This window comes from Gallibacterium faecale (genome assembly GCF_027920745.1).
GTDB classification, from domain to species: Bacteria; Pseudomonadota; Gammaproteobacteria; order Enterobacterales; family Pasteurellaceae; genus Gallibacterium; species Gallibacterium faecale.
On record NZ_JAQIBB010000090.1, the window covers coordinates 1 to 57671 of the forward strand.

The following is a 57671-nucleotide window of genomic DNA, read 5'->3' on the forward strand; positions in this document are numbered from 1 at the left end:
TATCGCTGCCTAGAGGGTAATCTTCTCACAATAACTATACTTACATCCACGCATTATTACGGATAATTCCCACTGCAATCCCTTCAATTTCAACCTCTTCCTGACTTAAATCCACCACGATCGGTGAAAGCTCACTATTTTCAGGATGAAGATAGAGCATATCTCCTTTACGCTCAAAACGCTTCACAGTTACATTATCATTAATACGAGCGACAACAACTTGCCCGTTCCGTACATCTTTTGTACTGTGTACCGCTAACAAATCCCCATCTAAAATACCAATATCTTTCATTGACATTCCTTGCACTTTTAATAGGAAATCTGCTTTTGGTTTAAACATATTCACATCCACTTGATAAGTGGCTTCGATATGTGCCGCGGCAAGAATAGGCTCACCCGCAGCCACTTTACCGATTAATGGCAAACCAACTTCTTCATCATTGGCCGCATCTTCGTTTTCATTATCATTAATTAAGCGGATACCTCTTGAGGTGCCGGAAACAATTTCAATAACCCCTTTTTTGGCCAATGCTTTTAGATGTTCTTCAGCTGCATTCGCAGAACGGAAACCTAATTCTCTTGCAATTTCCGCACGTGTTGGCGGCATACCCGTTTGTTCTAAATGTTGTTTTACAAAATCGAACACTTCTTGTTGTCGTGCCGTCAAAGTTTTTGTTAATTTTGCCATAATCTATCTCTGTTCTTTTATACAGTATTACCTGTCATTATATACAGCAAATACTGTATTGCAACGCTTATTTTCCAATACTCCCCTTTTCTTTATGGCTTAGCTTTGATCTGATAAATCGTTTTATTTGCAGAATTTGTGCTAAACTTACGCCGTTTTTCAGATAAAACTAAACTAAAAAGGAATAAAAAATGGCAGCTTTGCTCAATTTTTATCGCAATTTACTAAGATTACCGCTCTCTTTATTAGTTAAAAGTAATTCAATTCCAAACAATCCAATTCAAGAACTTAATCTTAATATTGCAGAACCTCTCATTTATGTTCTGCCTTATACCTCTCAAACAGATTTATTAATTTTTCAAAAAAACTGCTTGGCTTTAGGATTACCTGATCCATTGCAAGAAAATGATATTAATGGCGTAAAGTTACCACGCTATGTCTTTTTAGATGAAGGTAGGCGTTTCTTTAAATCAAAAACCGTTAAAAAAGAAACTGAACAAATTTTTGCGCGTTATCTGGAATTACACCATGATATTGCTGAATTAAATGTGCAATTAATCCCTGTTTCTGTACTTTGGGGAAGATCGCCGGGTTATGAAGATAAATCAGGCTTACCTAAATTACGCTTACTGAATGGTATCGAAAAATTTGCCACCATCCTTTGGTTTGGGCGCGATAATTTTGTGCGTTTTTCTCAATCAGTATCACTACGTCGTATGATCAACGCCGATGGCAGCGATCCAAAATTAGCTCAAAAGCTTTCTCGTGTTGCTCGAATCCACTTTTCTAAACAACGTATTTCAGCAACTGGACCTCGCTTACTTAATCGTTCCGCAATGTTTGCTAAATTATTGAAAAATGAAAATATTGTGGCGGCTATTGCTGATGAAATGAGTAGTAAGAAAATTTCTCAAGAAAAAGCTGAGCAAGAAGCAAGAAAAATTCTAGAAGAAATTGCTGCTAATTTTAATTATAGCAGTTTGCGGGTGGCTGACCGCTTTTTACGTTGGTTATGGAATAAATTATATCAAGGTATCAGTGTCGAGCACGCGGATCGTGTACGTAAATTAGCACTCGAAGGCCATGAAATTGTTTATGTTCCTTGCCATCGTAGCCATATTGACTATTTATTACTTTCTTATGTGCTTTATCATCAAGGTTTAGTACCGCCCCATATTGCAGCAGGGATCAATCTTAACTTCTGGCCAGTAGGCAGTATGTTCCGTAGTTGGGGCGCTTTCTTTATCCGCCGTACATTTAAAGGTAATCGCCTTTATTCGACAATTTTCAGAGAATATTTGGCGGAGTTATTCCATCGTGGTTACTCTGTTGAATTCTTTATTGAGGGCGGACGTTCTCGTACTGGGCGCTTACTCGCACCAAAAACCGGTATGATGTCAATGACATTACAGGCCTTACAAAGTGGACAGCAAACACGTCCAATTACTGTTGTGCCCGTTTATATTGGCTATGAACACGTTCTAGAGGTAGATACGTATGCCAAAGAATTACGTGGTGCTGCGAAAGAGAAAGAAAATGCAGGCTTAGTGTTACGAGTAATCAAAAAACTGCGTAACCTTGGTAAAGGTTATGTGAACTTTGCTGAGCCAATTACATTAAATACCTATCTTAACCAACATTATCCGCAATGGCGCAATACTGATGAAAAAACACGCCCAGAATGGTTTAATGAAGCCGTTGATCGTGTTTCCAATCAAGTTATGGTGAATATCAACCGTGCTGCTGCGGTTAATGCAATGAACTTAACGGGCTCGATTTTACTCTCTTCTCGTCAACGTGCATTATCTAAAGAATTATTAATTGAACAATTAGATACTTATCTACAATTATTACGTAATACCTGCTATGACGATGATGTGATTTTGCCAAATGAAAACGGCGAATCATTATTGCAACACGTATTAGGATTAGATCGCGTAGGAATTCTTGTGGAAAAGGATAATTTTGGGGAAATTGTACGCTTAGAACGGAGTTCAGCTGTATTGATGACCTACTACCGCAATAATATTCAACATTTGTTTGTATTACCGTCTTTTATTGCCAGCTTAGTCTTACACCATGAAGCCATAGAACTTAATTTAGCGCTTGATGCGGTAGAAAAATTCTATCCATTCTTAGCCAATGAATTATTCTTAAGTATTCCTCAAGAAAAACTCCATCAATATTTATTAACCATTATTGATGAATTATGTCGTCAACAAATCTTTAAACGTCATGAAAATATGTTGAGTATTAACAAAAAACGTGGTCGTTCATTACAATTATTAGCAGCTGGTGTCAGAGAAACATTACAACGTTATTACATCACGTTGAGTTTATTAAAAGCGAATACTACGCTTTCTCGTGCTGAACTGGAAAAAGAAAGCCAATCTATTGCACAGCGTTTATCTGTTTTACATGGTATTAATGCACCAGAATTTTTTGATAAAGCGGTATTTGCTGCCTTTATTAATTGTTTAAAACAAAACAATTATTTTGATGAAAATGGTAATGCTATTAGTGAAAAAATTGATGAATTACATTCAATTTTACACAAGATCGTTTCGTTAGAAATTGATATTACTATTCAAGATGCCATCGAAAAATAATTGATCCCAACTAATACTAAAAAGTGTGCAAATCATTTAATTTGCACGCTTTTTTATTACACTCTTATCTTAATAAGACTAAACAAGTGCTAATTTAAATTCTTCGTTTTGTAATTCAGCAATTACTTGTTTATCTAAATTAATATCGGTCACAATATCAGTAAACTGCGCTAATCTTGCTACACTAAACAACGAATATTTGCCATATTTACTACTGTCTGCCACTAAAATACGTCGCCTTGCATTCTGTAATAAGCTACTTTTCAGATTTGCTTTATCTTCTGTTGGCGCTGTTACCCCTTTGTCTAAACTCCACGAATTACAACTTACAAACGCCAAATCAGGATATACATTCTGTAATAACTGAATACTATGATTACCAATACAAGATTGACTAGAGTTATCAATATACCCTCCCGTCAACATCAAATCGATTTGTTTATACTCAGATAAAAATAAAGCAATATGCAGATCCGTTGTGATCACTCTTAATGGTAAATGTGCTATTTTCTTTGCAATACATAATGTTGTCGTTCCAGCGTCTAGTACTATTGAATCCCCCGCTTTAATAAAAGAGGCAACATGGTCAGCAATTCTGCCTTTTTCTACGACAAATTTAAGTTGTTTTTCATTTGTAGTTGGTTGCGCTGCAATAAATTGATTAAGGCTTACTCCACCATGTGTACGGATAACAGATCCTTGTTCATTTAATTTAATTAAATCTCGACGGATTGTCGCTGGCGAAGCATTAGTGACTTTTACAAGTTGATCAACAGTTGCAATATTATGACTTTTCAAGAAAAGCAGGATTTGTTCTAAACGATCGGGTGACATATTATTCTCTTATCATAAAAGGCACACACTATAAATCTAATGTGTGCCTACAATACAATTATTTAATTATTCACTAAATTTTTGTTTTTCTCAAATTCAGCTAAACTTGTATCAAGATGCTTAATTAAATCAGCTGTACCCACAAATGTTGGAGATACACTATAAGCATCCTCTGTTTTCTTACGGAATTCAGCATTTTCTGTCACAACTTTCATAGCTGCTGCCATTTTTTCAATAATTTTAGTATCTGTACCTTTAGGAAAACTTAAGAAATAATAACGTTCAGCTACCCAATCATATCCTTGTTCTTTTGCGGTCGGAACATCTGGGAATAATTTATTACGTTCTTTTGCAATAACGGCTAAAGGTAGAAAATCCTTAGATTCAAAATAAGATTTCATAACACCATAAGGATTAACATTCACATCAATTTTTCCTGCTAATAATGCAGCATTTCTATCTGTACCGCCGCCAGCATCTACAATATTAAAATCAACTTTTTGTTGTTCTTCCAATACCCTTCCTAAATAATAAGAATATGCACCAATAGATGAAGCATATAAAACACTATTTGGTTGTGCTTTCGCTCTATCTATTAAATCTTTCATATTTTTCATACCACTTTTAGCATTGACAGCAATAACATAAGAGTTATCTACAATTGTTGCCGCGACTGGTGCTAAAGCTTCATGTGCTTGCTGAGCAACACCAACCACCTTATTTGTTAACATTGATTCATGGAAAAATAGTGCAGTGTAACCATCTGGTTTCGCACCAATAACTTGTCTCATACCAGCATTACCATTGGCACCAGATACATTCGTTACAATAATTTTTGTATCAAGTTCTTTCTCTAAATAACTAGCTAAATTTCTAGCATGGAAATCCGTATCTCCACCAGCACCAAATGGTACAACAATAGTAATCGTTTTATGGTTTGGCCAACTATCACTTGCAGTAGTTTTTTCTTCTGCTGCTTTGTCTTTACAAGCCATAACACTTAAGCTCAAAATACCTGCTAATACTAAATTTAAATATTTCATAGGAAACTCCTGTTTAATTTCATTAATGAGATTTCTTCATACGAGATCTAACAGCAAAAATAATTACTACGGCTGTCATGATGAAAAATAGAGAGGCAATAGGGGCTCTAAAAAACTCTAGAAAATCACCTTTTGAGAACATTAATCCTCTTCTTAAATTCAATTCTGCAAGTGGCCCAATAATAAATCCTAAAATGAATGGTGCTGCAGGAATCTTTAATTTAAAGAATACAAATCCAACTAATCCGAATAACACTGTAGCCCATACATCAAAGAAGTTATTACGAACACCAAATGCCCCGATAATGCAGAAGAGGAAAATTGCTGGAAGTAGAAAATGTTTTGGAATATCTAAAATTTTGGTGAATAGTTTTAATCCATAAAATTCCATTATGAACATAACAATTGAACCAACAATCATTGCAGCAAAAATTGAATACACAATTCCAACATTTTCTGTAAACATTAGTGGTCCTGGAGTAATCCCATGAAGAGTTAATCCACCTAATAAAATAGCTGTTACAGTATCTCCAGGAATACCTAATGCTAGTAATGGTACTAAAGCTCCACCAATAGCCGCATTATTTGAAGACTCTGATGCTACAACCCCATCAATAATTCCTGTGCCGTATTTTTCTGGATATTTAGAAGTAGATTTAGAAACAGTATATGCCATTACATTAGCAGCACCACCGCCAATCCCTGGTAAAATACCAATTGCAGTACCAATAGAAGAACATAAAATAAAGTTCTTAATTTGCCCAAAGAACTCTTTTATAGAGAAACCTAAACCTTTTACTATTTCTAATGCTGTAATTACATCCATATTATTTCTTTCTGTTTTCAATGTATCCGCTTTAGAAATAATTTCTGTAATTGCAAATAAACCAATCAATACTAGTAAAACATCAAAGCCATAAGCAATATCAACTGAGCCAAATGTAAAACGTTCCATAGATGAAATTGCATCAATACCAACTGTAGCAAACATACAACCAACTACACCTGAAATTAATCCTTTCCAAATATTATCTCCTGATAACCCAACTAACATACTTAAAGAGAAAAGTGCTACAGCAAAATATTCATATGCTCCAAACTTAATTGCTATTTTTGCTAAGAAAGGAGAAAGAAAAATCAAAACTATTGTTGAAAATAATGTACCTAAAAATGAAAATGTAATTCCCACACCTAATGCTTTTAATGGATGTCCTTTTTTAGTTAATGGATAACCATCAAAACAGGTCGCAATAGAAGATGGGGTCCCCGGTATACCTGCTAAAATAGCTGTAATTAAACCTCCTGATATTCCACCTATATATAATGCAATAAGTAATACAACAGAAAGGCTAGAGTCCATAGAATAGGTAATTGGTAGGAAAAGTGCTAAAGCCATTGTTGCTGATAAACCTGGTACCGAACCAAATATAATTCCAACAAAAACACCACCTAAAAGGCATAACATCCCTGTTACAGTAAATAAGACCGAAAAACCTTGAAGTAATAGCTCAAACATAACTTCCCCCTAAAATAATAGCCCAGATGGCATAGTTAAATTTAAATAATAACTAAATCCAAAATAAGCCACTATTGGTAACAAAATAGAAAAAATAATATAAACCCAATATGTCTTTTCTATATATTCTGGTGTAAGCAATAAAGATAAAAAGAATAAGAAAGGAATAGAAGAAATAATAAAACCCAAAAAATCAATAAGTGAAATATATGCAAGTATTAACACTAAAACTAATAATACTCGTTTAATATCAGAAGATGAACTTTCCTCTTTATCTTCTAATGTTTGTAATTTTCTCCAAGAAGTAATAATTAAAATAGTTGATGCAATTAATAAAATATACCCATAAATTTTTGGCATAAAATCAGATTCAATTGCAACAATTCCTTTAGTTTCTATTGAATATGCTCCGAATAAATAAGCTAAAGAAACGAAAAAAAATATTATTCCTGCAAGAAAATTTTTATCGGAAAGATATTTCTTCATATTCCTTTCTCCTTCACAAACTTATAATTTATAGAAATTTTTGATAAATCTTACGAATATCTTCTTTTGTCATTTCTTTAGGATTGTTATCTAACAATCTTCTGACTGAAAAAGCAGAATCGACTAATTCATCTAAAACAGACTCATTAATTCCTTTTTCTCGTAAGTCACAGTGAATATTTAAATCTTTAATCAGCGCATATAATTCCTCAATCATCCTTTCCGCTGCTTGTCGTTGTGATAATCCTTGGATATCAAGCGCCATTGCATTTGCAATTTCACTAAATTTTTTCTCATAAGCATCTAAATTAAATTTCATTACATCAGGTAATAAAATTGCATTAGATAATCCATGAGGTATATGGTATTTGCCTCCTAACGGATAAGATAATGCGTGTACCGCAACAGTACTTGATGTCGCAATACAAGCTCCGCCTAGGTAAGCACCTAACAGCATTTTTTCTCTAGCTTCTAAATTGCTGCCATTGTTATAAGCTTCTCTAATGCTGCTTACGATTAAATTAATCGCTTTTAATGCCAACATTTCACATAAAGGATTGGATTTTTTAGAGATATAACATTCAATTGCATGACATAACGCATCAATTCCAGTATTTGCTGTGATATGTTTCGGTAATTTCACCGTCATTTCAGGATCTAAAATCACACTGCTAGAAACTAATTTTTCATCAACAATACCAACTTTTAATTCTCGTTCTGTATCTAATACAATCGAATTTTGAGTTGCTTCGGAACCAGTCCCTGCAGTAGTTGGGATCATTAATGTAGGTAGGCCACGTTGTGAGAATTTCTTTTCTCCTCTAGTTACTTGATGCAAAGTAACATCATTGTTCAACATTACAGCAATAAGTTTTGCTGTATCCATAGCACTACCACCACCAATACCAATAACCATTTCAACCTGTAGTGATTTTGCCACTTCAAAAATATCATTAATTTTTTCCATTGGCGGCTCTGGGGGTGTATCAGAAATAATATGTACAGCAACACCGGCTGCTTCTAAAAGCAATTGTGGTTTCTCGATTAATCCTGTTTTATAAACACCTTCATCTGTAATGATGACAACTTGTTTAGCTTGATATGCAGATACCACATCTACAATTTGATTAATTGAACCTTTACCCGCAATAATTTTGCTTGGATTTAATAGTGAATAATTTGTATTAGTCATATAACTGCTTCCTCCGACTAATTCTTTTTCCATCTAGGATGTTCATATGCTTCTGGGTTACATACATACGGCCATCTTTCCCCATTGATTACCGCTAACACACCTTCCGCTGCCATTGTGGCTACACCTGATGCTGCTTCCTTAGTTTGACCCGCCATATGTGGTGAAACAATGACATTATCTAATTGCATAAGTGGTGACTTTGGATCAACCGGTTCTGAGGCAAAAACATCTAACCCCGCACTATGAATAGTTCCTTTGGTTAATGCTTCTACAAGAGCTTCTTCATCAACGACACCACCTCTAGCACAATTAATTAAAATTGTATTTGGTGACATTAGCTGGAACTCTTTTTGGCTAATTAGATTTCTAGTTTTTGCAGTAAGAGGAACATGGATAGAAATAACTTCTGAACCAGTAATAGCTTGTTCTAATGTTGAACAATGAATAAATCCTTTTGCTTCAATAACTTGTTGTTCTACATAAGGATCATAAACTTTAATAGTCATACCCACTGCAGCAGCCATTTGTGCAAGGATAGAACCAATATGACCATAACCAATCAATGCTAATGTTTTGCGATTTAATTCATATGCCTTATAAGCACTACGAATTGCAAAATTACCTTTTCGCATTCCTTTATCTGAACGTACAATATCTTTTGCACAAGCAAACATTAACGCAAAGGCGTGCTCTGCTACAGATCTTGTATTCGCACCGGGTGCAATAACAACAGGAATACCTAATTCTGTTGCCGCAGCCACATCAACATCATCAACCCCAACACCAGGTCTTCCAATCGCTTTTAAATTTTTAGCTTGCAGCATAGTTTCGCGATCGATTGAACCTATACGAATAATTACACCATCTGCATCAAGTAATTCGGGTAACATTGCTTGAGGATGACCATCATTAGTGATACTAATCCTAACGTTACCTTTTTCTAAAACGGCCATACCGTCATCGTGTAAGCGGTGTGAAATGACAACTTTTTTCATCTCAATATCCTTCTTATTTATAAAGTTCAAATACTTCTAATAAAGCTTTATCCATTGCCTCATTCGCACAATAAGAAGGTTCTTTAGCAGGACCGACATTAAATCCTTTAAGTTGCACAGCACGTTTCACAACAGAATTTGGATTACCTTTAGCCATAACATTACGGAACGGACGAATTTTCTTTTGTGCTTCATTCGCTTTAGCAAAATCACCAGCTTTCCAGTAGTTATAGATACTTACCATTAATTCTGGGAAGACATTTGAACACCCACTAATTGCCCCTGTACCACCAGCTAATAACGTCCAAAGAATTAAAGAATCATTCCCCGCTAAAACACTAAGGCGATCGTCTGTATTCTCAATATATTTCAATGTGTTATCGAAACTACCACTACTATCTTTTACACCAATAATATTTTCATATTTCGCTAACTTCTTAACTGTTAAATAATCAATATTGTTGCCTGTTCTTGCGGGAATGTTGTACAACAAAATCGGTAATGCTACGGCTTCGGCCACTCTACTATAATGGCGATAAAGATCATCTTGGGATACCGCTACAAAATAAGGTGAAATCACAGATAATACATCGACCCCCAAATCAGCAGCTTTTTGAGAAAGTTCGATTGTTTCTTTAGTTGTGATACAACCAGTACCCGCATAAACAGGAACTCTTCCATTCACAGCAGAAACCGTTTCTTTAATAATTTCGAGTTTCTCTTGTTGATTAAATCCATAAGCTTCTCCATTAGTACCTAATGTGAAAATACCGTGAACACCAGCGTCAATTAAATAATCAATAAAATCTCGATAAGCTGCAGGATTAAATTTTTCATTTTCATCTAACGCTGTAAGTACCGGAGTAATAATTCCTTCTGGTTTAAACATAATTTTTCTCCTCTAAAATTTATTTAGTAAATTTAATTTGTGCCATTTGTGCTGCAAGATACAATGCCTCACTCATACTTTTACTATCAGCAATGCCTTGTCCAGCAATAGGAAATGCGGTTCCATGATCAACAGATGTACGAATAAATGGTAACCCTACGGTAACATTTACACCTGTATCAAAACCTAATAATTTGATTGGAATATGACCTTGATCGTGATACATCACGACCACAATATCGAATTCATCTAAGTTAGCAGCTCGATGAAAAACTGTATCAGGAGGAATTGGACCTGATACATTAATGCCTAATGCTCTAGCTTCTTCAATCGCAGGGACAATCTCTTTACTATCCTCATCCCCAAACATACCATTTTCACCAGAATGTGGATTTAACCCAGCAACAGCCACTCTTGGTACTTTGAATCCCAACATTTTGGCATTTTCATCTGCAAGTTTAATCACCGTAAGTACCCGCTCTTTCTTCACTAAATCACAGGCTTTACGTAATTGAACATGCGTTGTTACATGAATCACACGTAATTTTGGACTCACCAACATCATTGAATAATCTTTAGTTCTACTTAATGTCGCAAGAATTTCAGTATGTCCTGGAAACATCTTGCCACCAGCATGTAACGCTTCTTTATTTAGTGGTGCAGTAACTACTGCATGAATTTTGTTTGCCATCGCATATTGAACTGCACGTTCAATATATTCATAAGCTGCACATCCTGCGCGAGGATCAACTTGAGCAAATGGTAAATCTGCTGGTAAATTATCCAAGTCCACTAAATCAATATAACCATACTCTGAAGAAAACCCTTCCAACTCACTGATCACCCTAAGTTTTAATGGTGACTTTAATAGCTCAATTGCTCTAGTCATCATTTTTTTATCGCCAATAACAAGAGGGTGAGCAAGCTCATACAAATGTTGATCAGCAAGTGCTTTTACTATCACTTCTGCACCAATACCTGCAGCATCTCCCATCGTTATTCCTAAAATTGGTTTCATTTAATACTCCTTTGTTACTGATATACGACTACCTTTTATTTCAATATTTCATCGATTATATAAATGATTATTTTGAATCAAAAAATCATAAATAATGATGAATTATTTTTTATTAAGTATATTTAATGACGAAAATCCTTTCTGTGAATAGGATCGCATTTTGATTAAAAATAATCAAATAGATTTTATTTAATCAAAAAATAATTTTTTAGGGATAAAAAAAGCCAACTACAAGAGTTGGCTTTAAGGTTAGTTAGGGACGAATTTTACTAGTGAAGCTACTTAGCAAATTTCTTTGCGTATTCTTCCGTGTTAATCCATTGATGATCTTTTTCCCAAGTGAAGCGCCATTTTCTAACTGGACCCGCCATCACATTTAAGTAATAGTTGTTATAACCAGCAATCGTTGCGACTGGATGATAGCCTTTTGGTACTTGAACTACATCACCATCATAAACTGCCATACATTCATCTAAACTACGATCATCAGTATAAACACGTTGCAAGCAGAATCCTTGGCTAGGCTCAAAGCGGTGATAATACGTTTCTTCTAGATATGTTTCTGTTTCACAATCTTTTTGATCGTGCTTATGGCTTGGGAATGAACTTGTACAACCTTCATCAGTAAAGACTTCAACCACTAATAAGGCATCTGCTGGTTCTGTTTCAGGTAAAATATTATGCACTAAACGTTTATTATTCCCATAACCTCGTTTCTCAACTCCTACATCTGCTGGAGTAATTAGACGTACTGGCAAATTACCTTGGCTTGGGGCACGACAAATTGCAATTTCTGTTTCACTCTCTGCTTTAATTTGAACATTTTTATGATGTGGTACATATAAAGAGTAAGGTGGAATACGTTCAAATGGTGTTGTTCTATTTCCAATACGTTCATACGTTTTCCCATCTACTTCAAACGTTGCATAACCACTCATCATCACAAAACAAACTTCTGTTTCAGCTGTTTCAAAAAGTTGAGTTTTACCTGCTGATAAGTGTAATAACTCAAATCCAACGTACTCCCAGCCAGCACTTTGTGGGGTAATTTGTTGGCGAAAACCATCAGTTACTTTTTTAGATTTTGCTAATAATTGACTCATAAAAACCTCTTTTCACCTTGTTTTAAAGTATGCCAAGTATAGGCGATAAACGTTCATCATTGAACTTTGTTTTTCTTAAGATACAACATAGATCACAAAATAAAACAAAAAATATATTTAAAAAGATTTTTATTTGAAATTTTTATTTCATTGGAGTATGGTTATCGCCACTGCCAAATGAATGTTAAACAAACTAACGCGAGGATAATTATGAATCAAGTTATTCCAAATTTTATTAATGGACAAATCGTTGAAAGCCAAAGTCAAAGAAGTTCTTTTGTTTATAATCCAGCTACTGGTGAACAAACTAAACAAGTAAAATTAAGTACGGTAAGTGAAATGGAAGCAGCCATTACTGCTGCACAAGATGCGTTCCCAGCATGGTCACAACAATCGCCATTACGCCGTGCCAGAATTTTATTTAAATTCAAAGAGTTATTAGAGAAGAATTTTGATAGCCTTGCCCGTTTAATTACTAATGAACACGGTAAAATCTATTCAGATTCTATTGGTGAATTAACTCGTGGTCTAGAAGTTGTTGAATTTGCAACAGGTATTCCACACCTATTAAAAGGTGAATTTTCCGCTAATGTAGGTCGTGGTATTGATAGTTTTTCAATTATGCAACCTCTAGGAGTTGTGGCAGGGATTACCCCTTTCAACTTCCCAGCTATGGTACCAATGTGGATGTTCCCAGTGGCTTTAGCTTGTGGTAACACCTTTGTATTAAAACCGTCAGAAAAAGATCCTTCACTTTCTATTCGTTTAGCGGAATTATTAAAAGAAGCAGGTTTACCAGATGGCGTGTTTAATGTTGTGCAAGGTGATAAAGAAGTCGTTGATGTATTATTACGTGATCCACGTATTCAAGCGGTTAGCTTCGTTGGTTCAACACCAATTGCTCAATATATTTATGAAGTTGGCTCTGCTCACGGTAAACGTGTACAAGCATTAGGTGGTGCGAAAAACCATGCATTAATTATGCCTGATGCAGATATTGAAACCACAGCAAATGCGTTATTAGGTGCAGCATTTGGTGCAGCAGGTGAACGTTGTATGGCGCTTTCTGTGGCTGTTACTGTTGATGATGCGGTTGCTGATGCATTAGTTGCAAGCTTAACACCAAAAGTTAAAGCTTTACGCATTGGTCCAGGTATTCTACCTGAGGGTGAAAAAGAAAATGATATGGGCCCATTAATTTCTAAAGAACACTTAGCCAAAGTTTCTGGTTATGTTGATTCAGGTGTTGCAGAAGGGGCAAAACTGGTTGTTGATGGTCGTGGTTATAAAGTAGCTGGTCATGAAAACGGTTATTTCATTGGCGGTACTTTATTTGATAACGTCACCACAGAGATGAAAATCTATCAAGAAGAAATCTTTGGCCCAGTGCTTGCTATCGTTCGTGCAAAAAATTATGACGAAGCGATTAAACTTATTAACGACCATCAATATGGTAATGGTAGTGCAATTTTCACGAGTGATGGTGATGCTGCGCGTCAATATAGCCACGATGTGAAAGCAGGTATGGTCGGTATTAATATTCCAATTCCAGTACCAATGGCATTCCACTGCTTTGGTGGTTGGAAATCATCTATCTTTGGTCCATTAAATGCCTATGGTCCAGATGGCGTACGTTTCTACACCCGTATGAAGACTGTAACCAGCCGTTGGCCAAATCATAAAGTGAGAGAACAAGGCGCTGCATTTAGTATGCCAACACTTTAATAACAGGCTCTCTTCTCTTGAGAGGTTTTAGACACTCAAGATTTATGTGTGTGGTCGCTCTCCACACACATTTTTTTAGAAATCGCTCTATATAAAATAAGCCCACTATCTGATTAGTGGGCTTAACTTATTTCACAAATTAATCTCAAATATCTATCAATTAATCCGCATTGTAATCATCAACATTATCGTTCGCTAATACACCTGAAAGCGTATAAACACGTTTAGTACGAGAAATACGAGAACGATATTTATCCCAAGTTTTTTCAAAGAAAGTTTCTGCTGGACGCTCACCACGGCAGAAAGCAACAAATTGCTGTTCTTCTTCGGTTACTGGTTGGCGAGTACCTTTATCTAGCTCAAGAAATGCTAAACCATGATTTTCTAACGCTTGAGATTCACGGATAGTGTAATCTCCATGACGAGCAAAACCACGAGGATAATTTTTATCGTCAAAAAAACGACGTGTTACGCTAAAGCTTTCAGACATAGTAGGAATTCCTTAATTTGAGTATCAAATAAAAAAGTCGCATTTAAGGCGACTTTTTCGTTGTTGTCAATTATTTTTTTAATAAAAATTGGGTTAAATCGACATAGCGTTGGATTAAGTCATCTAAAGTTTTTACTTCAGAAAAACCACTGTCATTACCTGTTGCAATATGGTACTTACCATTGATATAAAAATCTGGCACACCACGCACTTTAAATGCTTCTGCCGCTTTCTCTTGTTTTGCAACTAACGCATTTACAGCAAAGCTGTTAATTGCACCATCAAACTCTTTACCATCAATCCCATTATCTACAAAGATTTTGCGGATATCATCCATAGAATTTAAGCTATTTTTTTGTGCTGCTTCAAATAAAGGTGCGCGCACTTTGTCTTCTGCACCTGTTGCCATAGCTAACGCCCATGCACGGGTTAAATTGGCTGATTGTCCGCCTAAGAAATTAACATGGTATTGTTTAAAGCTCACATCTGCAGGCAAAGATTGTTTAATTTTTTCAGGAATATGGAATTTCATTTCATAGTCATAGCAGTGAGGACAATAAAATGAGAAAAATTGGATCACTTCTTTTTGTTCGCTTTGCGGTAAAGTTAAGACATCATAATCTCTACCTTCACTAAAATTCGCTGCCATACTAAATTGTGACATAAATGCCACTAAAAAACCGGTTAATACAAGCAATATTTTTTTCATCGCAACTCTCCTTATTTAATGATGCCTCTTGCTTTTAATAATGCTGTTTTAAAATCATCTTCATAATCTTTTTTCAGACCTGGGATTGGTTCATTTTTATCTTTACCTGCCATTTTGAGATGATAAATAATAATTTCATCACTCAATTCTGCTAACTCCCCAGTAAACCCAGCTTCTTTTGCAATTTTTTGCAAAATTTGGGTTAAATTGAGATCTGGATCTTTTGCCCAATAAGGTTGCAATAACTCCAAAACCTCGTTTAAACGATGGCATTTCATTTGGATTTTTCCTCACAGTTTCACATAGGTGTGCGATAATACCACTTAAATTTTTAATTGCCAAAAGAGATTACTATGCCTGAGAAAATAACTGCGGTAATTTTGTGCGGTGGTAAAGCGCAACGTATGAATGGTGCGGATAAAGGCTTACAAATTCTAATTGATAAGCCTTTATATCAATGGGTTTATCAAGTTATTTTACCTCAAGTTAATGAGGTTATTATCAATGCCAATCGTTCATTAACACAATATGCCGCCAGCGGACTGACCGTTATTAGTGATGATTTAGCCGGTTATCTTGGTCCTTTGAGCGGGATGTTAACTGGGTTACAACACACAAAATCAGATTGGGTACTATTTGTCCCTTGTGATACGCCTTATTTACCAGTAAATTTAGTAGAGAAATTAGCAGCTGCTCGCCAAGCTAATACGCAAGTTGTTTATGCGACTGATGGTGAACGAGAACATCCAACCTGTTGTTTATTACATCGTTCTCTTCTCCCTGCATTAAACGCCTATTTACAACAAGGAAATCGCCGTGTGTTAGGCTTTTTTAAACAACAAGCCTATCAAACAGCAGATTTTTCAAATGAAAAAACACATTTTATAAATATCAATTCAGTTGATGAATTGCATTTTTATGCTCAACAAGAGGAACAGTGAAATGAATCAATCAGTTTTAACCGTTATTGGCAAGGATCGTATCGGTATTGTGTATGATGTCGCCAAATTATTAGCAGAACAACAAATTAACATTGTGAATATTAGCCAGCAGTTAATGGATGGTTATTTCACAATGATTCTTCTTGTTGATACCACAGAATGTAAAAAAGATTACCAAACTTTAGCCGCATACTGTACAGAAGAAGGGCAAAAACTTGGGTTAGATTTACGCTTACAAAATACTGAAATCTTTAATGCTATGTATCGTATTTAAAGGGGATTTAGTATGAGTAACAGTATTCAATCTTATGAAATCTTAGAAACACTGCGCATGGTGTCAGATCAGAATTTCGACGTAAGAACTATTACGATCGGGATCGATCTTCATGATTGTATTAGTGATGATATTGATATCTTAAATCAAAAAATTTATGACAAGATTGTGCGTATTGGCGGTGATTTAGTACAAACCGCACGAGAACTCTCCGCAAAATATGGGATTCCTATTGTAAATCAACGCATCTCTGTCACGCCGATTGCGCAAATTGCAGCCGCAACTAAAGCAACTTCTTATGTTTCTGTTGCGCAAACACTCGATCGTGCAGCAAAAGCGATCGGCGTTTCTTTTATTGGTGGCTTCTCTGCTCTCGTACATAAAGGAATGAGTCCAGCAGATGAAATTTTAATCCGTTCAATTCCGGAAGCTATGCAATCAACTGATATTGTATGTAGTTCAATTAATATCGGCTCAACTAAAGCAGGTATTAATATGGATGCAGTTAAATTAGCTGGTGAAGTGATTAAACAAACTGCTGAAATTACGCCTGAAGGGTTTGGCTGTGCCAAAATTGTGGTGTTTTGTAACGCAGTAGAAGACAATCCATTTATGGCAGGTGCTTTTCATGGTTCTGGCGAGGGCGATGCTGTCATTAACGTTGGCGTATCTGGTCCTGGTGTGGTCAAAGCAGCCTTAGAAAGCAGCCAAGCAACTACTTTAACCGAAGTCGCTGAGATAGTGAAAAAAACCGCTTTTAAAATTACACGTGTCGGTGAATTAATTGGTCAAGAAGCGAGTAAACGCCTCGGTATTCCTTTCGGTATTCTTGACTTATCTTTAGCACCAACTCCTGCAATCGGTGATAGTGTTGCCCGTATTTTAGAACAAATGGGATTAAGTGTATGTGGTACACATGGCACTACTGCCGCCCTTGCATTACTAAATGATGCCGTGAAAAAAGGCGGTATGATGGCGAGTAGCTCTGTTGGTGGTTTAAGCGGTGCATTTATTCCTGTTTCTGAAGATGAAGGTATGATAGCCGCTGCTTCACAAGGCGTGCTTACTTTAGATAAGTTAGAAGCGATGACTGCGGTTTGTTCTGTTGGCTTAGATATGATTGCCGTACCAGGCTATACATCTGCAAGCACTATTTCTGGCATTATTGCAGATGAAGCTGCTATTGGAATGATTAATAGCAAAACGACGGCTGTGCGGATTATTCCTGTACCGAATAAAGATGTTGGTGAAATGGTTGAATTTGGTGGATTATTGGGTTATGCCCCGATTATGCCAGTGAAAGAAGGTTCCTGCGAAGTTTTCGTCAATCGAGGCGGTCGTATCCCGGCACCAGTGCAGTCATTAAAGAACTAATTTTACTCAATATATCACACTTCTCTTGCCCATTTTTCAATAACCGGAAATGGGCTTTTATATACCTAACTCATGGTATCCCACATTATGTATTTATTTACATTAATAAATTAACTTTCATGTAATCAAACAACATATTTTCAGAAAACTATCTCAAAAAATATAAAGCAAATTTTCACTCTTATATAATTGTTGTTATATAAATTACTTTTATCTTTTCTATAACACTTAAATATTCAAATCCATAACAATTTTATATAGAATTAATCAATATCGTTCAAATAGAGTGATATTTGTAAGGTTATTACTGAAATCTGACAAGGAAACTTTATGTTAAGTGCTTTATTACGTAGTGGTGATATCAAAAATTACACCGCACTTGGGCAATATGGAACGCCTGTTTATGCTGTTGCTTCTCAATTACGAGATGCCATACGATTAAGAGTAAAAGATCAATCAGGCGCCCCCCTTGGTAAGAAATTTGCCAATTATCTCGCGATTCCCCAGCGCAATGATCAAGGTAGTCAGATAGATTGGTATGTTCCCTTTGAATCAGACAGAACTGACGGTAAATATCTCATCATTCCTTGGACCTCAGCAACAGAAGAAGAACGGAATAACGCATATCAAGAATTACACTTATTTGAACAGTCCATGTTAGAGTTTGGACAGAAATTAAAAAATACAAATAATATTCAAGGCGATCTCCTTTTATTTTCCCGCCTACTTTCTGGTAATAATAATTCTGCTGATATTAATGATCCTGAAAATTTAAAAGCTTTACGATTCCCAAACCCTGAACATGTTTATTTAGTTAATGGAAAACCAGTTATTACGTTCTGGGGATTTGTAGAAAAAAATAGTCCTATCCATGGTCATCCATTTTTAAGTCTCAAGCCAATCGAAAAACCGCTTGTCACTACACCTATTGAAGAACCAATACCAGCACAACCCGTAATGGCTGAACCAAGAAGACCTTGGTGGCGTTGGTTATTATGTTTATTACCTTTTTTATTAATCGGCGCACTTTCTTTATTCTTTTTACGTGGTTGTTGGAGCCCTAGTGTTGAACTTCCTTCTTTATCATTCAATACTGAAAACACTAAAACCTCACAAAACAATACAGAACGACAAGTTTGTTTAGATTTAGCCAAAAATTCTTGGTTTTATGTTGATGATGGAACAGCAGTGACAGATTCATCATTAATACAACAATTAAATACCAGCAAAAATAAAAATTCAAACCAATGTCAAACCGTTGCAATAGTCGATTCTGTTCCTCGTGTAATAAGTTCAACAAGCACTTCTGCTGGATTACCAACAAGTCGTGATGGTACCGATACAATATCACCAACTCAAAATGAACCTATTGGGAAAAATACTACTGATACAGTCAAAGAGGAGAGTTTAACCGATAATCCTCAGAAAGATGCGACTCAACCAGTAATGGAGGATCCTCAAGCAAAAACAGAATCACCAAACCAAGAAACTAATAAGGATGTTACTGATAACAAAAAAGATCCTAACATCTCACAAAATCAAGCTAATAATACAGTAAATCCTGAAGATACTTTAAAACAACAAAGTACAAATCAACCATTACAGATTCCGACCGAAAGCTTGCAAAAAGGAAATGTAGATTTCCTTAACGGTAAATGGAATGCGGGCGCCGGCATTCAGGATAAAAGTACAGGTAAACCATTACGTCTGAAATATGAATTTGAAAAAGGAAAAGGGCAAGTTCGAGTAGAAAGGGGTGATGGTGTTCAATGTGTCGGTCAAGTTAATGCTTCTATTCAAGGTACAAGCCTGAATATTGGCAATACCGGGATAGCAAACTGTAGTGATGGTTCTACTTATCAATTACCTAATGTAAGTTGTAAGCCTAGTGCTAATGGTTCGGCTGATTGTGAAGGGGAATATGGCAAAGGTCAAAACTTCCCAATGTCGATGAAATCTGAATAATTTGACTTAGTAAGAGAGAATAACAATGCTTCCAGAATTACATTATTTAGGCAAAGAAGTTTCGCTTGTAATGAATAGCGGGATTCAATTTATTGATTTTGGATTAAAAATTAACTGGAAAGAAAGAGAATGGAAAGATATTTCTACTGGTTATTTTATTTCTTCAGGTGAAAATGGACCATTACGCCGTTTAATAGAAGATCCTATCAGGGATGGCTATTATGATCCTTCACAGCCAGGGCGTATCGTAACACCAGAACAAGATATTAGCGTCGAACAATCATTTACATTATTTAATGGCCTATGGATTCCTATTCCATTTTTAAGAACTGTACCACCAGATCGTTTTGATGAAGGACCTTATAACTGGGCCCGTGTCAGAATCATTCAACTCGATCAACCAGATCAAGAGGGGAATACTTATCGCGTCACATTTGCTTTTGATACAAAAGTTTTCCCTAACAGCCAAGATGTTGCCTATTTAGCGCCAACAGAAGAAGATATTCGTTCTGGTGTAGTTTTTGGTTTAGCACATCAATCAAATCAAATGTCTTGGTTCTTAGATTTTAATTGGATCAATGATTGGCTATTAGAAATCTTTAAAGAACAAGCTCATTTAATTCGTTTAACTAATTTCGAAGAAATTAATGATGCTGTGAAATTAAAAAATCACCAAGCACATTACCTAAATCTTCTCTCTATTTTAGGTACACGCCTATCTCTACCTAATATTAAAGTTGTTTCCAAAAAAGCAGACGATATTGTTGAAGCAATTCCTGTTGATATGATCCTAGATGTAGGAAATTCTCGAACTTGCGGTATTTTGATTGAAGATCATAAACAAGAGAAAGATGGTCTAAAGAAACGCTATGAATTAGAACTAAGAGATTTAAGTCACCCTCAATATGTTTACAATGAACCTTTTGAAAGTAGGGTAGAATTTGCACAAGCATTTTTTGGCAAAGAACATTTTTCTGTTCTTAGTGGGAGAAGAGATGCGTTTCAATGGCCAACAATCGGCCGTATTGGAAAAGAAGCTTCCCGTCTAGCCAGTCGCCGTAATGGTAACGAAGGCGCTACTGGTCTTTCTAGTCCTAAACGTTATTTATGGGATACAGAACAGTATGGTCAAGGTTGGCGATTTAACAGTACTTACGTCAAAACAGATCATGAACCTCACGCTACCGCAGAACCTTTATCAAGCCTCATTAATGAATACGGAGAAGCCTTACACATTCTAGATGATAATATTGATGAAGAGTTTGATCGAAAAATTCCTGTATTCCATCCAAAATACTCTCGTAGTTCATTGATGACATTTATGTTATCAGAAGTCTTGATGCATGCATTGGTACAAATTAATAGTCCTACCCAGCGAGCAAAATTAGAACACTCTCGTACACCTCGTTATTTGCGATCTATTATTCTTACAGTTCCACCAGCTATGCCAAAGCCTGAACGAGAGATTTTCCGTAATTGTGTTTATCAAGCAATCGGTTTAGTTTGGAAAAGTTTAAGGTGGGATAAATCAGATCAAGATTTAGATTTTGACTCTAAAGAAAGTCGAGAACAATATTGGCCAATATTGCCTGAAGTTGTTATTCAATGGGACGAAGCTACTTGTGGACAAATCGTATACCTCTTTAACGAAACACAAAATAATTATGGTGGACGCCCAGAAGAATTTATTGCGGCATTAAGAAGAAATGATAATCACCAGAAAAATACTATTACTATTGCAACCGTTGATATTGGAGGCGGTACGACAGATTTAGTTATCAACGATTATTCTCTTGATTATGGTTCTGGAAATTATAATGGTGGCAGTAATGCTCATATTGTACCAACCCAACGTTTTAGAGATGGTTTTAAAGTCGCTGGCGATGACATTTTATTGGATATGATCCGTGATGTTGTCGTACATTCTTTAGAAAGAGGATTAAAAGAAAAAGGGATTTCAGAGCCTGATTCTATTCTCTCTAAATTAATTGGGTCAGAAGAGAGATCTGTACAGGATAAATTATTACGTCAGCAATTAACCTTACAGGTATTTATGCCAATTGGACTTCGAGTCCTAAAAGAATATGAGAATTTTGATCCTTGTTATAGCGAAGCCACACTGTCCGATCTCACATTCTCTTCTCTATTAAGCGAAGTTGAGCGTCCAACAGAGAGAGTTTTAGATTATATTAATGAACCAATCAGACGTGAATTAAATGATCCTACTTTCAATATTTTAGATTTACCAATCGAGATCAATTTACGCGAAATTCATAATCGCTTTATGTCTGGTAATTATTATGATATTTGCAAAACATTTAATGCATTATGTGAGGTAATTAATTGTTATCAATGCGATGTCTTATTACTAACAGGCCGTCCATCACGCTTACCTGGGGTACAAGCTTTTTTCCGCTCACGTTTACCATTACCAGTAGGGCGTATCTTGCCATTAAATAATTATCGCACTGGTAACTGGTATCCATTCCATAAGCAAGGTCGCATTGATGATCCTAAAACAACCGCTTCTGTTGGTGCTATGTTATGCTTTTTAAGTACACATCAACGCTTACCAAACTTTTATTTAAGAGCGACGGCATTAGTTGCCTACTCTACTGTTAAATATATCGGTTTACTAGATAATAATAACGTGATTAAAGATAGTAATATTTATTATCGAGATATTAATTTAGATGATCCTGATTATGAATTACCTGATACCCACTTTGAAGTGAGAGGATTAGCTCGTTTAGGATTCCGTCAACTAAATGTAGAGCGTTGGAGTGCAACACCACTCTATTTACTCACTATCGAAGATGATCAACTCAATCGCGAACTTGTTGATGGCGGTGTTTTAGACATTACATTACGGATCAAAAAAGCGTTAGGCTTAGCCTCTAAACAAAAAGAACGTATTGAAAATTTCGAAATTGTTACGGCTGAATTACGAATGTTAGATGGCAAAGTCAAAAAAGTGAGATTAAGACGTAATGAACTAGGTGAGCCTCAAATTAAATTAACCTTAAATACAATGACAGATGCAGGCTTAAAAGATAGCTTATATTGGTTAGACACCGGCAGCGTTAAACGGGAGAAATAATGAATAATATGACACAACAACTAGCACAATCGTGGCAAGACGTTTTTAATTCATCCCAATCTGCAATTGACTGGGTTGAAGATGTTCGTCCAAGTGTAACTCGTTTGAATAACGAAGCAGACAGTTTAATTTTAGAGCTACGCCGATTAAAAAATATGGCGAAACGTTTGGGAAATGTCTCCACTAAACCAATTACTGCTGGCTTTTTTGGCTTATCTCAAGCAGGTAAATCATTTTTAATCTCTGCCCTAGCTGCTGATGAGCATGGAAAATTAGAAACGAATTTTGATGGCCAACGTCTCGACTTTATTAAACATATCAATCCACCAGGTGGTGGTAAAGAGGCAACAGGTTTAGTAACCAGATTTACCCGTAAACCCGTTAAATCTATCGCCGGTTATCCATTAGAATTACGTTTATTTAGTGAAATTGAAATAGCTAAAATTCTCGTGAATGCTTATTTTAATGATTTTGACAAAGAACGTGTTGAATATGAAATCACCCAATCCCGCGTAAATAGCTTAATTAAATCTCTCAGCTCTCGTGTTTCTGGCCATCCTATAGCCGGTGTAAATAAAGATGATGTTGTTGATTTACAGGATTATGCATTGGATAGTTTTGGTAAATCCTTATCTGTTTTACAAGGGAATTATTGGGCTAATGCAACTGCGTTAGCTCCTTATTTGACCATTACAGAAAGAGGACAGCTTTTCTCTATTCTATGGGGTGAGATTAGTGAATTGACCGCTATTTATGTGCAATTTGCTAATTTATTAGCGAAATTAGGGCATCCTGACTCAGTTTATGCACCATTAAATGCCATCGTTAAAACAACAGCATACGGAAAGCTATCTCAAGCAGATAGCATTATGAATGTAGATATGTTAGAACGCTTGGGTACAGACAGAGATGAGACAATTCATGTACGCCCCGCTTTCAATGAAAATATTGGCGATAGTGTAGAAATTTCATTAGCTGAATTGACTGCTCTCACTGCAGAATTAGTGTTTCCTCTTATCAATCCAACTCGTGTCCCAGCAGCAGAGAATTTAGATTTACTCGATTTTCCTGGATACCGCGGTAGATTAGGTATTACCTCCCTATCAGACATTAATGAAGGTAATCCTGTTTCTCAATTAATCTTACGTGGTAAAGTTGCCTATCTTTTCGAACGCTATACCGATAGCCAAGAAATGAATATTTTGATTGTATGCACACCATCAACAAAACAATCTGATGTTAATAGTGTAGGACCTGTACTAGAAAGATGGATCAATAAGACCCAAGGAGATTCTCCTGAACAACGTAGTCTGCGTAAACCAGGTTTACTCTGGGCAATTACGATGTTTGATATGCGAATTAGTCAAGATCTTTCTAAAGAAGAAGAGTTACTAAAAATTTCTTGGGGTGCTGGCGGTTTATTAAAACAAACGATCTTAGAACGTTTTGGCAACTACGACTGGTTTAATAATTGGGCTAACGATAAACCTTTTAACAATGTTTTCTTAGTCCGTAAACCTGGCTTTAAAGTAGCTTTCTTAAATGTTGAAAATGATATTGAAGTAAGTATTAATGAAAACGAACGCAACCAATTAAATTTATTAAGACAAACCTTTTGCCAAGATCCTGATATTCAAAAACATATCGCTAATCCAGAAGACGCCTGGGATGCCATGTTGTTATTAAACGATGGTGGTATGAAACGAATCAGTAATTACCTCGAAACCATCGCTTTACCCGAAGTAAAACAACGCCGTTTAATTGAACAACTTAATGAACGAATTCATCACGTTGTCGAAAACCGTTTTGCTAATTGGTATCACAGTGAAGGTGAAGAGGAAGTAGCAAAAAAACGCCAACTTGCTAATGCTGTAGCTAAAATGCTCCTACCACAAAGCCCTCGTGCCGTAATGATGGGAGAATTATTACATCATCTACAACTGCCAGAAGAAACTATTCGCTCGCTCTATTTTTCTGATTTAGATGATTTGGCCGAAAATGACTCTGAGCAAACGACACATAATCCTGTTGTTGATGATTTTGATTTATTTAGTGATCCAATGCCAACAACTGTAACGCAACCAAAAGTAAGCGAAAAAATTGAAAACTCACGCTTTGCTCAAGCTGTTTTTAAAGCTTGGGTCAGTCATTTACGTAATTTAACGTCTGATCACAAACTGATGCAATATTTTGGATTAGCGACAGAAAATATAGAAAATATAGTTAATGAACTGGTTACTGGAGCAAATCGCCTAAATTTACAAGAGAAATTATCAAAAATTGCCTTGCATAATGAAAATAGTGGTAGCAAACGAGATCAATTAGCTGAACGTCAAGTATTTACTATGAGTACAGCAATCTCTGACTTTATTGCATGGTTAGGTTATGCAGATATTCCTTTAGAACAGCGCCCATCAAGTCGTGCTGTACCAGATACAGTGATTTTTGAACAACGTAGCATTGAGCAACATAACGGTTTGCCAAAACTAAATGATCAAACAAGTAACTATAGTGATGGTTATCGTCTTGATTGGTTAGTCGCTTTTGGACATTTTGCTGTAAACAACGCTGGTCATAGTGCCGGTCGAGAAATTAGCCCTGAACAAAATGCACAATTAGGCACAGTACTAAATGGATTCCGTTCAGCATCTATTACAGAATAAAAAGAGGAAATATTGTGTTAAGAATTGAATTAAGAGAAGACAGCCCAGGTTTTGCTCAATTAAATGCACGTAAATGGAAAGGCTCAAATAACGTGGAGTTTGCTATCCAACGTAATCAAGATAGCTATTATTTTCTAGGAAATGGCAATTGGGGCCCTGAACCTGTATGGCATAAAGCACCAAATATGAATGTTGTTGGTGATGCATTACAAGGTAAAGTGGGGCCTTGGCTAATTGATTCCTTAGTCAACCAAAGTGGTAATGTTCGTTTCTTATTACAAATAAGAGATGAAAATATAGAAGATAATGGGCCAATCAACTTTATTGGTAACATCCTAGCGTCTTCAGCTGGGGGAGATTCCTCTCGTGCAGAAAATATCAATGAAATTACTGAGACTCCGATAGAACCACTGATTGAACCAATCGAAATTAAAGAAGAACAACCTACTGTTATAGAAGAGCCTATTATTCCTGAGGCGATCACTGAACCCGCACCAACAATTGAAAAGCAACCTGAGAAAAAAAGCAAAATAGGTCTAATCATTGGCTTAATTATCTTATTATTATTGCTTGGTATCGCTGCTTATTTCTTCTTTGCTAACAAAAGTAACCCGACAACAACTGCTGCTCCGACAGCTAATTTAGGTGAATGTAGCGTTAGTAATAATGCTGATGAACTTACGTTTATACAAGCTTGTTTAAAAACTAAACCAGACAGTAAAAAGATCTTAGAAGTTATTACTCAAGCAAAATCGGCCAAAAAATGCGGTATTGCACAACGTCTTTATGCTAATCAAGCTCAAGGAGGTAATGCTGACATTGCGGTTGCTTATGCTAAAGAATATATAGATGGCAGTGAGTGTTTTGCAGTAAATAAAGATAACGCTATTTATTGGTATGAAACCGCTCTTTCTATTGACCCAAATAATGAAGCAGCGAAAAAAGGATTAGCTGAATTAAAAAAATAGAAGCAAAAAACAATCTATTTCCTAAGGAATAAACATATGGCTAAATTGAAACTAACTCCTTTATATACTCTATGCTTATTACCTTTAATGGTATTTGCTAATGAGAAACCTCTATTGCAAGAAGGAAAAACAACATTATATCAACGGGTATTAAGCACCCCAACTTGTGAATTATTGGCCGATAATAAAGCAAAAGCCGGGAAAAAAATTCCAACATTTTCTCGCTATTATGTTTATAAAAGAGAAAAAGTTGCCAATAAGCAATTTGTCTTAGTAGGTCCAGACACATTTGGAAAAACCGTAGGTTGGCTTGATGAAAGTTGTGCCGTACCTTGGAATATACAAATGACACTTGTCTTTACTAACCCTTCAGACAGAGATCGCTTGCTTTTCTTTAAAGATAAAGCCACTTTAGATGAAATTGTTAATGCGGATGATCCAAATAAATTACTCCAACCAATCCGTAAAGATTTAGCTAATAATAAAAATAATCCGGCTGTACTTGCTCAAGAGCCCGCAGAATTTGTTGATTTCCAAAAAAACTTCTACTTGTTACCAATATTACAAGGCGAAGAAGTGATGAATGCAAAAGGATTTTATGAGCGAGTATTAGAAGTTGCTTCGGTCAGTAAAAATGATCAAACGTTAGCTAAATCTACTTCATCTAATCAAGCATCTAGTACCACAAATCAAAATAGTAAAGATCCACAAGAAATTGTCGGTTTCAGCGCTGCTGTTGTCTTTGTTATAGACTCTACAATTTCGATGGATCCTTATATCAATCGTACACGAGAAGCGATTAAACAGGTCTATCAACAAATTGAAAAAGAAAAATTAGGACAACAAGTAAAATTTGGTTTAGTTGCATTCCGCTCCAATACTGATGCAGTAAAAGGTTTAGAATATACTTCAAAGCTTTTTGTTGATCCAAATACAGTAAAAAATGGGCAAGACTTTATGCAAAAAGTTGCTTCTTTAAAACAAGCAACAGTATCCAGCAAAGAATTTAATGAAGATGCTTACGCTGGTATTAATCAAGCTCTTAATGATATTAAATGGAATAATTTCGGTGCCCGTTATATTGTGTTGATTACTGATGCCGGTGCAATTGATGGTAATAATCCAATTTCCACAACAGGTTTAGACGCTAAACAGTTACGTTTAGAAGCACAACATAGAGGTGTTGCTATCTATGCTCTTCACTTAAAAACACCTGCTGGAGCCAAAAACCATCAACAAGCACAAGAACAATATAATGACCTCGCCTTTAATGACTATTTAAATAAAGCGTTGTATTACCCTGTCAATGCTGGGGATGTAAATGAATTTGGTGAAAAAATTAGTAAATTAGCCAAAGCATTAACTGAACAAGTAAAATTAGCTTATCGTGGAGAAATGGCTGCTGGTAGTGCATTAACTGCCTCTAATAGCAAAAATGAACCGAAAGATGAAATTGAGCAAGATGCGATCTTATTAGGCAAAGCTATGCAACTTGCATACTTAGGTGATGTAAAAGGAACTAAAGCGCCTCCTGTATTTAAAGCTTGGATTAGCGATCGCGATTTTGTTAAACCTTCTATCCCAACAGCTGAAGCTCGAATATTGTTAACTAAAGCCCAATTAAGTGATTTAAGTGACATCGTAAAAAAAATCGCGGATGCTGCAAATGAAGGTTTAATCTCACCAGACGATATGTTTGCTCAACTTCGTTCTATTGCAGCCGCTATGGGACAAGATCCTAATAAAATCAAATCTGATAGCTCAACTAAAATTGCAGATCTCGGTTTATTAGGTGAATACTTGGATAATATTCCTTATAAGAGCCAGGTCACCTCTATTGATGAAGACACCTGGAAAGGAATGAGTGCACAAGAACAAGAAAAATTTATCCGAGATTTGCACAGTAAATTACGTCATTATCGCATCTTCAATGAAGACCAAAGTCGTTGGATTTCATTATCTGAAGGTAGTGATCCAAGAGACTTTGTCTATCCTGTTCCATTAGAAGCATTACCATAATAACTTCAAAGGTAAGATCATGCTAATTATTGAGAATATGTCTATCACTCGAGGAACAGAACAACAAAGTTTTACTGTTTCATTACCACAACTACAAGTAACTGAAGGTGAGGTTATTGCTATTCAGGGTATGAGTGGCTGTGGGAAAAGTACATTATTAGAAATGATTGGCTTGATCTTACGACCAGACAGACTTGATCGTTTTGAAATAGAAACGCCCTATCAATCTATCAATATTCGGCAATTAACTCAGCAACACCAACATCAACAATTAGCTCAAATCAGAGCAAAGCAGTTAGGTTTTATGTTACAAAATGGTGGATTATTACCATTTTTAACGATTGCGCAAAATATTGCCTTACCAAATGAGTTATTACATTCAATAATAGATCAACATTGGATATCTTCTTTGTGTGAACAACTGCATATTCAACATTTATTAAACAAATATCCAAAACAATTATCTATTGGCGAGCGACAACGAGTCGCATTTATCCGAGCCATTGCTCATAAACCATCACTTTTATTAGCAGATGAACCTACATCAGCTCTCGATCCCCATCATGCCAATACGCTATTCGATTTAATGCTAAAACTAGCTATTCAACAAAAAATTGCAATCTTATTAGTCACACATGATTGGGAACTTACGAAGTCTCATAATTTACGTATATTCCAAGCTGATTTAATTTCCTCACAGCAAGCTATTTTTAAAGAAAAACAAAGAGATCAAAAAGATGATACCTATATGCTATCTACAGAAAGCTGTTTTGCTGAGTAAACTTGCTTCAAGAGATCTTTTTTATGATCGGAAAGTCTCTTTTTGTATCATTGCTTCATTAATTGCTGTGATCGCACCGCTATTACTCCTTTTTAGTTTGAAATATGGTGTTGTATCACAATTACGAAACCAATTATTGAATGATCCACATAATTTAGAAATTAAAATTGTCGGTAATTTAAACCTTTCACAACAATGGTTTCAATGGATTGAATCTCAACCAGAAGTACAATTTGTCATCCCTTTAACTCGCTCACTAAATACAATTGTTGATTTACGAGGTAAAAACAATCGCTTTATTGCTAATGTAGAAATATTACCAACAAAACAAGGGGATCCCGTTGTACAACACCTATTACCAAATCAACATTCTATTATTTTGAGTGCATTAGCTGCAGAAAAATTGAAAATCAACATAGGCGAACAAATAGAGCTACTCGCAACAAGAACCTACGAAAATAATATTGAAAAGGGAATTCTTTCTTTTACAGTTGTAGATATTATTCCCGAAACTCGTTTTCCTAGGGCTGCAGCCTTTGTTGATTTAAATATACTTCTTGGGATTGAAGATTTTCGTGATGGGCTACAAACTGCCCTCTTCCCTACAATGCAAGGAGATTCTCCTGCCCAAACTAGAACAACCTTTGCCAGAGCAAGAATTTACGCTAAAACTTTAGATGACGTTTTACCATTAGCTCAAAAACTCCGTGAGAAAAACATTGATATCCGTACAGAAGCCAAAGCCATTGAAAATGTTAAAGCTATTGATTCTGTTTTAGAAACCATCTTTACCGTTATTGCCGGAACCTCTATTATTGGTTGTCTTTTATCACTAATTGGTGCTTTTTTAGCTAATATTGATCGTAAAAGAAAAGAAATTGCTATTTTACGATTACTTGGGTTTCAAGCAACAAGCGTTGTCAGTTATTTAATTTTACAAGCTATTATCTTAAGTAGTATTTCATTCATTCTATCTTATCTATTCTTTTTAGTAGGTAGTCAATTATTTAACCAAAAATTAACTAGCCACTTAATGGAAACCCATTTTGTTAGTAGTTTACAGCCAATACATCTACTCATTGCATTCACAATTTCTTTTATTTTAGCTGGTATTGTTGCCGCTATTGGCGCCATCCGTGCACTCAAAATTCAACCTGCGGAGAGTTTAAGAGATGTTTAGATATACTTTTGTTTTCCTTAGTCTATCTTTTTTTGCTACAACAGCACAAAGTGCCTGGGATGAAAAATTTTACAATCCTCAGCCTCTTGCTGATGATGTTATTCTTCCTTTACCTTGTGAAGGAAGTATGGCATTTCGGATCGTTAAAACAAATACCCATAAACCACTAGAAGATACTTCTATTACTCTGGGTGGCAATCGTCAACAAGATGGTTATGCTGAATATGCAACACCTAACTACATTACTGGCGGATTTACAGATAAGCATAATGAACGCTACTTTTTATTAGCAAAATATGAAATTACCGATGCACAATACCAATCTGTGATGACAGAAAAATGTCCTACTCCAAATATGAAAGGGTTATTACCAATTACCAATATTAGTTGGTTTGATGCTATTACTTTTACTCAAAAATATAATGAATGGCTATTAAAAAATGCAAAAGACAAATTACCTGTTACTGATGATGGTACGGCAGGTTTTATCCGTTTACCTACTAATGTTGAATGGGAATTCGCTTCTCGCGGCGGTGTTGCGGTAACACCTTCTGAATTTCGTGAAATTACCTTTCCAATGAAGGGAAATTTAGCTGAATATGCTTGGTTTAATAATGCAAAATCAGCTAATGGCCGTTTACAAGTAATTGGTCGTTTAAAACCTAATCCAATTGGACTATTCGACACATTAGGTAACGCAAGTGAAATGATGTTCGATAGTTTCAAACTCAATAAATTAAATCGCTATCACGGACAAGATGGAGGAATTACTGTCAGAGGCGGAAGTTACTTAAAATCAGAATCTGATGTAAACAATATCTCTCGTTTAGAGATTCCATATTATGATAAAAATGGTGTAAAAAAGGCAAAAGATATCGGCTTCAGAGTAGCCATTGTTGCACCATTATTAACATCAAGTGAACATATAAAACAACTACAAACGGAATGGGAAGCGTTAGGCCAAGACAATCAAAAAAATAATAATCAAGCTGAAGGCGCTGAAATTGTTAATAAGTTAGCAGCACTGGCTAATACCACTGTTGATGAAAAATTAAAAAAAGAACTTAATAATACTAAAGAACAATTAAGAGCAGCTAACTTAGAACGAGATGAACAAAGAGATGCGGCTATACGTTCAGCATTGCAATTAGGCGCATTTTTATGTGCAAATGTTTCTGATTTAGACGGAGAAGTCGAACAAAATCGAAAAATTGCAGAAGCGATGACTTCATTATATCCAAATACAGAAAAAGAAACGGCTGCCAAAGCCCGTTTGACAGAGTCAGAACAAGCACGTGATTTTGTCTTAAAATACTATGCAGATACCATAGTAGGGAGCTCTGCAACCTATAATAAACAAACAATAGAGTCCCAAGTAGAACGTGCTAACACAATTGTAAATAGTAGTGGTAAAGCCAATTTGGTGAAATATGTCGATCTCTACTGGAAACATCTTGCTCAATACTATCAAGATGGAAAAATTACTCGTCAACAATGGTTAGAAAATTGTACTCACATCAAACAGGAGAAATAATATGGTCAAATCAACACCTTCATTATTAAGCGTATTAGCATTATCTACAACTCTGATTCTCACAGGTTGCCAAAATATGGGTAGCACTTCCAGTTCTAGAAGTAGCTTATCTACTGGTGAAGAAGCACAATTTTTTAGTGAATCAGGCCTAGGTGCTTGTGCTTGGGGTGCTGCAGGTGGTGCCGTTCTTGGTGCTGGTGCTGCATTATTGGCAGGTAAAGATGCTGGAACAGCAACAGTTGCTGGTGTAGCTGGTGCTGCAGTTGGTTGTGGCGCGTTAATGGGAACCAACTATTATTTAGAAAAACAAAGAAAAAGTTATGCTAAAACCGAAGATCGCCTGAACTCTTATATTGCGGAAACTCGTAAAAATTCAGAGATGGTTAGACGCGCAACAGCAAAAGCAAAAGGTCAATTAACCCAAAATAATCGACTACTTGCCAATATGAATAAACAATTAAAATCTGGTGCAATTCAAAAAGCAGAAGCACAAAAACAATTAGCACAAATTGACGCTGATATTAATGCAGCAAAAAATAATCTTGCTTCTATGAAAAAGCGGGCACAAACATTACGTGAAGTAGCAAGCAAAGAAAAAGCCAGTGGTATGAAAGTAGGCAAATTTGAAGCTGAAATTGCAAATTTAAATAAACAAATTGCTGCATACGAACGCTTAGTCGATGCATCAACTAAACAACGTTCTGCTATTCGATTGGGGTAACAAATGAAACAAGTAAAAATTATTTCAATATGTGCAATCCTTACTGCTTTAACTGCTTGTTCAGTTTCACCTGAACAATGTGATCCAAGAGTAGAAACCAGTGTTTGGAATAAAATGGCGTGTACAAGTTCTGGAACATATGATCATCGCGTTCAACAAAAAGAACAAGCATTACAAAGTGAGCAAGCAACAAATGCTACACTGAATCAAACATATGCAAATACACAGCAACAAGTCACCGCGTCTCAACGTAAAGTCGTACAAAAAAAGGCTGAGTTAGCTAAGTTAAATAAATCAGTAACTGCTTATACTGCACAATTAAAACAAAAAGCTAAAGGTAAAGAAGATGTATTAGCTGAAATCAAAAAAGTTGAACAAGAACTCAATAATATTAATAGTTCTTCTGCAACCGATGAAGCAAAACAAGCAGAAATTAAAGCACTAAAATATAAATTAGAAGTATTACAAGCCGCTAGTGGTATTTAATATTTCTTAGATAGGTAGCCGCAAGCTACCTATCTTTCTATTTAGAGGATAAAACTATGCAACGTTTGGCCCGATTTACCATTCAACAAGAACATAACAATGCAATTCAACTTTTATCACATTATGATGAGTTGATAGCCATTATTATGCGCCATCTCCCACCAAGTACAGCGACTCTATTTGCGCGGCCAGAAATAAAAGAAGAGGGAAAAATTGTAGAATGGTATAGTGATCTCCAAGGTCAACCTTATCTGCTAAAAGACAGTATTACGGATCAGCAAAAATTATCCTCCGTCCAACCATTAATTGAATCAAGGCTTAATGCGATTAAACAATTAGCTCAAACATTATCTCATCAAGGACACATTACTCCACAACAATCGAATTTATTAACACAACTTGTTGATGGTGCAAGCCACGACACAAAACAAATCTATATCATTAATAATGATCCTGTGATTGTTGGATGGGGTGTAGGGAAAAAACCTGCTACACCTCCACCAGTTCCTCCTGTAACTTCCCCCGTTTCTCATCGTTGGTGTTGGTGGTTATTACCACTTTTATTGCTTCTTTTAGGCCTATTATTATGGTGGTATTTTTTCCTGCGTTCACCAGAAAAACTCCCTGAGCCAGTAAAAGCAGAGCCTGTTATCGAACAACCAAAAGAAAAAACAGAGCCTAAACCGACTCAGACTGAAACACTCCCCGCAGAAGAGGAAAAAGTCATTCCACCAAAAGAAAACCTCGTTTCTCCTGAGGCAGAACCTATTAAAGAAGATAAAACTGTCACAATACCTACAAAGAAATGTACTATCTCAACTAAACCTGGGGAAACTCCACAGATGGCCATTATCTTTGATAACTCTAGTTCAATGTTATTTACTCTCTTAGAAAGCAAACAAACCATTGATCAATTTCAACAGTTTTGGATGCATTATCTTCCAACGCAAGAACAAGTGAATTATATGCGGCGTTCACCAAACCGTTTAGAGGTTGCTAAAAAATCTTCTGCTAACATTATCAACAATATAGCAAAAAGTGTTGATATTGGTTTAATAGAATTAAGAGGCTGCCCAGCTGCAACTAATCATGGTTTTTATCACCCTAATCAACGAAAACAGCTTCGAGCAAAGATAAATTCAATGTATCCTGAACCAGATAATTCAAATTTTGGCGGTACCCCTCTTTATAATGGATTACAAAAAGCAGCTAATATGCTCGATGGGCGTAATCGAGATGGATTTATTCTTTTATTAAGTGATGGTCAAGATTCCTGTGACTCACCTAATATTTGTATCTTAGCTAAAGAGATCGCAAGAAAACAACCAAAACTCAAAATTAATGTTGTTGATATTGGTGGAGCAGAAGCAGCGAATTGTGTTGCTACCGCAACAGGTGGTAAAATTTTTACTGCAAATAACCAGAAACAATTAGTAAAAATGATTAATCAAGCTGTCAAACCATTAACGGAAGAAGAAGTTTGTCAATAAAATATAATGCCCGATAACATCGGGCATTATATTTTCAACACTAAAGTGCAATTGGTGGCACATAATCTCCGGCAACAATCGCTGATTTGATGCGTTCTGCTTCATTTACCACTTGCTCTAATAATGCTTTAACATTTTCAATAGTCGCAATTGGACTTAATGTGGTCATTTTTAACGCTTGTACCCCATTCACTTTAGTAACGCCAATATTCGCTTCGCCACGAGCAAATAACTCATCTGCCACATTTTGATTCAATGCGTCAATAAATTCTGCTGGATACTCTGCAGGGCAAATACGGAATAATACCGAAGCAAACTGCGGTTCAACTAACATCTCTAACATCGGTTGTGCGTTAATATAATCACTTACTTCTCTTGCCAGATAGATCCCATGATCAATCATTGACGCATAAAGATCTTCTCCTAACGCTTCCATCGTGAACCATAATTTTAGTGCATCAAAACGGCGTGTCGTTTGTAACGATTTTGCTACTAAATTTGGTACACCATATTCTTCATCATACTCAGAGTTAAGATAATCAGCTTTATAATCAATAAAACGGAAATTTCGTTCATCTTTTAATAAAAATGCACCACACGAAATAGTTTGGAAAAAATGCTTATGAAAATCGAGCGTAATGGAGTCTGCTTGTTCTAATCCGTTTAACCAATCACGGAAATTGTGTGACAAGATTAATGCGCCGCCCCAAGCAGCATCAATATGCAGCCAAGAGTCATATCGCTTTACAATTTCACTAATAGCAGCAATATCATCAATAGCACCAGCATCTGTTGTTCCAGCAGTTGCGACAACACATCCAATAAATTTCCCTTGTGCTGTTAATTCCGCTAACGTGGCTTCTAACGCTGCAATATCCATTTGGGCATTTTGATTGGTTGGTACAGTCACCACCGACTGAAATCCCATTCCCATCATTGCCATATTTTTTTGCACTGAGAAATGGGCATTTTCAGAACAGATAATTTTGACCTTTTGTAACGCTTCTGCTGGCAAACCCTGTTGTTGCACAGACCATTCCGAACCATCTTCCTGCCGCCAATGTTTTGCCACACAAGCATCTCGAGCTAACAACACTCCCATTAAATTTGACTGTGTGCCACCCGATGTAAACACGCCAGCCGTCCCTTTGCCATAGCCTACTTTTTGTCTTAACCAGTCAATTAGCTGCTCTTCCATAATCGATCCTGCTGGGCTTTGATCCCAAGAATCCATTGATTGGTTAGTCGCATTAATAAACACTTCCGCAATTTGGCTGGTCACCATAGTTGGGCAATGTAAATGTGCTAATGAATGAGGATGATGAACTTTTAAACTTGGGTGAAGAAAAATCTCGGTGAGATGTTGCAAGGTTTTTTCAATTCCCGCTCCCTCTTTAGTCGGCTTAAATTGAATGGTCGGGCGAATTTGGCGAATACTTCCCCCTGTATACATTTTATCATTCTGCATCCATTCACAAACTGCGGTAACCGCTTGTTGCATTGCAGTTTGGTAATCATTGATCGATTGAGGATCGCGGCAAAATAATGCTCGTTTATGTTGATTTAACATAACTAAATTCCTACATAAATTGATTGATCGCTATTGACAAAAAGTACGAGAACTTGCTCGTACTTTTATCGACCATAAGCAAAGTAATTAATAATTACTCTACCCTTGCTGTAACGCATCCACTAAAGCTTGAGTAAAGCGTTTGATCATCTCTTCACATTCAGCTTGTGTAATGATAATTGGACAAAGAACACGAACAACATTCCCATTTCGTCCGCCACGCTCAAGTAATAATCCATTATTAAAGCACGCTTTTTGAATTGCTGCGGCTAAATCCGGATTACCTGGATACGCACCTGTACGATCTGGTTGTTTGGTCGGATCAACAATTTCAATTCCCATCATCAAACCACGTCCACGAATATGCCCAATGCAAGGATATTCTTTCGCTAAGGTTTGTAATGCAGATTTTAAATATTCGCCACGTTCTTTTGCATTTTGCGCTAGATTTTGTTCACGCATAATTTTTAATGAAGCATAGCCTGTCGCCATCGCTAATTGGTTACCGCGGAATGTTCCTGTGTGTCCAGCTGGTTTCCACACATCAAACTCTTTACGAATAGCCAATACCGCTAATGGTAAACTACCACCTACAGCTTTAGACATAACAACAATATCAGGCTCAATACCTGCGTGTTCAAAAGCAAACATTTCACCAGAACGGCAGAAGCCTGCTTGTACTTCATCTAAAATCAGTAAGATGCCATGTTTTTGGGTAACTTCTCTTACTTTTTGTAAGAATTTCACTGGCGCTGGCACAACACCACCCTCGCCTTGAATTGCTTCTAGAATAACGGCAGCAGGTTTTACTACTCCGCTTTCCACGTCTTCAATGAAATTCTCAAAATAAGCGGTAACTGCTTCGGCACCAGCCTCACCACCGATACCAAACGGACAATGGTATTCATGTGGGTATGGCATAAACTGCACGCCAGCCATTAAATTTTGTACAGCATTTTTTGCACTTAAATTGCCTGTTAGCGAAAGAGAACCATGAGTCATACCATGGAATCCACCTGAAAAAGCAATCACATTACCACGACCAGTATAAGTTTTTGCTAATTTAATCGCCGCTTCATTAGCATCTGCACCAGATGGACCACAAAATTGTAAACAATACTTATCCTTAGGGAAGAAAGATAATAATTCTTCGGTGAAAGCATCTTTTAATGGTGTGGTTAAATCTAAAGTATGTAACGGCAGATCACTTGCCACAGTATCTAAAATAGCCTGTTTAATTGCCGGATGGTTATGCCCTAACGCTAACGTTCCTGCACCTGCTAAGAAATCAAGATATTCTTTGCCCTCAACATCTGTTACCCAACAGCCAGAAGCTTTTGCAATCGCTAAAGGTAATTTACGTGGATAACTTCTTACATTTGATTCCATCTTATCTTGACGATCTAAATAATAAGAGTTGGTAGCATTATGAATTGATTTTATAGGGGTGATAATTGTCATTTTAAAATAAACCTTCTAATAGAGGTGAAAAAAATAAGTCGGGTGCCTTGCGGGAAGCCTAAGCTTTCTGTTTCCTACAAACAGATGCCATGGGGCATTTGACTCGCTACTTATTAAAAAAAGCGTTTCAGCTTTTTTAATTCCCTTTATGGGGAATAAAGAGAATGTTCCTTTATGCAAACAAGTTGAAAAAGGACGGGCTATAGTACCTATTTTTATTAGAAAGGGAAGCTTTTTATCTGAATTTGGGTGAATAAAGATAATTACGCCGATTAATTGATTAATTAGTAAACAAGTTTTGTTTTTTGTGTTTATTCGGTGAGCAAAAATAGCGAGTAATACTACTCGCTATCTAAACTTAACAAATATAAATCATTTATCGCCAATTAATACAGATTCCAATGCAATCTCAATCATATCATTGAAAGTTAATTGACGTTCTTCTGATGTAGTTTGTTCACCAGTACGAATATGATCTGAAACAGTACAGATGGCTAATGCTTTCGCACCATATTCTGCTGCTACTGCATAAATACCTGCCGCTTCCATTTCTACACCTAAAATGCCATATTTTTCCATTACATCAAACATTTCGACATCTGGTGTATAGAAAAGATCTGCTGAGAAAAGATTTCCCACGTGTACTTTAGCATTTTTTTGTTTTGCTGCTTGTACAGCTGCTTGTGCCATATCAAAGTCTGCAATCGCAGCAAAATCATTATCTTTGAAACGGATACGGTTTACTTTAGAATCAGTACACGCACCTAAACCAATGATAACATCACGCACTTTCACATCATTACGCACTGCACCACAAGAACCAACACGAATAATTTTTTTAACACCATATTCAGTGATCAATTCTTTTGCATAAATTGAACAAGATGGAATACCCATCCCGTGCCCCATTACTGAAACTTTTCGACCTTTGTATGTGCCAGTATAACCAAGCATATTGCGTACATTAGTTACTTCAACCGCACCTTCTAAGAAAGTTTCTGCAATATATTTTGCACGTAATGGATCGCCCGGCATTAAAACAACATCTGCAAAAGCACCATCAACGGCATTAATGTGTGGAGTCGCCATAAATTATCCTCTCTTTATTATTTGTTATGAAAATCAATGATTGTTGAACCATAATCCATTGGGCTTAATTCAAAGTAATTTGCGATGGTTTGCCCAATATCCGCAAATGTTTCACGTCTGCCAAAAGATTGTTTTGGTACATTTGCCCCATAGAGTAATACTGGAATGTGTTCACGAGTATGATCTGTACCTGTCCAAGTTGGATCACAGCCATGATCTGCGGTAATCACCAACAAATCGTCACCTGTTACTAACTTCAATAACTCTGGTAAACGTTGATCAAAATACTCTAATGCTGCTGCATAACCTGCAACATTACGGCGATGACCGAAATCTGAGTCAAAGTTCACAAAGTTAGTAAATACAATGGTTTTATCGCCTGCCGCACGAACTTCTTCTAAAGTACGATCAAATAGCTCTTCTAAACCTGTTGCTTTAATCTTACGCGTAATACCTGTATGCGCATAAATATCAGCAATTTTACCGATTGACACAACTTCCCCATGCTTTTCATCAACTAATTTTTGTAACACAGTTGCTGATGGTGGCTCAACCGCATAATCGTGGCGATTTCCCGTACGTTGGAAATTTCCTGCTTTATCACCAATAAATGGACGCGCAATAACCCGACCAATGTTGTAGCCTTCTAATTCTTCACGGACTAAATGGCAAAGCTCATATAATCTTTCCAAGCCGAAAGTTTCTTCATGACAAGCAATCTGGAACACAGAATCTGCCGAAGTATAGAAAATTGGTTTACCTGTTTTCATATGCTCTTCACCAAGTTGATCTAAGATCACTGTACCTGATGAATGGCAATTACCCAAATAACCTGGAATCCCTGATTTTTCTACAATACGATCAAGTAATTCTTGTGGGAAAGAATTTTCGTGTTCAGGGAAATACCCCCAATCGAACAACACAGGTACACCCGCAATTTCCCAGTGACCAGATGGTGTATCTTTACCAGAGGAAATTTCTTTTGCATGAGCATATCCGCCAATGAGTTCTGCATTTTCATCTAAACCAGCTGGGAATATGCCACTAGACTCTTTAGCTGCTAAACCTAAACCAAGTTTTGTTAAGTTAGGGATATTTAATGCACCTTCTCTGCCTTCATTTGCTAAACCTGCTGCACAACGTTCAGCAATATGTCCCAATGTATTTGAACCAGCATCGCCAAATTTATCAGCATCAGCAGATGCACCAATACCGAAAGAATCTAGCATCATAATAAATACACGTTTCATAGAATCCTCTCTTAAACGATTATCTTAATTAATAGTTTGTTTTCGCAGATGCAGTTTCTACACCTAATGTGGATAATAGATTATTTAATAAACCTGAAGCACCGAAACGGAAATGACGTGGTGTTAACCATTGTTCACCAAAAAGATCCGCTGCGAGTTGTAAATATTGTTGAGCCTCTTCAGCAGTACGTACACCACCTGCCGCCTTAAAACCAACACGATCTTGGACACCTAAATCACGAATAGTTTCCAACATAATTTTGGCTGCCGACAATGTTGCATTGACTTTCACTTTGCCCGTAGAGGTTTTAATAAAGTCTGCGCCTGCTTGAATCGCAATTTCTGACGCTTTACGAATTAACTCTGCTGATTGTAACTCACCAGTTTCAATAATCACTTTTAATAATTTATCGCCACAAGCACGTTTACAAGTTGCGACTAATTCTGCACCAATTTTTTCATCCCCCGCCATTAATGCTCGATACGGGAACACAACATCAACTTCATCAGCACCAGCTTGAATTGCCATTTCTGTTTCACGGCGAGCTAATTCAATATCTGCTGCCCCTGCTGGAAAATTGGTTACAGTAGCAACTGCAACTTGTGTACAACCTTGTTGCTGCAACGCTTGTTTTGCTGTTTGAATAAATTGTGGGTAAATACAGACTGCTGCGGTTTGCCCTACTGGATTGCTCTCTTTATGGCAAAGCTCAGTCACAATCTCATCAGTATCATTGTCATTTAAAGTGGTGAGATCCATTAAAGATAAAGCTAACTTTGCTGCTTGTATAAGATTAAGTTCTGACATAATTATTCCTTCCTATAAGAAAAGCAAACGTTTTCTATCCCCTAATAATAGAACACCACGACAGTTGTCGTGGTGTTTTTTGCGTGTAGAGATTATATCACAATGGTTAGCCCATTAATACCGGCCCAACCAATCCGATAAATAATCCAGCAATCGCTGCACTCATTAAATTAGATAATGAACCGGCAATAACCGCTTTAATCCCTAAGCGAGCAATATCTTTACGGCGATTTGGTGCCATTGTGCCTAAACCACCAATTAAGATTGCGATTGAACTAAAGTTTGCAAAACCACAAAGAGCAAAGGTAATAATTGCTTTTGTTTTTTCTGCTAATACCATTGGTGAATCTGGACCAAGATATTTAACGAAATCAACATAAGCCACAAATTCGTTTAATACTAATTTTTGTCCAATCATTGAACCCGCCACTTCAGCTTCATTCCATGGCACACCAATAACATACGCTAATGGACGGAAAATCCAACCTAAGATAGTTTGTAGGTTAAGTTCACCATAACCAAACCAACCACCAACACCACCAATAATACCGTTTAATAATGCAATTAATGCGATAAAGGCTAATAACATTGCCCCCACATTCATTGCTAATTGCATACCTGATGATGCACCCATTGCAGCAGCATCTAATACGTTAGACGGTTTATCTTCTTCACTATCCGATTTTAAATCATCACTAAATTTTTCAGTTTGTGGAATCAAAATCTTCGCAAATAATAGCCCACCTGGCGCTGCCATAAATGATGCAGCGATTAAGTAAGGAAGTGGTACCCCCATTTGTGCGTAACCAATCATAACTGACCCCGCAACAGAGGCTAAACCACCACACATAATCGCAAAGAGTTCTGATTCTGTCATGGTAGAAATATATGGACGAACAATTAATGGTGCTTCAGTTTGACCAACGAAGATGTTCGCTGCGGCTGACATGGATTCTGTTTTTGAAGTGCCAAGTACTTTTTGTAAGAAACCACCAATTAAGCGAATCACCCATTGCATGATCCCTAAGTAATAAAGTACTGAAATTAAAGAAGCAAAGAAGACAATTGCAGGTAATACGCGTAAGGCAAAAATAAAGCCTCCACCACCAAACAATTCAAACATCTTGTCACTGACTAAACCACCGAACAAGAAGTTAATCCCTTCGTTACCATAAGCAATCACTTTATTAACTGCCTCAGCAGCACCAAGTAATGCTTTACGACCTAATTCTGAATAAAGTACTAATGCTCCAATTCCTACTTGAATGACAAAAGCACCACCTACGGTTCTTAAATTAATCGCTTTGCGATTTGTTGATAATAAAAAGGCAATTGCTAATAACACAACAATGCCGATAATACTCATAAGTAAGTCCATAATTACCCCTGATTGGAAAAATGGCTGTTGATGAATGATGAGATAACTCATTTATCCCGTAAATGGGCCAAATAAAGCGTCCTTAGGATAAACGTGCCAACTATACCTGTTTTTCAAAAAAATGTCTGAGAAATTTGTAAAAATGAGAACGTAATCGATTACTTAATGACATTTTTTCACTTTATTAGCTCATTTTGGCAAAAAATGACAAGCTAAATTAGCAGTAAATGACAAATTATTTTCTCTAAAAAAATCCAAAAACAATTTAAGGGTTTTGAATGTTTGATGTTGCTGCAATAAATTGTGTTTTTAATTTAGTTTAGAAAATTTCGCTTCGTCAGTATTTACTTTTAATAATGTACTACTATAATAGTGCAAAATTTTCATTTTGGAGAAATATTATGAGTCAGAAACGCCCTTCTTTACTTGGTGGAGCCATGATTATTGCCGGTACTGCCATTGGTGCTGGTATGTTTGCCAATCCGACCGCAACCGCTGGATTATGGTTTGTTGGTTCCATTTTGGCACTAATCTATACCTGGTTTTGTATGACGACATCTGGCTTAATGATTCTTGAAGCAAACCTACACTATCCAACAGGTGCAAGTTTTAGCACAATCGTGAAAGATTTATTAGGTAATACTGCCAATGTGATCAACAGTCTTTCCTTGGCATTTGTACTCTATATCCTCACTTATGCTTATATTACATCTGGCGGTGGAATTACTGAAAATCTCCTCAATCAGGTCTTAACCACAGATAGTCATGCCGTTGAGTTAGGTAGAAGTTACGGCTCCTTAATCTTCTGTTTAGTATTAGCTGCTTTCGTTTGGTTTTCGACAAAAGCCGTTGATCGCTTTACTACGGTATTAATTGCAGGAATGGTAATCGCTTTTTTCCTTTCGACAACAGGTTTACTCACTTCCGTAAAAACAGAGGTACTCTTTAATACCATTGCTCAAGGCGAACAAAGTTATCTTCCTTATTTACTCGCCGCTCTGCCTGTTTGTTTAGTCTCGTTTGGCTTCCACGGCAATGTACCTAGTTTAGTAAAATATTACAATCGTGATGGTAAACGTGTCGAAAAATCAATTATTTTAGGCACTTTAATTGCGCTAGCCATTTATATCTTATGGCAGTTAGCCATTCAGGGAAATTTGCCACGCAGTGAATTTGCCCCAGTTATTGCTAAAGATGGTGATATTGCGGCTTTATTGGGTGCATTAAGTAAATATATTCAAACCGAATATATGGCAGTGATTTTGAATTTCTTTGCTTATATGGCAATTGCAAGTTCATTCTTAGGGGTAACATTAGGTTTATTTGACTATATTGCTGATCTTTGTAAATTTGATGACAGCATTATGGGAAGAACAAAAACAACCTTAATTACTTTCTTACCACCACTCTTACTTAGCCTACAATTTCCATTCGGTTTTGTAATTGCAATTGGTTATGCTGGTTTAGCGGCGACTATCTGGGCAGCCATTGTACCTGCCTTATTAGCCAAAGCTTGTCGTAAGCGTTTCCCTGAGCAAAGCTATACAGTTTTTGGTGGTAACTTTATGATTTATTTCATCATCTTATTTGGTGTATTAAATATTGTTGCTCAATTAGCTGCACGTTATGGTTTTCTCCCCGTATTTACAGGTTAATTATGCAAAAAAGCGTTTATGATCAAGAGGAATTTTTCCAGCTCTATCAAAAATTAAGAACTAATCCAATCAGTTTGAATGAAATTGTCGAAAAGCCAACAATGTTCCGTCTTGTTGGCAATCTACAACATAAACGTGTTTTGGATTTAGGTTGTGGTACAGGTGTCCATCTTCAATATTATTTACAACAAGGTGCAAGCTATGCAGTAGGTATTGATCTCTCCGAAAAAATGATTGCACAAGCGGAGAAAAACCTACAACAAATAGGATTTAATCGGCAACATTATCAATGCTATACCCTAGCAATGGAACAATTAGCCCAGTGTCCTGACAATCAGTTTGATCTTGTAACCAGTTCTTTTGCTTTTCACTATATTGAAGACTTTCCTGCATTATTGACACAAATCGCAGCAAAATTAACTAATAATGGACAACTTATTTTTTCTCAGGAGCATCCGATTGTAACTTGTTATCAAGGTGGTGAACGTTGGGAGAAAGATCAGAATAAACAACAAATTGCGTATCGTCTAAACTATTATCGAGATGAAGGATTACGCCAACGAAATTGGTTTCAGCAACCATTTAAAACTTATCATCGTAAATTGGCAACCATTATTAATGCTTTGATCCAAGCTGGTTTTGCAATTCAGCAAATTGAAGAACCTATGTTGGCAGATCAACCAGAATGGCATAATGAATTTAAAGATTTACAACATCGACCTGTATTATTATTTATCAAAGCACAAAAAATAGCCAAATAAAGGGGATTAAGAAAAGACATAAAAATCATCAAGAAAAATACTTGCATAAATCTAAAAAATCGCATAGTTTAAACAGCGTTGCTTTTTAGTTAGGAATTAAAAGTTTTATGTTATTTGTTCGTATCTCTCATCATCATCACCATTCAACTGAATAATCTTTCAGGCGTTTGGTGCTGCTTGGAAGATAAAAAACTTCCGAGAGTACGAAAACTCAGTTATACCCTTCGGAAGTCCTCCGAAGGGTTTTTTATTTTTAAGCATTTACAGAAAAGAAGGAAATACACAATGTCAGACAAAACTCGTTTACGTATTGCAATGCAAAAATCTGGTCGTCTTAGTAAAGATTCCCAAGAACTCCTTAAACAATGCGGTGTAAAAATTAATTTAAATGAACAACGTTTAATTGCCTACGCAGAAAATCTTCCCATTGATATCTTACGTGTTCGGGATGACGATATTCCCGGTTTAGTATTTGATGGTGTCGTTGATCTCGGGATCATTGGGGAAAACGTATTAGAAGAAGAAGAGCTTAGACGCAAAGCCAGCGGAGAAGAAGCAAACTATAAAATGCTGACTCGTTTAGATTTTGGTGGTTGCCGTTTATCCATTGCAGTTCCACAAGATGCCGAATATACCGGTCCAGAGTCATTAAATAATATGCGTATTGCTACCTCTTACCCGCAATTATTAAAACGTTTTATGAGCGAGCGTGGCTTAAAATTTAAAAGCTGTCTATTAAATGGATCGGTTGAGGTTGCACCTCGTGCTGGCTTAGCCGATGCGATCTGTGATCTGGTTTCTACTGGAGCAACATTAGAAGCTAATGGATTGCGTGAAGTTGATGTCATTTATCGTTCAAAATCTTGCCTTATCCAACAAAATAATCCTCTAGATCCAGCAAAACAACAATTAATTGATAAATTACTCACACGTATTCAAGGGGTAATGCAAGCAAGAGAATCTAAATACATTATGTTACACGCACCAAAAAGCAAACTAAAAGAAGTCATTGCATTATTACCAGGAGTTGAAGATCCAACCATTCTACCGTTAGCAAATGAAGATGCGCGTGTCGCATTACATATGGTTAGCCAAGAAAATCTGTTCTGGGAAACAATGGAACAATTAAAAGCGATCGGTGCAAGCTCAATTCTTGTCTTACCAATTGAAAAAATGATGAACTAAAGGAATCTCATATGAAAACGCTTATTTGGAATGATCTCGATCAACAACAACGTCAACAAGCAATGCAACGCCCTGCTATTGGCAGCTCAAAAACAATCCAAGCTGCGGTTGATGAAATTCGTGAATTAGTCCTAACAAAAGGTGATCAAGCATTGTTTGAACTTAACCAACGCTTTGATAAAGTCGAATTGACCGCATTAAAAGTTTCGCCTGAACAAATTGCTGCCGCTAGTGCTAGAATTCCAGCTGAATTAAAACAAGCTATTCAAACTGCACAACAAAATATTGCCAGATTCCATCAAGCTCAAAAGCCACAACCAGTAGATATTGAAACGCAACCAGGTGTACGTTGCCAAGTATTAACTCGTCCAATTAATAAAGTAGGGCTATATATTCCTGGTGGTTCTGCACCATTATTTTCAACTGTGTTAATGCTCGCAACGCCAGCAAAAATTGCAGGTTGCCAACAAATTATCCTTTGTTCTCCACCACCTATTGCGGATGAAATTTTATATGCCGCTTCACTTTGTGGTGTAGAAACCATCTATCAAGTAGGTGGGGCACAAGCTGTAATGGCAATGGCATTTGGTACAGAGTCTATTGCTAAAGTGGATAAAATTTTTGGTCCCGGTAATGCTTTTGTTACCGAAGCAAAACGTCAAGTTAGCCAAGATCCAAATGGTGCTGCGATTGATATGCAAGCTGGTCCATCTGAAGTACTGGTAATTGCAGATCAATTTGCTAATCCACAATTTGTTGCCGCAGACTTACTTTCTCAAGCTGAACACGGTGCAGATTCTCAAGTTATTTTGGTTACGCCAAGCAAACAACTCGCTCAAGCAACAGAAGCAGCTATTGCACAACAATTAACTCAATTACCTCGTGCCGAAACTGCTGAAAAAGCACTTTCTCATAGTCGTATTATCATTGCTGAAGATTTACAACAATGTGTAGAAATTAGTAATGATTATGCACCTGAACACTTAATTGTGCAGGTTCAGCAAGCACGCGAATTATTACCTTATTTAGATAATGCTGGTTCTATTTTCTTAGGCGCTTATTCACCAGAAAGTATGGGCGATTATGCTTCTGGGACAAACCACGTCTTACCAACCTATGGATACAGCCGCACCAGTTCTAGCCTTGGTTTAGCTGACTTTAGTAAACGTATGACAGTACAAGAACTTACTCCGCAAGGATTTTCTGATCTTGCTCGTACAGTTGAATTAATGGCTGAAGCTGAACAATTACAAGCCCATAAAAATGCAGTTACTTTGCGTTGTCAGTCGTTAAAGTAATTGGTAACTCTATAAGACAAGAAGCGGGCAAACTGCCCGCTTCTCCATACTAAATCCCATAATTACTCTACAACATCCACACCATAGAACGCATTATACCCAAATGGACTTTGTGCATAATTACGTACACGTGGACTTAACGGTGTATAACTTACTGAGTGAGCCACTGGAATCCAAGGTACGGCTTTATGGAAGATCTCTTGTGCTTGTTCATATAACGGTGTACGCACTTTCTTATCAGATGTCACAATCGCCTTAGCTAATAAAGCATCAAAATCCTTGTTACACCAACGTGAATAGTTACTTCCGTTATGTGCATTTTCACAACTTAATAATGGTGATAAGAAGTTATCTGGATCCCCATTATCCCCAGACCAGCCATAAATTCCTGCAGTAAATTCTCCTGCACGAGTACGCTTAATATAATCACCCCATTCATAGCTGACTAATTTCGCTCTAACGCCAATTTTCGCCCAGTCATTTTGTAAAATTTCTGCTGTACGACGTGGATTTGGGTTAGAAGCACGTACCACAGGTTGTACCCAAAGTTCTGTTTCAAAGCCATTTGGATAACCAGCTTCCGCTAATAATTTTTTCGCTTTTTCTAAATCAAATGGATAATCTTGAATACTATCGTTATAGCTCCAAATTGTTGGCGGTAGTGGATTCTTCGCTGCAATACCTGCACCTTGATAAACAGATTCAATAATTGCGGCTTTATCAGCAGCATAATTTAATGCTTGACGCACTTTTTCATTATCAAATGGTGCTTTTTCTGTATTAAAGGCAATATAAGCAACGTTTAATCCTGGTTGCGAAACTAATTGTACTTTCGGATCTTTCTTCATTTTGCCTAAATCTGCAGCATTAGGAAAATCGATCATATCGCATTGACCTTTTTGTAATTTCGCATAACGTGCAGTTGCATCTGGCGTAATACTAAAAATGAGTGTATCAATCGGTGTTTTACCTTGCCAATAATCTGGGTTAGCTTTATAGCGTAATGCTTGATCTAATTTCGCCCCTGCGAATACAAATGGACCCGTTCCAATTGGATCGGTATCAATTTTTTCTGGTGTACCTTTACTCATCATTTGATCTGCGTATTCAGCAGAATAAATAGAGAGGAAATCCATTCCTAAGGTTGGCAAGAATGTTGCATCTTGACGCGTTAGGGTAATTTCTACTGTGTAATCATCTAATTTCTTCACTGATTTCAATAATTGCGGGAATTTCATCGCATTAAAATATGGATAAGTTCCTTTAGAAACATTGTGATAAGGATGATTAGGATCTAACTGACGCATAAATGAGAACACAACATCATCTGCATTAAAATCACGTGTTGGTTTAAACAGCTTACTTGAATGGAATTTTACTCCTTTACGCAAATGTAAGGTATAAGTTAAACCATCTGCTGAAATATCCCAACTTTCCGCTAAGCCCGGTTCGATTTCAGTTGAACCACGTTTAAAGTTAATTAAACGGTCATACACTTGCTGTGAGCTGGCATTATAAGAAATTCCATCCATTACCAATGCTGGACTAATACCTTGCGGATAACGACTAGTACAGTTAATAAATGTTTTTTCTGCTTGTGCAAAACTTGCTGTACTTAACAACGCTGTAGCAGCTGCACTTAATGCAAAGACTTGTTTAAACTTCATTTTGGTTACTCCCCGTAGTCATTAATGATGCGTCCCCACCGGAACACGCACTTATTATTGCGACATAGCTTAGCCAGTTAATTTTAAAAATGAAATAACTAGAAGTAGTTCATTATAACTAAATAGCATAACTATTCTGTTGTGTTGCCTTTATGATGCATTGCCTCACCAACATCTGCCCTTAAACAGATAAATGTCAGCATAGATAACACACCAAAAACAGACAAAGTAAAGAAAGTATTACTAAAACTTTGCAACAACGCATTTTGTGCTGCATGGTGATGATATAAATTAAGTACCACCGAAGCAACAGCAATTCCTAAACTTATCCCAATTTGTTGCACAATACTTAATAATGTTGTCCCCGCACTTACCTGATCATCCTTTAATTCACTCACCATCAACGTATTCACACTCGAGAATATCATTGAAATACAAGCACCATAGAACATAATAATTAGGATACTAAAAATCAGATTTTGGCTGTAACCAATTAATCCTAACCCAATGACTGCAAAAGTCAGCAATACACTTGCACTAATTAACGTCCGTTTATAGCCAAACTTAGCCAATAATCGTGTAATGATTGGTTTCATAATAATTGAGCTTACTGCTAAAGGAACCATTAACATCCCAGCTTGATCCGCTGGATACCCTAACCCAATTTGCAACATTAATGGTAATAAAAATGGTACACCAGAAGCCGATAAACGAATTAACAAATTCCCGATCATACTGAGGGTAAATGTACGATTAAAAAACACTGAAAGCGGGAATAATACGTTACGTTTTCCTTTTGCATAGAACACATAACAAGCTAAACAACATAATCCGATTAAAATAAACATTGTTGCTGATTCTCGATCTCTATTGGCTTCACCCACGAAATCTAAGCCAAGCGTTGCTAATACGATCCCCCCAGAAAAAAGAATAAAGCCAACACGATCAAAGCTAGTTTGTGCACCAATTAAATTAGGCATATAAAAACGGGCAAAGAAAATCCCTAATAAACCGACCGGAATATTAATTAAAAAGATCCAATGCCAAGAAGCATAAGTGACTAACCATCCCCCTAATAACGGCCCTAAAATAGGTCCTGTCAATCCTGCCATTGCCATTAAATTCCAAGCCGAAAGTAATTCTGTTTTTGGCACCGCTTTAATTAAAGTAAGCCGAGCAACCGGCATCATCATTGCGCCGCCGATCCCTTGGACAACACGTGATAAAATCAGAATATCTAAACTACCTGATATAGCACAAAAAACCGAGCCTAGTACAAAAAGTAGAACTGAATAACGAAACACAGTTAAGGTTCCAAAACGATCCGCCAACCAACCACTTAACGGCATAAATAGCGCCACTGTTAAAGCATAACTAATCACCGTTAATTGCATATTTAATGGTGATTCATGCAGATCATGGGCAATCATTGGCAATGCCGTATTCAAAATGGTTACATCTAAGGTTTGCATAAAAAATGCAAATGATGCAATCCAAGCTAAGCCACGGTGTTCTTTACTTAATTCAGAAGCCATATTTATTATTTTTCCTGTAAATGGCGATAAAATTTCACAATAAAATCAGCAATTTGCTGTGGTTGGTTAATATCAAGTATTGGTAATGAAATTGATGGTAATGTGTAATCTAAAGCTAAGCCAATAATGTGCTGATCAAATTCAGGTAACGCTTTATCTAGCTCTTTACGATGCAACATAATTTTAGCGATAGGTTCCTGTTTAAAACCTTCAACTAAAATTAAATCAACCCGTTCTGGATCAAACTGCTTTGCTAAATAATCCAGTGTTACTGGTTGTTCAGTTTCAGTCATCATTGCCCAGCGTTGATCACAAGTGATAACTACCTGTGCTGCTCCAGCTTCTTTCATTCGCCAACTATCTTTCCCTGGTTTATCGAATTGCACATTATGGTGAGTATGCTTAATTACCGCTGTACGGACTCCCTGTTCAATTAATAGTGGCAACAATTTTTCTAATAAAGTCGTTTTTCCTGTACCACTATATCCAGTAATACCGAGCATTGGGATCATAGATTTCTCCTTTGATAATAGGCGATATCCACTGTGTAAGTTTGCAATAAAAATAACAAGCTACAACAGTCTATTCATCTTGTCTATGGTTATAAATAAAATAAAACTTATTTTGTATTTTACGAATCGGATACTTTTCTATCCAAGAAAAGGCAACATATTGGATAAGTCTTAAACTATTGAGATATTAGAGTTTGTGAATATAGCCCTTTATCATCACTGAAAAAGGGCTACGCTATATATTTATCTAAATCAACACACTATTTCTGTGGCTGCTGGCTCTGTTCCTGGCGTTGTAATTCTTGACGTGCATTATCAATACTACGTTCCAATAAAGCACGTTTTGGATCATCTTTTGGTAATAATTGTAACATCATATTCCAACTGACAATCGCCATTTTAAAATCACCGCGTTGGAAACTATCAAACGCCAATAAACCTAATGCATCTGAATTAGTATGATCTTGACGAATGACTTCCGATAACAATGTACGTCCTTTGCTATTATCGTTTTGATCTTGTGAAAACATCAAAATTCTTGCATAGGCTAATTTATAGGTCGGATCATTAGGCATTAGCTGATAAGCTCTAGCATAAGCGTCCATCGCTAATTGTGCTTTATCAGTTGCCATTCCCATTTGTCCTAATAACCACCAGCGTTCTGCATTATTTGGATTCTTTTGCAAATCCTGACGTAATGCCACAATAAATTGTTCTAACTCACTATCGGAAAGGGGTTTCTTTTGTTCATCTTGCAGACGTTCAAATAATTGAGGCAATTTCTGATATGACTGTTCCAACATATCTTGCATCCGCCATGACCCTACTGCAAAATAACTTGCTCCAGCAATCGCCAATAACAATAAAAAAGCAGTTACAAACCAAACTTTGCCAAAATGTTGTTGCGACTCCTGTTGAGGCACAGCATGACTTGGAATATCGTTTAATAAGGTTTGTTGTAATTCTGTTTTTAATTGTTGTTCATTATCCAATAAGCCTTGTTCTGCAGCTTGTTCGATCTCTTTAATCCGATCGAAATAAAAAGCTTTATTAAATGAATCTCGTTGCACACTTTTTTGCACATTTACTTTACGTAATAACGGAAAAAAGCAAATTAACGCAATAACTAACGTTAATCCTAATGCACTTAACCAAAAACTCATTGATCTTTTTCCTTCTCTAATAATTGTTGCAAACGTGCTTGTTGCTCAGCATTCAAAGTGTCTTCTTCTGTTGGTTCTATTGGTAAAGATTGGCGTCTGCGTAATAAAATCACAATACCAACCAACAATAATGCAACAGGTGCAATCCATAAAATAATGGTTCCTGCGGTTAATGGTGGGTCATAAGTAACAAAATTCCCATAACGAGCAACCATATAATCGACAATTTCTTGTTTTGTTTTCCCTTGTTGCAGAAGCTCTAATACTTTCGCTCGCATATCAGTTGCCACCAATGCATTAGAATCCGCAATATTATTATTCTGACATTGTGGACAGCGTAGCTCTTGGGTTAATTGATGATAAGTTTGCTCCTCTGCTGTGGAACGAAAATGCAGCGCTTCAATCGCCGCAAAACTGGAGATACTCACCATAAAAATAGATACACTCACTAAGAGTTTCTTTATTTGGCTGAACATACTTCCTCCGCTGCATATTTTTGATAGAGAGGTTGTAATTTTTCTTGCCAAACTTGCTGATTTACATCACCTGCGTGGCGATAACGGATAATACCTCGGCAATCAATGACAAACGTTTCCGGTGCCCCATATACACCAAGATCTAATCCGAAACTACCTTTTTGATCATCAATAACTTCTTGATAAGGATTACCTAAGTCACTCAGCCATTTTTTCGCTTTTTCAGGATCATCTTTATAGTTGATCCCAATAATGGTAATACCTTGTTTAGCCAGTTGGTTTAAATATTCATGCTCCGCATAACAGGTTGGACACCATGTCGCCCAAACATTGAGTAATAACGGTTTGCCTTGTTTAAATAAACTAACTTGATACTGTTTTTGAGGATCAAACAGATCGACTGCTGTTGTAGTTAATGGAACTTCTTTTCCCACTAATGCAGATTCTAACGCTTTTGGATCATCGCCTTGAGCATTCCGAATCAACGCAACCATAGCCACAACAACAAACAAACCAAAGATAATTAAAGGAAGATATAATTTTTTATTCATGATTTACCCCTTTAATTAATTTACTGAAACGATAACGGCGATCAAACATACATAATCCACCACCGAGAGCCATCAACAAACCACCAAACCAGATCCAACGGATAAACGGTTTATAATATAAACGTACTGCCCAAGCACCATTATCTAAACGCTCACCTAGTGCTGCGTATAAATCTCTCGTAATACCACCATCAATAGCAGCTTCACTCATACTCATCCGACTCACTTGATAAAAACGTTTTTCTGCCGCTAATGTTGTAATCAATTTTTGCTGATTACTGACTTCAATGACTGCAGTAGCACCGAGATAATTTGGTCCATTACTCTCTTTCACTTGGCTAAACTTAAAGTCATAACCTGCCACATTCACACTATCGCCCACATTCATTCGTACATCTTTCTCAATACTAAAGTTTTGGCTAAATGCAATACCAAATACCGTCACTGCAACGCCAATATGTGCTAAGAACATTCCCCAATGTGATCGTGATAATTTACCTAGTCCTTGCCAGAAGTTAGTACGGTGGGTAGCGCGTTGTTGTAATTCATACAAACTTAATAAGGCAATAATGATGGTCATCATCGTGCCAAGCACTACACTCACTGTAATACGATTCGCAATCACAAATGGTAAAGCAAAGCCTAATAACGCCATCACCACAACACTAATCACTACTGGCTTACGAATAGATGAAAATTGATCACGTCGCCATTTCACTAATGGTCCAATTCCCAACAATAACGAGAATGGCACCATAATAATTAAAAACATTTGATCAAAGAATGGTGCACCAATTGAGATTGATCCTAAACCTAACTGTTTATGAACTAATGGCAATAACGTTCCTAACACAACAACAGCTAATGCTGTCATTAACAGTACGTTATTTAATAACAACATAGACTCTCTGGAATAACGTTGGTAGTTATCACGAGAACGGATCTCTTTGCCTTTATAAGCATATAAACTGAGTGAACCACCAATAACCACCACTAAATAAGCGAGAATAAATAAGCCTCGTGTTGGATCAGATGCAAATGCGTGTACAGAAACCAAAATGCCTGAACGTACTAAGAATGTTCCTAACAGACACAATGAGAAGACTAAAATCGCTAGAAGTACCGTCCACGCTTTAAAACTACCGCGTTTCTCGGTTACCGCTAATGAGTGTAATAACGCTGTTCCTGCTAACCATGGCATAAATGAAGCGTTTTCAACGGGATCCCAGAACCACCAGCCACCCCAGCCAAGTTCATAATAAGCCCACCAAGAACCTAATACGATCCCCAAAGTAAGGAAACACCAAGCAGCTAAAGTCCAAGGTCTAGACCATCTTGCCCAAGCCGTATCCAAATTACCACTCATCAAGGAAGCAATAGAAAACGCAAATGCAACAGAAAAACCAACATACCCCATATACAATAATGGTGGATGGAAAATCAAACCAATATCCTGCAACATTGGATTTAACTCTTTACCATCAACTGGAAAATCAGGGAAAGTGCGTGAAAACGGATTTGAGGCAAAGATCACAAAGACTAAAAAGCCAATACTGATCATTCCCATTACTGCTAGAACTCGAGCTACAGATTCCTGCGGTAACTGACGGCTAAAAATTGCCACAGCTAGGCTCCAGCAGCTTAATAACCAGATCCATAATAGAAGTGATCCTTCATGTGAACCCCATACTGCTGACAAACGATAATAGATTGGTAGCTGGCTATTTGAGTTATTCACGATATATTGCACACTAAAATCATTGATCGCAAATAAATACATCAAACCAAAAAATGCAAAGGATAGGCTCAGAAATAATCCCCATGCCATTGGTCTGGCCAAGGCAATTAATAATGGATTATTTTGTCGTACTCCCCAGAGAGGGACGATTGTCAATAAAATCGCAATCGCTAATGCTAGAGCTAAAGCATAGTTCCCTAATTCAGCGATCATTTTTTCTCCTCTGTTTTTTGTTGTTCTAGCTGCATTTTGTCACGCTCAGATTCGCTTGTAAGATCTTTAGCTGATACGCCCATTGGATTATGCACTTTCTTCATCTGTTCGCCTAACTCAGGTGGTACATAATTTTCATCATGTTTCGCTAATACTTCACTAGCCACTAAAGTCGTTGGATCTTTTAAGGTGCCTTGGGCAACAATACCTTGTCCCTCACGGAATAGATCTGGCAAAATTCCCTCATACTCCACATCAATTGACGGTCCAATATCATTTAATTTAAATTTCACCTTTAGACTATTTGGATCACGGACTACTGAACCATCTACAACCATCCCCCCAACGCGAATTCGTTGGCCCGGCTCAGGTTTCTGTTCTGCATCATTATTCTTGCCATAAATAACTTCACTCGGGGTATAGAAAAGGTCAATATTCTGACGTAATGCATATAACATTAACCCAGCAGCAATACTAATGCCTATTACCACAAATAATACTAAATACAATCTTGATTTACGGCGTGGGTTCATAGACTGTTCTCCATTGTCTTATGTTGTTTAATTCGTTGTTGGCGTTGCATCTCTTTATTCACTTCTGACAAAATTTTCTTTTTGCCACGATGACTAGTAATAACTAACAAAAGAATGGCAACGAATGAAATTCCATAAGAGAGCCACACATAAAAACCGTGTTGCCCCATTTGCCAAAAGGCACTCCAACTATCAAAAAATGGTGTCATTTTATTATTCCTTTCGTTAATTTTTTTGTGCTAACGCCTGTACCCAAGCTCGTTTCTTATCCGCATTAAGCAGCTCATTACGATAACGCACTACACTTAAATAAATGCTCAATAACATAAAGCCTAAAATGGCTAATAACAGTGGGATCAACATTTCTGTTGCAATAGATGGTTTCTCAAACTTAGTAATACTTGCCCCTTGGTGTAAGGTATTCCACCACTGCACAGAGAAATGAATAATCGGCAAATTAATTACGCCAACAATGGATAAAATCCCCGCTGCTTTTGCCCCAATTGCTTTATCTTGGAACGCACTATATAACGCAATCACACCAAAATAGAGGAATAACAGAATTAATTCAGAGGTTAAACGAGCATCCCATACCCACCAAGTTCCCCAAGTTGGTTTACCCCATACAGCACCTGTTACTAAAGCAAGAAAGGTTAATAATGCTCCAACAGGTGCCATTGCGACCATTGCCAAGTTAGCTTGTTTAATTTGCCACACTAATGCGACAAGCGCTGCTACGGCCATTGAAGCATAAATACCCATTGACCAAATTGCTGTTGGCACATGAATATACATAATGCGGAAGCTATTTCCTTGTTGATAATCAGCTGGTGCAAACGCTAAGCCCCACACTAAAGCGACTATTAATACCAGCAAACTACAAACTCCCAACAGCGGAGCTAACTTTCCACAAATACGATATTGTGTTTCAGGTTTTGCGTATGGATGCAACCATTTCCACATAATCTTTTACCCTATATTTATTAATGCAAACTGACTCTCAGTGCTGCAGCAACCGCAAACGGACAACTTACTAAAGCCAACACCAACATTGCTGCTAAGATTGCTAACTGCCCACCATAACCTAAATGAAGTGCAGCTGAATCTAATACCGCAGCAGTAAAAATTAAAACTGGAATAAATAATGGCACCACCAATAAGCTCAATAATACGCCGCCTTTACGTAAACCAACGGTTAACGCTACGCCTACTGCCCCAATGCAACTTAAAATTGGTGTACCAATAAAGAGGGTTTGGACTAACGCCCACCATACCTCAATATCTAATGAGAGTAATAATCCTGCGATTGGTGATAATAAAATCAACGGAAATCCTGTTAATAGCCAATGTGAAAAGATTTTCGCTAATGCCGTCATCGATAACGGAATTGGCAATAATAGAAGTTGCTCTAACGAACCATCCAAATAGTCATCTTTAAATAGACGCTCAAATGAAAGTAAAGCAGATAATAAAGCAGCTACCCAAACAATACCGGGAGCAATCCGAGAGAGTAATTGTGGTTCTGGTCCAACAACCAACGGAAAAAGCGTAATCACAATTAAAAAAAACCACAGTGGATTTAAAATCTCACTGGGTTTACGCATCGCAATCTGTAATTCTCGTTTGATTATTTCGTAAAAAATCATTTTGCTCTATTCTGTTTCAATAAATTTATATTTCTCTAATTGTACTCTTTGCACAATGTCACTCGGTACATCTTGATGGCTAGTAATAATGACAATACCACCTTGACTTGCATGAAACTCAAATAAATGCGTCAATACCTGTACACCACGTTTATCAATCGTATTAAACGGTTCATCTAAAATCCATAATGGTGCAGTCGAAAGCCATAAACGAGCTAAAGAAACACGTTTATGCTGCCCAGCAGACAACTGACTGGCTGGAATATCTTCGTAACCTAATAAACCAACTACCTGCAATGTTTCCCATAACACTTCTGCTTGTTGGCGGCTCGTTGTTGTCTTTTGAAAAAAATGAAGATTTTCCCAAGCACTTAATTCTGGTTTAA

51 protein-coding genes and 1 other annotated feature (1 of these 52 running past the window's edge) are annotated in these 57671 nt (G+C 36.8%); of the genes, 20 read left to right on the forward strand and 31 right to left on the reverse strand.

Annotated elements, in window-relative coordinates:
• Positions 1–40: 40 nt before the first annotated feature.
• Positions 41–688, reverse strand: a complete 648-nt coding sequence (gene lexA, locus PF272_RS09920) for a transcriptional repressor LexA (RefSeq protein ID WP_065234723.1) — start codon at positions 686–688, stop codon at positions 41–43.
• A 191-nt stretch (positions 689–879) separates the two neighbouring features.
• Here lexA and plsB point away from each other — a divergent pair, with 191 nt between their 5' ends.
• Entirely contained in the window at positions 880–3297 is a 2418-nt protein-coding gene (gene plsB, locus PF272_RS09925; protein ID WP_271142631.1) for a glycerol-3-phosphate 1-O-acyltransferase PlsB, read from the forward strand.
• A gap of 78 nt (positions 3298–3375) precedes the next feature.
• On the opposite strand, the gene PF272_RS09930 is transcribed toward plsB, so the two are convergent.
• From PF272_RS09930 to iolB, 9 genes are all read right to left on the reverse strand, one after another.
• Entirely contained in the window at positions 3376–4131 is a 756-nt protein-coding gene (locus PF272_RS09930) for a DeoR/GlpR family DNA-binding transcription regulator (protein ID WP_271142632.1), read from the reverse strand.
• 62 nt (positions 4132–4193) lie between these two features.
• Positions 4194–5174 (reverse strand): tripartite tricarboxylate transporter substrate binding protein, encoded by a 981-nt coding sequence (locus PF272_RS09935; protein WP_271142633.1) that lies wholly within the window; start codon positions 5172–5174, stop codon positions 4194–4196.
• 22 nt (positions 5175–5196) lie between these two features.
• Entirely contained in the window at positions 5197–6690 is a 1494-nt protein-coding gene (locus PF272_RS09940) for a tripartite tricarboxylate transporter permease (RefSeq protein ID WP_271142634.1), read from the reverse strand.
• Positions 6691–6699: 9 nt separating this feature from the next.
• Positions 6700–7176 (reverse strand): tripartite tricarboxylate transporter TctB family protein, encoded by a 477-nt coding sequence (locus PF272_RS09945; RefSeq protein ID WP_271142635.1) that lies wholly within the window; start codon positions 7174–7176, stop codon positions 6700–6702.
• A gap of 28 nt (positions 7177–7204) precedes the next feature.
• Positions 7205–8368, reverse strand: a complete 1164-nt coding sequence (locus PF272_RS09950; protein ID WP_271142636.1) for an iron-containing alcohol dehydrogenase — start codon at positions 8366–8368, stop codon at positions 7205–7207.
• Between the two features lie 17 nt (positions 8369–8385).
• On the reverse strand, positions 8386–9366 hold the full coding sequence (locus PF272_RS09955; protein WP_271142637.1) for a hydroxyacid dehydrogenase: 981 nt from the start codon (positions 9364–9366) through the stop codon (positions 8386–8388).
• Between the two features lie 13 nt (positions 9367–9379).
• Positions 9380–10255 carry a 4-hydroxy-tetrahydrodipicolinate synthase gene (gene dapA, locus PF272_RS09960; RefSeq protein ID WP_271142638.1) on the reverse strand — a complete coding sequence of 292 codons (876 nt, stop codon included), beginning with the start codon at positions 10253–10255 and terminating at the stop codon, positions 9380–9382.
• 19 nt (positions 10256–10274) lie between these two features.
• A complete protein-coding gene (pdxA, locus tag PF272_RS09965) occupies positions 10275–11273 on the reverse strand; it encodes a 4-hydroxythreonine-4-phosphate dehydrogenase PdxA (protein ID WP_271142639.1) in 999 nt (332 codons plus the stop codon).
• A gap of 278 nt (positions 11274–11551) precedes the next feature.
• Positions 11552–12376: a 5-deoxy-glucuronate isomerase gene (iolB, locus tag PF272_RS09970; protein ID WP_065239722.1), complete on the reverse strand. Its 825-nt coding sequence runs from the start codon at positions 12374–12376 to the stop codon at positions 11552–11554.
• A 210-nt stretch (positions 12377–12586) separates the two neighbouring features.
• On the opposite strand from iolB, the gene PF272_RS09975 reads away from it, so the two are divergent.
• Positions 12587–14101, forward strand: coding sequence for a CoA-acylating methylmalonate-semialdehyde dehydrogenase (locus PF272_RS09975; protein ID WP_065235332.1), 1515 nt, complete (start codon positions 12587–12589; stop codon positions 14099–14101).
• A gap of 160 nt (positions 14102–14261) precedes the next feature.
• On the opposite strand, the gene PF272_RS09980 is transcribed toward PF272_RS09975, so the two are convergent.
• The 3 genes from PF272_RS09980 to PF272_RS09990 all read right to left on the reverse strand — a co-directional run bounded on the left by PF272_RS09980 (position 14262) and on the right by PF272_RS09990 (position 15578).
• On the reverse strand, positions 14262–14591 hold the full coding sequence (locus tag PF272_RS09980; protein WP_065237974.1) for a MaoP family protein: 330 nt from the start codon (positions 14589–14591) through the stop codon (positions 14262–14264).
• Between the two features lie 70 nt (positions 14592–14661).
• The gene (gene dsbA, locus PF272_RS09985; RefSeq protein ID WP_271142640.1) at positions 14662–15300 is read right to left on the reverse strand and encodes a thiol:disulfide interchange protein DsbA; all 639 of its coding nucleotides are present in this window, start codon (positions 15298–15300) and stop codon (positions 14662–14664) included.
• Between the two features lie 11 nt (positions 15301–15311).
• Positions 15312–15578 carry a YihD family protein gene (locus PF272_RS09990; protein WP_065235335.1) on the reverse strand — a complete coding sequence of 89 codons (267 nt, stop codon included), beginning with the start codon at positions 15576–15578 and terminating at the stop codon, positions 15312–15314.
• A gap of 75 nt (positions 15579–15653) precedes the next feature.
• Between PF272_RS09990 and mobA the strand changes: the two genes are divergently transcribed.
• The 14 genes from mobA (at position 15654) to PF272_RS10060 (ending at position 34796) form a co-directional block, all read left to right on the forward strand.
• On the forward strand, positions 15654–16241 hold the full coding sequence (mobA, locus tag PF272_RS09995; RefSeq protein ID WP_271142641.1) for a molybdenum cofactor guanylyltransferase MobA: 588 nt from the start codon (positions 15654–15656) through the stop codon (positions 16239–16241).
• Position 16242: 1 nt separating this feature from the next.
• Entirely contained in the window at positions 16243–16515 is a 273-nt protein-coding gene (locus tag PF272_RS10000; RefSeq protein ID WP_065235337.1) for an ACT domain-containing protein, read from the forward strand.
• Positions 16516–16527: 12 nt separating this feature from the next.
• Positions 16528–17889, forward strand: a complete 1362-nt coding sequence (locus tag PF272_RS10005; protein WP_271142642.1) for a PFL family protein — start codon at positions 16528–16530, stop codon at positions 17887–17889.
• A gap of 330 nt (positions 17890–18219) precedes the next feature.
• Positions 18220–19854, forward strand: coding sequence for an SrfA family protein (locus tag PF272_RS10010; protein WP_271142643.1), 1635 nt, complete (start codon positions 18220–18222; stop codon positions 19852–19854).
• 25 nt (positions 19855–19879) lie between these two features.
• Positions 19880–22954: a virulence factor SrfB gene (locus PF272_RS10015; RefSeq protein ID WP_271142644.1), complete on the forward strand. Its 3075-nt coding sequence runs from the start codon at positions 19880–19882 to the stop codon at positions 22952–22954.
• Positions 22954–25617, forward strand: a complete 2664-nt coding sequence (locus PF272_RS10020) for a putative virulence factor (protein ID WP_271142645.1) — start codon at positions 22954–22956, stop codon at positions 25615–25617. The genes PF272_RS10015 and PF272_RS10020 overlap by 1 nt, the downstream gene beginning before the upstream one ends.
• 14 nt (positions 25618–25631) lie before the next feature.
• Positions 25632–26585, forward strand: a complete 954-nt coding sequence (locus PF272_RS10025) for a hypothetical protein (protein ID WP_271142646.1) — start codon at positions 25632–25634, stop codon at positions 26583–26585.
• Between the two features lie 36 nt (positions 26586–26621).
• Positions 26622–28604, forward strand: coding sequence for a vWA domain-containing protein (locus tag PF272_RS10030; RefSeq protein ID WP_271142647.1), 1983 nt, complete (start codon positions 26622–26624; stop codon positions 28602–28604).
• Positions 28605–28623: 19 nt separating this feature from the next.
• Complete coding sequence (locus PF272_RS10035; RefSeq protein ID WP_271142648.1) at positions 28624–29385, forward strand: ABC transporter ATP-binding protein; 762 nt, start codon at positions 28624–28626, stop codon at positions 29383–29385.
• Positions 29342–30565 carry an ABC transporter permease gene (locus PF272_RS10040; protein WP_333781498.1) on the forward strand — a complete coding sequence of 408 codons (1224 nt, stop codon included), beginning with the start codon at positions 29342–29344 and terminating at the stop codon, positions 30563–30565. The genes PF272_RS10035 and PF272_RS10040 overlap by 44 nt, the downstream gene beginning before the upstream one ends.
• Positions 30558–32099 carry an SUMF1/EgtB/PvdO family nonheme iron enzyme gene (locus PF272_RS10045; protein ID WP_271142650.1) on the forward strand — a complete coding sequence of 514 codons (1542 nt, stop codon included), beginning with the start codon at positions 30558–30560 and terminating at the stop codon, positions 32097–32099. Before PF272_RS10040 ends, PF272_RS10045 begins: the two co-directional genes overlap by 8 nt.
• Before the next feature lies 1 nt (position 32100).
• Positions 32101–32820 (forward strand): hypothetical protein, encoded by a 720-nt coding sequence (locus PF272_RS10050; protein WP_065237962.1) that lies wholly within the window; start codon positions 32101–32103, stop codon positions 32818–32820.
• Between the two features lie 3 nt (positions 32821–32823).
• Complete coding sequence (locus PF272_RS10055; RefSeq protein WP_271142651.1) at positions 32824–33306, forward strand: hypothetical protein; 483 nt, start codon at positions 32824–32826, stop codon at positions 33304–33306.
• A 56-nt stretch (positions 33307–33362) separates the two neighbouring features.
• Positions 33363–34796, forward strand: coding sequence for a VWA domain-containing protein (locus PF272_RS10060; protein WP_271142652.1), 1434 nt, complete (start codon positions 33363–33365; stop codon positions 34794–34796).
• A 40-nt stretch (positions 34797–34836) separates the two neighbouring features.
• On the opposite strand, the gene PF272_RS10065 is transcribed toward PF272_RS10060, so the two are convergent.
• The 6 genes from PF272_RS10065 to PF272_RS10090 form a co-directional block, all read right to left on the reverse strand.
• Complete coding sequence (locus PF272_RS10065; protein ID WP_271142653.1) at positions 34837–36366, reverse strand: pyridoxal phosphate-dependent decarboxylase family protein; 1530 nt, start codon at positions 36364–36366, stop codon at positions 34837–34839.
• Positions 36367–36465: 99 nt separating this feature from the next.
• Positions 36466–37827, reverse strand: a complete 1362-nt coding sequence (locus PF272_RS10070) for a diaminobutyrate--2-oxoglutarate transaminase (protein ID WP_271142654.1) — start codon at positions 37825–37827, stop codon at positions 36466–36468.
• Positions 37828–38199: 372 nt separating this feature from the next.
• A complete protein-coding gene (gene deoD, locus PF272_RS10075; protein WP_065233780.1) occupies positions 38200–38916 on the reverse strand; it encodes a purine-nucleoside phosphorylase in 717 nt (238 codons plus the stop codon).
• A 17-nt stretch (positions 38917–38933) separates the two neighbouring features.
• A complete protein-coding gene (deoB, locus tag PF272_RS10080; protein WP_271142655.1) occupies positions 38934–40166 on the reverse strand; it encodes a phosphopentomutase in 1233 nt (410 codons plus the stop codon).
• Positions 40167–40194: 28 nt separating this feature from the next.
• Positions 40195–40974 carry a deoxyribose-phosphate aldolase gene (gene deoC / locus PF272_RS10085; RefSeq protein WP_271142656.1) on the reverse strand — a complete coding sequence of 260 codons (780 nt, stop codon included), beginning with the start codon at positions 40972–40974 and terminating at the stop codon, positions 40195–40197.
• Positions 40975–41080: 106 nt separating this feature from the next.
• Complete coding sequence (locus PF272_RS10090; protein ID WP_065233783.1) at positions 41081–42352, reverse strand: NupC/NupG family nucleoside CNT transporter; 1272 nt, start codon at positions 42350–42352, stop codon at positions 41081–41083.
• A 398-nt stretch (positions 42353–42750) separates the two neighbouring features.
• On the opposite strand from PF272_RS10090, the gene mtr reads away from it, so the two are divergent.
• The 4 genes from mtr (at position 42751) to hisD (ending at position 47251) form a co-directional block, all read left to right on the forward strand.
• Positions 42751–44007 (forward strand): tryptophan permease, encoded by a 1257-nt coding sequence (gene mtr / locus PF272_RS10095; RefSeq protein WP_271142673.1) that lies wholly within the window; start codon positions 42751–42753, stop codon positions 44005–44007.
• 2 nt (positions 44008–44009) lie between these two features.
• Positions 44010–44768, forward strand: coding sequence for a class I SAM-dependent methyltransferase (locus PF272_RS10100; protein ID WP_271142657.1), 759 nt, complete (start codon positions 44010–44012; stop codon positions 44766–44768).
• Between the two features lie 130 nt (positions 44769–44898).
• Positions 44899–45019: a sequence feature (His leader region), on the forward strand.
• A gap of 34 nt (positions 45020–45053) precedes the next feature.
• Entirely contained in the window at positions 45054–45953 is a 900-nt protein-coding gene (hisG, locus tag PF272_RS10105) for an ATP phosphoribosyltransferase (RefSeq protein WP_271142658.1), read from the forward strand.
• Positions 45954–45964: 11 nt separating this feature from the next.
• Complete coding sequence (hisD, locus tag PF272_RS10110; protein WP_271142659.1) at positions 45965–47251, forward strand: histidinol dehydrogenase; 1287 nt, start codon at positions 45965–45967, stop codon at positions 47249–47251.
• A 62-nt stretch (positions 47252–47313) separates the two neighbouring features.
• Here the strand turns inward: hisD and PF272_RS10115 are convergent, their stop codons facing one another.
• The 12 genes from PF272_RS10115 to ccmA all read right to left on the reverse strand — a co-directional run.
• Positions 47314–48918, reverse strand: a complete 1605-nt coding sequence (locus PF272_RS10115; RefSeq protein WP_271142660.1) for an ABC transporter substrate-binding protein — start codon at positions 48916–48918, stop codon at positions 47314–47316.
• 131 nt (positions 48919–49049) lie between these two features.
• Positions 49050–50453: a DHA2 family efflux MFS transporter permease subunit gene (locus PF272_RS10120; RefSeq protein WP_271142661.1), complete on the reverse strand. Its 1404-nt coding sequence runs from the start codon at positions 50451–50453 to the stop codon at positions 49050–49052.
• Between the two features lie 5 nt (positions 50454–50458).
• Positions 50459–50965: a molybdopterin-guanine dinucleotide biosynthesis protein MobB gene (gene mobB, locus PF272_RS10125; protein ID WP_065236801.1), complete on the reverse strand. Its 507-nt coding sequence runs from the start codon at positions 50963–50965 to the stop codon at positions 50459–50461.
• A 260-nt stretch (positions 50966–51225) separates the two neighbouring features.
• Positions 51226–52128, reverse strand: coding sequence for a c-type cytochrome biogenesis protein CcmI (gene ccmI / locus PF272_RS10130; protein WP_271142662.1), 903 nt, complete (start codon positions 52126–52128; stop codon positions 51226–51228).
• Complete coding sequence (locus tag PF272_RS10135) at positions 52125–52592, reverse strand: cytochrome c-type biogenesis protein (protein WP_271142674.1); 468 nt, start codon at positions 52590–52592, stop codon at positions 52125–52127. Before PF272_RS10135 ends, ccmI begins: the two co-directional genes overlap by 4 nt.
• Positions 52589–53155 carry a DsbE family thiol:disulfide interchange protein gene (locus tag PF272_RS10140; RefSeq protein WP_271142663.1) on the reverse strand — a complete coding sequence of 189 codons (567 nt, stop codon included), beginning with the start codon at positions 53153–53155 and terminating at the stop codon, positions 52589–52591. Before PF272_RS10140 ends, PF272_RS10135 begins: the two co-directional genes overlap by 4 nt.
• The gene (locus tag PF272_RS10145) at positions 53148–55106 is read right to left on the reverse strand and encodes a heme lyase CcmF/NrfE family subunit (RefSeq protein WP_271142664.1); all 1959 of its coding nucleotides are present in this window, start codon (positions 55104–55106) and stop codon (positions 53148–53150) included. The genes PF272_RS10140 and PF272_RS10145 overlap by 8 nt, the downstream gene beginning before the upstream one ends.
• Positions 55103–55639 (reverse strand): cytochrome c maturation protein CcmE, encoded by a 537-nt coding sequence (ccmE, locus tag PF272_RS10150; RefSeq protein ID WP_271142665.1) that lies wholly within the window; start codon positions 55637–55639, stop codon positions 55103–55105. Before ccmE ends, PF272_RS10145 begins: the two co-directional genes overlap by 4 nt.
• Positions 55636–55848 carry a heme exporter protein CcmD gene (ccmD, locus tag PF272_RS10155; protein WP_065234115.1) on the reverse strand — a complete coding sequence of 71 codons (213 nt, stop codon included), beginning with the start codon at positions 55846–55848 and terminating at the stop codon, positions 55636–55638. Before ccmD ends, ccmE begins: the two co-directional genes overlap by 4 nt.
• 16 nt (positions 55849–55864) lie before the next feature.
• Complete coding sequence (locus PF272_RS10160; RefSeq protein ID WP_271142666.1) at positions 55865–56602, reverse strand: heme ABC transporter permease; 738 nt, start codon at positions 56600–56602, stop codon at positions 55865–55867.
• 20 nt (positions 56603–56622) lie between these two features.
• Positions 56623–57285 carry a heme exporter protein CcmB gene (gene ccmB, locus PF272_RS10165; RefSeq protein ID WP_065234113.1) on the reverse strand — a complete coding sequence of 221 codons (663 nt, stop codon included), beginning with the start codon at positions 57283–57285 and terminating at the stop codon, positions 56623–56625.
• 6 nt (positions 57286–57291) lie between these two features.
• Positions 57292–57671 carry the 3' portion of a cytochrome c biogenesis heme-transporting ATPase CcmA gene (ccmA, locus tag PF272_RS10170; RefSeq protein ID WP_065234112.1) on the reverse strand. 268 nt of this gene lie beyond the right edge of the window, so 380 of the gene's 648 nt are visible here — the last part of the coding sequence; the start codon falls outside the window, past its right edge; its stop codon occupies positions 57292–57294.

Coding starts and splice junctions, on each gene's coding strand:
- deoB (WP_271142655.1), bottom strand. CDS start 40,166: ATGAAACGTGTATTTATTATGATGCTAGATTCTTTCGGTATTGGTGCA.
- PF272_RS10005 (WP_271142642.1), top strand. CDS start 16,528: ATGAGTAACAGTATTCAATCTTATGAAATCTTAGAAACACTGCGCATG.
- PF272_RS10145 (WP_271142664.1), bottom strand. CDS start 55,106: ATGATCGCTGAATTAGGGAACTATGCTTTAGCTCTAGCATTAGCGATT.
- PF272_RS10010 (WP_271142643.1), top strand. CDS start 18,220: ATGTTAAGTGCTTTATTACGTAGTGGTGATATCAAAAATTACACCGCA.
- PF272_RS09980 (WP_065237974.1), bottom strand. CDS start 14,591: ATGTCTGAAAGCTTTAGCGTAACACGTCGTTTTTTTGACGATAAAAAT.
- PF272_RS10020 (WP_271142645.1), top strand. CDS start 22,954: ATGAATAATATGACACAACAACTAGCACAATCGTGGCAAGACGTTTTT.
- PF272_RS09955 (WP_271142637.1), bottom strand. CDS start 9,366: ATGAAAAAAGTTGTCATTTCACACCGCTTACACGATGACGGTATGGCC.
- PF272_RS10055 (WP_271142651.1), top strand. CDS start 32,824: ATGAAACAAGTAAAAATTATTTCAATATGTGCAATCCTTACTGCTTTA.
- PF272_RS09940 (WP_271142634.1), bottom strand. CDS start 6,690: ATGTTTGAGCTATTACTTCAAGGTTTTTCGGTCTTATTTACTGTAACA.
- PF272_RS10100 (WP_271142657.1), top strand. CDS start 44,010: ATGCAAAAAAGCGTTTATGATCAAGAGGAATTTTTCCAGCTCTATCAA.
- PF272_RS09975 (WP_065235332.1), top strand. CDS start 12,587: ATGAATCAAGTTATTCCAAATTTTATTAATGGACAAATCGTTGAAAGC.
- PF272_RS10115 (WP_271142660.1), bottom strand. CDS start 48,918: ATGAAGTTTAAACAAGTCTTTGCATTAAGTGCAGCTGCTACAGCGTTG.
- hisG (WP_271142658.1), top strand. CDS start 45,054: ATGTCAGACAAAACTCGTTTACGTATTGCAATGCAAAAATCTGGTCGT.
- PF272_RS09935 (WP_271142633.1), bottom strand. CDS start 5,174: ATGAAATATTTAAATTTAGTATTAGCAGGTATTTTGAGCTTAAGTGTT.
- dsbA (WP_271142640.1), bottom strand. CDS start 15,300: ATGAAAAAAATATTGCTTGTATTAACCGGTTTTTTAGTGGCATTTATG.
- dapA (WP_271142638.1), bottom strand. CDS start 10,255: ATGTTTAAACCAGAAGGAATTATTACTCCGGTACTTACAGCGTTAGAT.
- ccmD (WP_065234115.1), bottom strand. CDS start 55,848: ATGACACCATTTTTTGATAGTTGGAGTGCCTTTTGGCAAATGGGGCAA.
- ccmE (WP_271142665.1), bottom strand. CDS start 55,639: ATGAACCCACGCCGTAAATCAAGATTGTATTTAGTATTATTTGTGGTA.
- PF272_RS10065 (WP_271142653.1), bottom strand. CDS start 36,366: ATGTTAAATCAACATAAACGAGCATTATTTTGCCGCGATCCTCAATCG.
- PF272_RS10060 (WP_271142652.1), top strand. CDS start 33,363: ATGCAACGTTTGGCCCGATTTACCATTCAACAAGAACATAACAATGCA.
- PF272_RS10070 (WP_271142654.1), bottom strand. CDS start 37,827: ATGACAATTATCACCCCTATAAAATCAATTCATAATGCTACCAACTCT.
- PF272_RS09950 (WP_271142636.1), bottom strand. CDS start 8,368: ATGACTAATACAAATTATTCACTATTAAATCCAAGCAAAATTATTGCG.
- lexA (WP_065234723.1), bottom strand. CDS start 688: ATGGCAAAATTAACAAAAACTTTGACGGCACGACAACAAGAAGTGTTC.
- PF272_RS10030 (WP_271142647.1), top strand. CDS start 26,622: ATGGCTAAATTGAAACTAACTCCTTTATATACTCTATGCTTATTACCT.
- PF272_RS10000 (WP_065235337.1), top strand. CDS start 16,243: ATGAATCAATCAGTTTTAACCGTTATTGGCAAGGATCGTATCGGTATT.
- ccmB (WP_065234113.1), bottom strand. CDS start 57,285: ATGATTTTTTACGAAATAATCAAACGAGAATTACAGATTGCGATGCGT.
- PF272_RS10050 (WP_065237962.1), top strand. CDS start 32,101: ATGGTCAAATCAACACCTTCATTATTAAGCGTATTAGCATTATCTACA.
- deoC (WP_271142656.1), bottom strand. CDS start 40,974: ATGTCAGAACTTAATCTTATACAAGCAGCAAAGTTAGCTTTATCTTTA.
- PF272_RS10035 (WP_271142648.1), top strand. CDS start 28,624: ATGCTAATTATTGAGAATATGTCTATCACTCGAGGAACAGAACAACAA.
- PF272_RS10140 (WP_271142663.1), bottom strand. CDS start 53,155: ATGAATAAAAAATTATATCTTCCTTTAATTATCTTTGGTTTGTTTGTT.
- mobB (WP_065236801.1), bottom strand. CDS start 50,965: ATGATCCCAATGCTCGGTATTACTGGATATAGTGGTACAGGAAAAACG.
- PF272_RS10015 (WP_271142644.1), top strand. CDS start 19,880: ATGCTTCCAGAATTACATTATTTAGGCAAAGAAGTTTCGCTTGTAATG.
- PF272_RS10160 (WP_271142666.1), bottom strand. CDS start 56,602: ATGTGGAAATGGTTGCATCCATACGCAAAACCTGAAACACAATATCGT.
- PF272_RS09945 (WP_271142635.1), bottom strand. CDS start 7,176: ATGAAGAAATATCTTTCCGATAAAAATTTTCTTGCAGGAATAATATTT.
- PF272_RS10090 (WP_065233783.1), bottom strand. CDS start 42,352: ATGGACTTACTTATGAGTATTATCGGCATTGTTGTGTTATTAGCAATT.
- deoD (WP_065233780.1), bottom strand. CDS start 38,916: ATGGCGACTCCACACATTAATGCCGTTGATGGTGCTTTTGCAGATGTT.
- mobA (WP_271142641.1), top strand. CDS start 15,654: ATGCCTGAGAAAATAACTGCGGTAATTTTGTGCGGTGGTAAAGCGCAA.
- PF272_RS09930 (WP_271142632.1), bottom strand. CDS start 4,131: ATGTCACCCGATCGTTTAGAACAAATCCTGCTTTTCTTGAAAAGTCAT.
- PF272_RS10040 (WP_333781498.1), top strand. CDS start 29,342: ATGATACCTATATGCTATCTACAGAAAGCTGTTTTGCTGAGTAAACTT.
- hisD (WP_271142659.1), top strand. CDS start 45,965: ATGAAAACGCTTATTTGGAATGATCTCGATCAACAACAACGTCAACAA.
- plsB (WP_271142631.1), top strand. CDS start 880: ATGGCAGCTTTGCTCAATTTTTATCGCAATTTACTAAGATTACCGCTC.
- PF272_RS10045 (WP_271142650.1), top strand. CDS start 30,558: ATGTTTAGATATACTTTTGTTTTCCTTAGTCTATCTTTTTTTGCTACA.
- PF272_RS10120 (WP_271142661.1), bottom strand. CDS start 50,453: ATGGCTTCTGAATTAAGTAAAGAACACCGTGGCTTAGCTTGGATTGCA.
- pdxA (WP_271142639.1), bottom strand. CDS start 11,273: ATGAAACCAATTTTAGGAATAACGATGGGAGATGCTGCAGGTATTGGT.
- PF272_RS09990 (WP_065235335.1), bottom strand. CDS start 15,578: ATGAAATGCCATCGTTTAAACGAGGTTTTGGAGTTATTGCAACCTTAT.
- iolB (WP_065239722.1), bottom strand. CDS start 12,376: ATGAGTCAATTATTAGCAAAATCTAAAAAAGTAACTGATGGTTTTCGC.
- ccmI (WP_271142662.1), bottom strand. CDS start 52,128: ATGAGTTTTTGGTTAAGTGCATTAGGATTAACGTTAGTTATTGCGTTA.